56 protein-coding genes, 2 pseudogenes and 1 riboswitch are annotated in these 52,225 nt (G+C 68.5%); of the genes and pseudogenes, 18 read left to right on the top strand and 40 right to left on the bottom strand.

Annotated features, from left to right (window positions below):
• From RJ05_RS02305 to RJ05_RS02245, 13 genes and pseudogenes are all read right to left on the bottom strand, one after another.
• Nucleotides 1–475 (bottom strand): annotated as a pseudogene (locus RJ05_RS02305) (DUF58 domain-containing protein); the annotation flags it as partial.
• Nucleotides 472–1,434: an AAA family ATPase gene (locus tag RJ05_RS02300; protein WP_036532548.1), complete on the bottom strand. Its 963-nt coding sequence runs from the start codon at nucleotides 1,432–1,434 to the stop codon at nucleotides 472–474. The gene RJ05_RS02300 and the pseudogene RJ05_RS02305, both read right to left, overlap by 4 nt.
• Nucleotides 1,435–1,462: 28 nt before the next feature.
• Complete coding sequence (locus tag RJ05_RS02295) at nucleotides 1,463–1,960, bottom strand: hypothetical protein (RefSeq protein WP_036532546.1); 498 nt, start codon at nucleotides 1,958–1,960, stop codon at nucleotides 1,463–1,465.
• Nucleotides 1,957–2,883: a DUF4129 domain-containing protein gene (locus RJ05_RS02290; protein ID WP_051016115.1), complete on the bottom strand. Its 927-nt coding sequence runs from the start codon at nucleotides 2,881–2,883 to the stop codon at nucleotides 1,957–1,959. The genes RJ05_RS02295 and RJ05_RS02290 overlap by 4 nt, the downstream gene beginning before the upstream one ends.
• A 178-nt stretch (nucleotides 2,884–3,061) precedes the next feature.
• The gene (gene zapE / locus RJ05_RS02285; RefSeq protein WP_036532540.1) at nucleotides 3,062–4,075 is read right to left on the bottom strand and encodes a cell division protein ZapE; all 1,014 of its coding nucleotides are present in this window, start codon (nucleotides 4,073–4,075) and stop codon (nucleotides 3,062–3,064) included.
• Nucleotides 4,076–4,168: 93 nt separating this feature from the next.
• On the bottom strand, nucleotides 4,169–4,597 hold the full coding sequence (locus RJ05_RS02280) for a type II toxin-antitoxin system VapC family toxin (RefSeq protein ID WP_174343885.1): 429 nt from the start codon (nucleotides 4,595–4,597) through the stop codon (nucleotides 4,169–4,171).
• Nucleotides 4,566–4,844, bottom strand: a complete 279-nt coding sequence (locus RJ05_RS02275) for a type II toxin-antitoxin system Phd/YefM family antitoxin (RefSeq protein WP_036532538.1) — start codon at nucleotides 4,842–4,844, stop codon at nucleotides 4,566–4,568. Before RJ05_RS02275 ends, RJ05_RS02280 begins: the two co-directional genes overlap by 32 nt.
• 212 nt (nucleotides 4,845–5,056) lie before the next feature.
• A complete protein-coding gene (locus RJ05_RS02270; protein ID WP_036532535.1) occupies nucleotides 5,057–6,238 on the bottom strand; it encodes a lipid-transfer protein in 1,182 nt (393 codons plus the stop codon).
• A 1-nt stretch (nucleotide 6,239) separates the two neighbouring features.
• Nucleotides 6,240–6,665, bottom strand: coding sequence for a MaoC family dehydratase (locus tag RJ05_RS02265; protein ID WP_036532533.1), 426 nt, complete (start codon nucleotides 6,663–6,665; stop codon nucleotides 6,240–6,242).
• Nucleotides 6,662–7,609, bottom strand: coding sequence for a bifunctional MaoC family dehydratase N-terminal/OB-fold nucleic acid binding domain-containing protein (locus RJ05_RS02260; protein ID WP_036532530.1), 948 nt, complete (start codon nucleotides 7,607–7,609; stop codon nucleotides 6,662–6,664). Before RJ05_RS02260 ends, RJ05_RS02265 begins: the two co-directional genes overlap by 4 nt.
• 27 nt (nucleotides 7,610–7,636) lie before the next feature.
• Complete coding sequence (locus tag RJ05_RS02255) at nucleotides 7,637–8,800, bottom strand: acyl-CoA dehydrogenase family protein (RefSeq protein WP_036532528.1); 1,164 nt, start codon at nucleotides 8,798–8,800, stop codon at nucleotides 7,637–7,639.
• The gene (locus RJ05_RS02250; protein WP_036532526.1) at nucleotides 8,785–9,846 is read right to left on the bottom strand and encodes an acyl-CoA dehydrogenase family protein; all 1,062 of its coding nucleotides are present in this window, start codon (nucleotides 9,844–9,846) and stop codon (nucleotides 8,785–8,787) included. The genes RJ05_RS02255 and RJ05_RS02250 overlap by 16 nt, the downstream gene beginning before the upstream one ends.
• Before the next feature lie 61 nt (nucleotides 9,847–9,907).
• Nucleotides 9,908–12,121 (bottom strand): acyl-CoA dehydrogenase family protein, encoded by a 2,214-nt coding sequence (locus tag RJ05_RS02245; RefSeq protein ID WP_249040500.1) that lies wholly within the window; start codon nucleotides 12,119–12,121, stop codon nucleotides 9,908–9,910.
• A 247-nt stretch (nucleotides 12,122–12,368) separates the two neighbouring features.
• Here RJ05_RS02245 and kstR point away from each other — a divergent pair, with 247 nt between their 5' ends.
• From kstR to RJ05_RS02220, 5 genes and pseudogenes are all read left to right on the top strand, one after another.
• Nucleotides 12,369–13,025 (top strand): cholesterol catabolism transcriptional regulator KstR, encoded by a 657-nt coding sequence (kstR, locus tag RJ05_RS02240; RefSeq protein WP_036532521.1) that lies wholly within the window; start codon nucleotides 12,369–12,371, stop codon nucleotides 13,023–13,025.
• A gap of 107 nt (nucleotides 13,026–13,132) precedes the next feature.
• A complete protein-coding gene (otsB, locus tag RJ05_RS02235) occupies nucleotides 13,133–15,706 on the top strand; it encodes a trehalose-phosphatase (protein WP_036532519.1) in 2,574 nt (857 codons plus the stop codon).
• A gap of 163 nt (nucleotides 15,707–15,869) precedes the next feature.
• Entirely contained in the window at nucleotides 15,870–16,763 is an 894-nt protein-coding gene (locus RJ05_RS02230) for a metal ABC transporter solute-binding protein, Zn/Mn family (RefSeq protein ID WP_036532517.1), read from the top strand.
• A gap of 5 nt (nucleotides 16,764–16,768) precedes the next feature.
• A pseudogene (locus RJ05_RS02225) lies at nucleotides 16,769–17,734 on the top strand (metal ABC transporter ATP-binding protein); the annotation flags it as partial.
• 206 nt (nucleotides 17,735–17,940) lie between these two features.
• Complete coding sequence (locus RJ05_RS02220; protein WP_036532514.1) at nucleotides 17,941–18,819, top strand: metal ABC transporter permease; 879 nt, start codon at nucleotides 17,941–17,943, stop codon at nucleotides 18,817–18,819.
• An 80-nt stretch (nucleotides 18,820–18,899) separates the two neighbouring features.
• Here RJ05_RS02220 and RJ05_RS02215 read toward each other — a convergent pair whose 3' ends face one another.
• Nucleotides 18,900–19,565, bottom strand: coding sequence for a nitroreductase family protein (locus RJ05_RS02215; protein WP_036532511.1), 666 nt, complete (start codon nucleotides 19,563–19,565; stop codon nucleotides 18,900–18,902).
• A 68-nt stretch (nucleotides 19,566–19,633) separates the two neighbouring features.
• Between RJ05_RS02215 and RJ05_RS02210 the strand changes: the two genes are divergently transcribed.
• The 3 genes from RJ05_RS02210 (at nucleotide 19,634) to RJ05_RS02200 (ending at nucleotide 22,207) form a co-directional block, all read left to right on the top strand.
• Complete coding sequence (locus tag RJ05_RS02210) at nucleotides 19,634–20,041, top strand: winged helix-turn-helix transcriptional regulator (protein ID WP_051016112.1); 408 nt, start codon at nucleotides 19,634–19,636, stop codon at nucleotides 20,039–20,041.
• Nucleotides 20,042–20,172: 131 nt separating this feature from the next.
• Complete coding sequence (locus RJ05_RS02205; RefSeq protein WP_036532507.1) at nucleotides 20,173–21,345, top strand: acyl-CoA dehydrogenase family protein; 1,173 nt, start codon at nucleotides 20,173–20,175, stop codon at nucleotides 21,343–21,345.
• A 52-nt stretch (nucleotides 21,346–21,397) separates the two neighbouring features.
• Complete coding sequence (locus tag RJ05_RS02200) at nucleotides 21,398–22,207, top strand: enoyl-CoA hydratase/isomerase family protein (protein ID WP_036532505.1); 810 nt, start codon at nucleotides 21,398–21,400, stop codon at nucleotides 22,205–22,207.
• A 13-nt stretch (nucleotides 22,208–22,220) separates the two neighbouring features.
• Here RJ05_RS02200 and RJ05_RS02195 read toward each other — a convergent pair whose 3' ends face one another.
• The 6 genes from RJ05_RS02195 to carD all read right to left on the bottom strand — a co-directional run bounded on the left by RJ05_RS02195 (nucleotide 22,221) and on the right by carD (nucleotide 26,715).
• On the bottom strand, nucleotides 22,221–22,499 hold the full coding sequence (locus RJ05_RS02195) for a DUF4190 domain-containing protein (protein ID WP_036532503.1): 279 nt from the start codon (nucleotides 22,497–22,499) through the stop codon (nucleotides 22,221–22,223).
• A gap of 80 nt (nucleotides 22,500–22,579) precedes the next feature.
• On the bottom strand, nucleotides 22,580–23,551 hold the full coding sequence (gene rlmB / locus RJ05_RS02190; RefSeq protein ID WP_036532501.1) for a 23S rRNA (guanosine(2251)-2'-O)-methyltransferase RlmB: 972 nt from the start codon (nucleotides 23,549–23,551) through the stop codon (nucleotides 22,580–22,582).
• Nucleotides 23,551–24,957, bottom strand: coding sequence for a cysteine--tRNA ligase (cysS, locus tag RJ05_RS02185; RefSeq protein WP_036532499.1), 1,407 nt, complete (start codon nucleotides 24,955–24,957; stop codon nucleotides 23,551–23,553). The genes rlmB and cysS overlap by 1 nt, the downstream gene beginning before the upstream one ends.
• Nucleotides 24,958–25,055: 98 nt before the next feature.
• The gene (gene ispF, locus RJ05_RS02180) at nucleotides 25,056–25,520 is read right to left on the bottom strand and encodes a 2-C-methyl-D-erythritol 2,4-cyclodiphosphate synthase (RefSeq protein ID WP_036532498.1); all 465 of its coding nucleotides are present in this window, start codon (nucleotides 25,518–25,520) and stop codon (nucleotides 25,056–25,058) included.
• A 2-nt stretch (nucleotides 25,521–25,522) separates the two neighbouring features.
• Nucleotides 25,523–26,224 carry a 2-C-methyl-D-erythritol 4-phosphate cytidylyltransferase gene (gene ispD / locus RJ05_RS02175; RefSeq protein ID WP_036532497.1) on the bottom strand — a complete coding sequence of 234 codons (702 nt, stop codon included), beginning with the start codon at nucleotides 26,222–26,224 and terminating at the stop codon, nucleotides 25,523–25,525.
• Nucleotides 26,225–26,226: 2 nt separating this feature from the next.
• Entirely contained in the window at nucleotides 26,227–26,715 is a 489-nt protein-coding gene (gene carD, locus RJ05_RS02170) for an RNA polymerase-binding transcription factor CarD (RefSeq protein WP_011206964.1), read from the bottom strand.
• Between the two features lie 410 nt (nucleotides 26,716–27,125).
• Between carD and RJ05_RS02165 the strand changes: the two genes are divergently transcribed.
• Together RJ05_RS02165 and radA are read left to right on the top strand one after the other, a co-directional pair.
• Complete coding sequence (locus RJ05_RS02165; RefSeq protein ID WP_425295939.1) at nucleotides 27,126–27,866, top strand: copper chaperone PCu(A)C domain-containing protein; 741 nt, start codon at nucleotides 27,126–27,128, stop codon at nucleotides 27,864–27,866.
• Between the two features lie 100 nt (nucleotides 27,867–27,966).
• A complete protein-coding gene (radA, locus tag RJ05_RS02160) occupies nucleotides 27,967–29,337 on the top strand; it encodes a DNA repair protein RadA (protein WP_036532495.1) in 1,371 nt (456 codons plus the stop codon).
• A gap of 5 nt (nucleotides 29,338–29,342) precedes the next feature.
• Here the strand turns inward: radA and RJ05_RS02155 are convergent, their stop codons facing one another.
• The gene (locus tag RJ05_RS02155; protein WP_036532494.1) at nucleotides 29,343–30,011 is read right to left on the bottom strand and encodes a DUF4232 domain-containing protein; all 669 of its coding nucleotides are present in this window, start codon (nucleotides 30,009–30,011) and stop codon (nucleotides 29,343–29,345) included.
• Nucleotides 30,012–30,133: 122 nt separating this feature from the next.
• The gene (locus tag RJ05_RS02150) at nucleotides 30,134–30,757 is read right to left on the bottom strand and encodes a carbonic anhydrase (RefSeq protein WP_036532492.1); all 624 of its coding nucleotides are present in this window, start codon (nucleotides 30,755–30,757) and stop codon (nucleotides 30,134–30,136) included.
• A gap of 116 nt (nucleotides 30,758–30,873) precedes the next feature.
• Between RJ05_RS02150 and RJ05_RS02145 the strand changes: the two genes are divergently transcribed.
• Nucleotides 30,874–31,770 carry an iron-sulfur binding domain-containing protein gene (locus RJ05_RS02145; protein ID WP_036532490.1) on the top strand — a complete coding sequence of 299 codons (897 nt, stop codon included), beginning with the start codon at nucleotides 30,874–30,876 and terminating at the stop codon, nucleotides 31,768–31,770.
• 13 nt (nucleotides 31,771–31,783) lie between these two features.
• Here RJ05_RS02145 and RJ05_RS02140 read toward each other — a convergent pair whose 3' ends face one another.
• Nucleotides 31,784–32,566 (bottom strand): alpha/beta fold hydrolase, encoded by a 783-nt coding sequence (locus RJ05_RS02140; RefSeq protein ID WP_051016121.1) that lies wholly within the window; start codon nucleotides 32,564–32,566, stop codon nucleotides 31,784–31,786.
• A 79-nt stretch (nucleotides 32,567–32,645) separates the two neighbouring features.
• Here RJ05_RS02140 and RJ05_RS02135 point away from each other — a divergent pair, with 79 nt between their 5' ends.
• From RJ05_RS02135 to RJ05_RS02125, 3 genes are all read left to right on the top strand, one after another.
• Nucleotides 32,646–32,966 carry an antibiotic biosynthesis monooxygenase family protein gene (locus RJ05_RS02135; RefSeq protein WP_036532488.1) on the top strand — a complete coding sequence of 107 codons (321 nt, stop codon included), beginning with the start codon at nucleotides 32,646–32,648 and terminating at the stop codon, nucleotides 32,964–32,966.
• A 37-nt stretch (nucleotides 32,967–33,003) separates the two neighbouring features.
• Nucleotides 33,004–33,156: riboswitch (cobalamin riboswitch) on the top strand.
• A 31-nt stretch (nucleotides 33,157–33,187) separates the two neighbouring features.
• Entirely contained in the window at nucleotides 33,188–33,391 is a 204-nt protein-coding gene (locus tag RJ05_RS02130; RefSeq protein ID WP_014348729.1) for a CbtB domain-containing protein, read from the top strand.
• Nucleotides 33,382–34,176: a CbtA family protein gene (locus RJ05_RS02125; RefSeq protein WP_036532486.1), complete on the top strand. Its 795-nt coding sequence runs from the start codon at nucleotides 33,382–33,384 to the stop codon at nucleotides 34,174–34,176. The genes RJ05_RS02130 and RJ05_RS02125 overlap by 10 nt, the downstream gene beginning before the upstream one ends.
• Nucleotides 34,177–34,251: 75 nt before the next feature.
• Here RJ05_RS02125 and RJ05_RS02120 read toward each other — a convergent pair whose 3' ends face one another.
• From RJ05_RS02120 to RJ05_RS02105, 4 genes are read right to left on the bottom strand one after another with little or no spacing between them, the layout of a single operon-like run.
• Entirely contained in the window at nucleotides 34,252–34,695 is a 444-nt protein-coding gene (locus RJ05_RS02120; RefSeq protein ID WP_036532483.1) for an OsmC family peroxiredoxin, read from the bottom strand.
• A gap of 59 nt (nucleotides 34,696–34,754) precedes the next feature.
• Nucleotides 34,755–35,210, bottom strand: coding sequence for an SRPBCC family protein (locus RJ05_RS02115; RefSeq protein WP_036532481.1), 456 nt, complete (start codon nucleotides 35,208–35,210; stop codon nucleotides 34,755–34,757).
• A gap of 60 nt (nucleotides 35,211–35,270) precedes the next feature.
• Nucleotides 35,271–35,591 (bottom strand): DMT family transporter, encoded by a 321-nt coding sequence (locus RJ05_RS02110; protein WP_036532479.1) that lies wholly within the window; start codon nucleotides 35,589–35,591, stop codon nucleotides 35,271–35,273.
• The gene (locus RJ05_RS02105; protein WP_036532476.1) at nucleotides 35,588–36,238 is read right to left on the bottom strand and encodes an FMN-dependent NADH-azoreductase; all 651 of its coding nucleotides are present in this window, start codon (nucleotides 36,236–36,238) and stop codon (nucleotides 35,588–35,590) included. The genes RJ05_RS02110 and RJ05_RS02105 overlap by 4 nt, the downstream gene beginning before the upstream one ends.
• A gap of 109 nt (nucleotides 36,239–36,347) precedes the next feature.
• Here RJ05_RS02105 and RJ05_RS02100 point away from each other — a divergent pair, with 109 nt between their 5' ends.
• Nucleotides 36,348–36,947, top strand: a complete 600-nt coding sequence (locus tag RJ05_RS02100) for a TetR/AcrR family transcriptional regulator (RefSeq protein WP_051016110.1) — start codon at nucleotides 36,348–36,350, stop codon at nucleotides 36,945–36,947.
• 3 nt (nucleotides 36,948–36,950) lie between these two features.
• Here the strand turns inward: RJ05_RS02100 and RJ05_RS02095 are convergent, their stop codons facing one another.
• Together RJ05_RS02095 and RJ05_RS02090 are read right to left on the bottom strand one after the other, a co-directional pair.
• The gene (locus tag RJ05_RS02095; protein WP_036532471.1) at nucleotides 36,951–37,820 is read right to left on the bottom strand and encodes an ABC transporter permease; all 870 of its coding nucleotides are present in this window, start codon (nucleotides 37,818–37,820) and stop codon (nucleotides 36,951–36,953) included.
• On the bottom strand, nucleotides 37,817–38,716 hold the full coding sequence (locus RJ05_RS02090; protein ID WP_036532469.1) for an ABC transporter ATP-binding protein: 900 nt from the start codon (nucleotides 38,714–38,716) through the stop codon (nucleotides 37,817–37,819). Before RJ05_RS02090 ends, RJ05_RS02095 begins: the two co-directional genes overlap by 4 nt.
• A 187-nt stretch (nucleotides 38,717–38,903) precedes the next feature.
• Between RJ05_RS02090 and RJ05_RS02085 the strand changes: the two genes are divergently transcribed.
• The 3 genes from RJ05_RS02085 (at nucleotide 38,904) to RJ05_RS02075 (ending at nucleotide 41,875) form a co-directional block, all read left to right on the top strand.
• Nucleotides 38,904–40,814, top strand: coding sequence for a histidine kinase (locus RJ05_RS02085; protein ID WP_051016119.1), 1,911 nt, complete (start codon nucleotides 38,904–38,906; stop codon nucleotides 40,812–40,814).
• On the top strand, nucleotides 40,811–41,473 hold the full coding sequence (locus RJ05_RS02080; protein ID WP_036532464.1) for a response regulator transcription factor: 663 nt from the start codon (nucleotides 40,811–40,813) through the stop codon (nucleotides 41,471–41,473). Before RJ05_RS02085 ends, RJ05_RS02080 begins: the two co-directional genes overlap by 4 nt.
• A 144-nt stretch (nucleotides 41,474–41,617) precedes the next feature.
• Complete coding sequence (locus tag RJ05_RS02075; protein WP_036532461.1) at nucleotides 41,618–41,875, top strand: SHOCT domain-containing protein; 258 nt, start codon at nucleotides 41,618–41,620, stop codon at nucleotides 41,873–41,875.
• 105 nt (nucleotides 41,876–41,980) lie between these two features.
• Here RJ05_RS02075 and RJ05_RS02070 read toward each other — a convergent pair whose 3' ends face one another.
• The 11 genes from RJ05_RS02070 to RJ05_RS02020 all read right to left on the bottom strand — a co-directional run.
• Nucleotides 41,981–44,536 carry an ATP-dependent Clp protease ATP-binding subunit gene (locus RJ05_RS02070; RefSeq protein WP_036532558.1) on the bottom strand — a complete coding sequence of 852 codons (2,556 nt, stop codon included), beginning with the start codon at nucleotides 44,534–44,536 and terminating at the stop codon, nucleotides 41,981–41,983.
• A gap of 288 nt (nucleotides 44,537–44,824) precedes the next feature.
• Nucleotides 44,825–45,757 (bottom strand): lipase family alpha/beta hydrolase, encoded by a 933-nt coding sequence (locus tag RJ05_RS02065; protein WP_036532459.1) that lies wholly within the window; start codon nucleotides 45,755–45,757, stop codon nucleotides 44,825–44,827.
• A 97-nt stretch (nucleotides 45,758–45,854) separates the two neighbouring features.
• The gene (locus RJ05_RS02060; protein WP_036532457.1) at nucleotides 45,855–46,412 is read right to left on the bottom strand and encodes an anthrone oxygenase family protein; all 558 of its coding nucleotides are present in this window, start codon (nucleotides 46,410–46,412) and stop codon (nucleotides 45,855–45,857) included.
• 124 nt (nucleotides 46,413–46,536) lie between these two features.
• The gene (locus RJ05_RS02055) at nucleotides 46,537–47,160 is read right to left on the bottom strand and encodes an FHA domain-containing protein (RefSeq protein WP_036532454.1); all 624 of its coding nucleotides are present in this window, start codon (nucleotides 47,158–47,160) and stop codon (nucleotides 46,537–46,539) included.
• A 147-nt stretch (nucleotides 47,161–47,307) separates the two neighbouring features.
• On the bottom strand, nucleotides 47,308–47,667 hold the full coding sequence (locus RJ05_RS02050) for a histone-like nucleoid-structuring protein Lsr2 (protein WP_036532452.1): 360 nt from the start codon (nucleotides 47,665–47,667) through the stop codon (nucleotides 47,308–47,310).
• 115 nt (nucleotides 47,668–47,782) lie between these two features.
• Entirely contained in the window at nucleotides 47,783–49,249 is a 1,467-nt protein-coding gene (gene lysS, locus RJ05_RS02045) for a lysine--tRNA ligase (protein WP_051016117.1), read from the bottom strand.
• Between the two features lie 190 nt (nucleotides 49,250–49,439).
• Entirely contained in the window at nucleotides 49,440–49,871 is a 432-nt protein-coding gene (locus RJ05_RS02040; RefSeq protein WP_036532449.1) for a rhodanese-like domain-containing protein, read from the bottom strand.
• Entirely contained in the window at nucleotides 49,871–50,515 is a 645-nt protein-coding gene (locus tag RJ05_RS02035; protein ID WP_228789980.1) for a cupin domain-containing protein, read from the bottom strand. Before RJ05_RS02035 ends, RJ05_RS02040 begins: the two co-directional genes overlap by 1 nt.
• A 167-nt stretch (nucleotides 50,516–50,682) precedes the next feature.
• Nucleotides 50,683–51,477, bottom strand: a complete 795-nt coding sequence (locus tag RJ05_RS02030; RefSeq protein ID WP_036532447.1) for a type III pantothenate kinase — start codon at nucleotides 51,475–51,477, stop codon at nucleotides 50,683–50,685.
• A 26-nt stretch (nucleotides 51,478–51,503) separates the two neighbouring features.
• The gene (gene panD, locus RJ05_RS02025; RefSeq protein WP_014348711.1) at nucleotides 51,504–51,923 is read right to left on the bottom strand and encodes an aspartate 1-decarboxylase; all 420 of its coding nucleotides are present in this window, start codon (nucleotides 51,921–51,923) and stop codon (nucleotides 51,504–51,506) included.
• Nucleotides 51,924–51,936: 13 nt separating this feature from the next.
• On the bottom strand, nucleotides 51,937–52,225 hold a 289-nt coding region (locus tag RJ05_RS02020), incomplete at its 5' end, for a pantoate--beta-alanine ligase (RefSeq protein ID WP_036532445.1).

Raw genomic sequence — 52,225 nt, 5'->3', positions numbered from 1 at the left:
GCAGCCGCACCGTCGCCACCGACAGCCCGGCCGGGCTCAATGCCGATACCCGGACATTCACCGGATAACGGCCCCAGCGTGTGGCCGACAACGCCAACCGCAGCCCGGCCGGCGCGGCACCGGAATCGCTGGCCTCCTCGATCACGGTCTCCAGGCCCTTGGTGGGCTCGGGGGTGCAGCGCAGCAGCGCGTGTCCCTCCTCGACGAACGCCGCGACGGTCAGCACCACCTCTTCGGTCTCGAAGCAGCGCTGGGTCGGACCACCGTCGACCTGGATACGGGTCCGCGACTGCTGCCACGGCGCCGTCGCGAGCACCCCGAGCAGCGGCGCCGCGAACACCACGAGCTGCCAGCTGTTCACCGCGATCGCGAGCACCAGCGCGACGGCCGCGCACCCGGCCAGCATGTACACCAATGGCGCTGGACGCCACTGCAATTCGGCCTCGAGCGCAGTGCTCGAGTCGCGATGCCTCATGGCGTGGCGGCGCGCGGGACGGGCAGTCGACGCAGCAGTTCGGAGATCACGTCCTCACCCCGGATCCGGCGCACCCACATCTCGGGCCGCAGCGTGATCCGGTGCGCCATGGCCGGAATCGCCAGCGCCTTCACGTCCTCGGGGATGACGTAATCGCGGCCGAGCAGCAGCGCCCGCGCCCGCGACATCTGCACCAGATCCAGTTCCGCGCGCGGGCTCGCACCCACTTCGACCTGCGGATGTCCGCGGGTCGCCGCGGCGAGTGCGACGACGTAGCCGACGACGTCCGGGTGCACGGTGACGAACTCGACCGAATGCCGCATCTCCATCAGGCCGTTCGCGTCCACCACCTGCCCCACCTGCGGGACGGTGGCGCCGCGTTCGAGCCTGCGCCGGATCATCTGGGTTTCGTCGCGCTCGGACAGATAACCGAGCCGCAACTGGATGGCGAACCGGTCCAGCTGCGCCTCCGGCAGCGGATAGGTGCCCTCGTATTCGATGGGGTTGTCGGTGGCGAGCACGATGAAAGGCTGTGGCAGCGGGAAGGTTTCACCGTCGATACTGACCTGCCCCTCGGCCATCGCCTCCAGCAGCGCGGCCTGCGTCTTCGGCGGGGTCCGGTTGATCTCGTCGGCCAGCAGCATATTGGTGAACACCGGGCCGCGACGGAAGGTGAACCGGCCGGTGGACATGTCGTAGATGGTCGACCCGAGCAGATCCGCAGGCAGCAGATCGGGGGTGAACTGCACCCTGGCGAAATCCAGGCCGAGCGCGGCGGCGAACGATCTGGCGATGAGCGTCTTGCCGAGGCCGGGCAGATCCTCGATCAGCACGTGCCCGCCGGACAGCACCGCGATCAAGATGAGCTGCAGCTCGTCTCGTTTGCCGACCACGACCCGGGACAACTCCCGTAGCACGGCCTCACTGCGTTGGACGGTCACGTCCAAAGGCATCGTCATTTGTCTACCCGCACTTGCTCAACCCGTTTCACATTCTCTGCAGTCGGCGCAGGATCTCGTCCAACGCCTCCCGTCCCGGTGCGCGACCGACCTGGTCGCGCAGTTCCGAGTTCGCCGGATCCACCCAACGCCACAGTTCGGGACCGAACTGGTGGATACCGGCGGCCTCGATCGCCTTGCGGTTCTTGGCGACCCGCACTCCGGCCGACAACTCGAACTCTTTGGCCAACAGGGGACGTAGGTAGCGGTCCCAATCCGCGCGGGTGCCGTCGGCGCGTTCGGCGAGCATCTGCGCCCTGGCATGCCAGCGGTGCAGCATCTCGGCGGGACCGTTCTCGATCTCGTCGGGCAGATCGGGCTCGCGCGGACCGGATCGGCCCAGCAGCGACCACACCAGCCAAGCCAGGGCGACCGCCACCGGGACACCGGCGGCGGCGAGCGTCGCCTCGCGGGCGCGGCCGAGGGTGACCAACTCGATCACCACGACCACCAGCACCGCGGTGACGACCATGCTCAGTCGCGTCATGTGGGCACCACCTCCCCTTGCAGGTCGGCGAGCACGATGCGCAGCAATTGTTCGGCGCGCATACGCTGCCATTCCATCATGGAATGGGGACTGAACCTGGCCTCCTCGAACAGCGCCACCAGCTCGCGCGCGGACGCATCGTGCAGGGCGCCGTGCTCGAACGCGCGAGCCAGCACCTCCATCGGTGTGTCGGAGGCCAGCGGTGCCGCCGAACGGGCGGCGGACAAGCCGCGCTCCATGGCGACGTAGCAGGCGATGATCGCGGTCCGCGGGTCCTGGCCGGGCGCGGCCATCGCGGCCAGGCCCATTTCGGCGGCGCGGGCCAGCGAATCGGCAGCGGTCTCCGCGACGGGGGCGACCGGTTCGGGTTCGGGAGCCGGCTTGCGGCGGGTGCTGATCGCGACGACGACCAGGCCCGCGATGGCCACGCCGACCAGGGTGACCGCGGCGACGACGGCCAGCACCAGCGCGGTGCCCGCGAGTTCGGCGGGTTCGGTGGCGGTGGACGGGTCGGTGGGCTCGGTTTCGCCGGTGGTCGGGCTCGGGGTCGCGGTGCCGGCCGGCGGCGCGACCGAGGTGTCGGCGTCGGGTTGCAGGCCGACGAAGTAGACGGCCGAGACGAGAGCGAACAACAGGGCAAGCGCGGTGAGGAGGCCGAGCACGATCAACCCGGCACGGCCCAGCTTCCACGGTTCGCGATCGGTGTCCGGATCGGGTTCGGGCATGGCCAACGGCAGGCGGTGCTGACTGGCGATGACGCCGGCCAGCAGGATGACCACCGACACCGTCAGCAGCACGGGCATGAGCGCCACGGCGATGGCGGACATGGCCGACGGGCCGTCGTCCTCGGATTCGGTGACGCCCGGCAGATAGCCGCGCAACGCGATAACGGCGCAGACGAGCAGCGTGATCACCACGATCACGCGCGATATCGGCGCTCGCGACCGGACCACTGCGTTACCCCATACTTGTGTACTGCCCAAAACAGCCACATAGTTACATGCCGAACGGTCCGCTCGGGAGGGAATCGATTACTTCGGAGAACGTCCGTTTTAACTGCCTCGTCCCAGGTCGCGGCGGGGGCGCCCGGAGTTGGCTCAGCTAACTGACAGCCACCGCCTCGGTTTGTGACAACTCACCAAGACGGCTGGCCGCTCTTGCGATATCGGGGACGTCGCGTACACCGGCGACGAGCTCTTGGACCGGGGCCTGCGCGTAGACGGTGAGGGTTCGGTCGGCGTCGTAGAGGACGTCGACGAGGTTCACCAGGCGCATCGCCCAGTCCGGTGGCACTTCGCGCAGGAGCGGTACGCCGCAGAGGGTCCAGGTTGGGAACCGCTCGGCGAGGTCGATGTAGTCGGCAGCGGAGGTGGGCGTGGCGCACAGGTCGGTGAAATCGAGGGTGATGGTCGCGTCGTCGACGGCCAGTGCCCGTACGGTCCGGCTGCCCACTGCGACCCCGACTCGCGGGCCGGGACTGCCCGGCGAATCGTCATCGGACACGGCCGACTCCTGGCGGCCGGTACGGCCGAAGGCCGGCGCAGGGCCGACGATGTAGCGGCCCGCCCGGAAACCCGCCGCGCGGCCGTGGGCGATGGTGCGGTAGTCGAGCGGGCCGTCCAGTGAGACCACGTCGAGTTCGGCGACGATGCGTTCGATGGTCGGCACGAACAGGTCGTGGAACAGCGGGTTCGGAAGCAGTTCGGCCGGTGCGTAATTCGAGGTGACCACCAGGGTGAGGCGACGGGCGAACAGGGCGTCGAGCATGCGGGTGATGAGCATGGCGTCGCCGATGTCGTGCACATGGAATTCGTCGAAACACACCAGCCGGGCCTTGCCGAGCAGGGTGTCGATGGCCTTATCGATGGAGCCGTGCACGTGGGTCTGCGCGTGCAGGCCGGTGAAGAAGGTGTGGAAGTGGAAGCGGCGCTTGTGTTTCGGGTCCACGGAGGCGAAGAAGCGATCCATCACCATGGTCTTGCCGCGGCCCGGACGGCCGTGCAGGTAGATGCCGCGGTGGTTTTTCAGGGGGCGGTGGTGGCGGTCGAGTAGGTCGGCCAGGCAAGAGGCCGCCCGCTGCTGGTCGGCGTCGAGTTGGATCGCTGCGGCTTCCATCGCATCTCCCCGGTAGTTGCATGCACCCCAAGTCGGGCAGCGACTTCCACTCAACCCGAACCAGCGTGCTACGCACACCTTTCAGGGGACAGATCACAGTTCGACTATGTCGACCATGCTTTCGAGCCCCCTGAAATCGGCACCATTGCGAGTGTAGAGCGCCAGACCACGGGCAGAGGCGGTCGCCGCGATGAGCAGGTCCATCCGGCGAGGCCGAGGGTTGCGACCCGCGGCGATTGTCAAAGCGACCAGGGTCCCGTATCGGGTCGCCGCAGCCTCGTCGAATGGCAGTGGATCGAATTCGACGATCGCCGCCGCCAGCTGCTCGGTTCGGACTGCCCGCTCGGCTGCGTCGCGCGCCATCGCAACACCTTGTTGCAGCTCCGCCAAGGTGATAGCCGTGATCTGCGGCAGGTTTGGTAGTGCCTCCGGGTCGAGTAGGCCGAGGTCGAGGTACGTACAGGTATCGAGAATCCCTGTTTCGCGGCGATCAGCCACGCGCGCGCTGCCACGGGTCGTCATCGCCGACGCGGTCTTCGGTGCCGAAGAACTCGTCCGCCTCGCGCCGCATCGCCTCGTAGTCGACGCGCGGCAGGTGGCGATGCCGTGCAACCAACTCATGTGCTGTCATCCGCCGACGGCGAACAATCGGCCGCACCTCGGCCACCTCGACGCCGTTGCGCGTCACGACGTACGTTTCGCCGGCCTCGACTGCATCCATCACGGCAGCCGAGTTGTTCCGTAGCTCGCGCTGGGTGATCGTCTTCATGCCACCAGTGTAGCCACACGTAGCACCCTGGGCTACACGGCTGGTTGGACTGCCGCGCACCATGCGCGAAGCCCGGCTCACCAACCGTCCGGATGGCTGCCGGGCTCACTTCGAGGACGCTATTGCATCCCGCGCACGCAACAGCACCTACCGAGAGCCACATGGCCGAGGCAAACGCCGAGAGGACCTCTCGGCCATGTGACTCTGCGCGCTCAGGCAGCGCTGAGGACCAGCCCCGACGTCGGAACCCCCGTACCCGCGGTGACCAGGATGTTGGTCAGGTCCTCGACCTGGTTGACCGAGGTGCCGCGGATTTGGCGGACCGCTTCGGCGATGCCGTTCATGCCGTGGATGTAGGCCTCGCCGAGTTGGCCGCCGTGGGTGTTGAGCGGGAGGCGGCCGCCGAGTTCGATGGCGCCGTCGGCGATGAAGTTCTTGGCTTCGCCGCGGGGGCAGAAGCCGAGTTCTTCGAGCTGCATCAGGACGAACGGGGTGAAGTGGTCGTAGAGGATGGCCGCTTGCATGTCGTCGGGGCGCAGGCCGCTCTGGGACCACAGCTGGTCGCCGACCAGGCCCATTTCGGGCAGGCCGGTCATGGCGTCGCGGTAGTAGCTGGTCATCACGTATTGGTCGGCGCCGCTGCCCTGGGCGGCGGCGGTGATGACGGCCGGACGGTTGGGCAGATCCTTGGCCCGCTCGACGCTGGTGACCACGATGGCCACGCCGCCGTCGGATTCCTGGCAGCAGTCCAGCAAATGCAGCGGTTCGGCGATCCAGCGCGAATTCTGATGATCTTCCAGGGTGATCGGCTTGCCGTAGAAGAAGGCGTTCGGATTCACCGCGGCATGTTTGCGATCGGCGACGGCGACGCGGCCGAAATCGGCACTGGTGGCGCCGTATACGTGCATATAGCGGCGCGCGACCATCGCCACCTGCGCGGCGGGCGTACCGAGCCCTTGCGGATACGACCAGCCCGCGTCCACACCAGAGGACGTGGGTGCGGTCGCCAAGGCGGTGGAGAACTGCCCGAACCGCGATTCCGAACGCTCGTTGAACGCCCGGTACGCCACCACCACATCGGCCACACCGGTGGCCACCGCCATGGCCGCCTGCTGCACCGTCGCGCAGGCCGCGCCGCCACCGTAGCGGATGTCGCTGAAGAACTTCAGCTGCGGAATACCCACCGCACGCGCGACCGCGGCCTGGGTGTTGGTGTCCATGGTGAAGGTGGTCAGGCCGTCGACGTCGGCGGGCGTCAGGCCCGCGTCGGCCAATGCCGCGGTGACGGCCTCGGCGGCCAGCCGCAATTCGCTGCGTCCGGAATCCTTGGAGAAATCGGTGGCGCCGATCCCCGCGATCGCCGCCCGCCCGGACAGCGCCGACTGTGCACTCATCTCAGGCACCTGCTTCCGAAGAACGAATGGCGATCACGGCGGTGGCGACGATGTGGTCGCCCAAGCTGTCGCGACCGGTGACGGAGATATGGATGTCGTCGCCCTCGATGGCGGTGACCTTCCCGGTGAGGGTGAGGGTGTCGCCGGCATACAGCGGCACTCCGAGACGCAGCGCGATCTTCTTGACGATCGTGCGCGGTCCCGACCAATCGGTGACGAAGCGCTGCACCAGACCGGTATCGGTGAGGATGTTGACGAAGATGTCCTTGGAGCCGCGCTCGACCGCCTTGTCGCGATCGTGGTGCACATCCTGGAAATCCCTGGTGGCCAGTGCGGAACTGATGACGAAGGTGGGATCGGCGTGGATCACCAGCTCCGGCAGTTCGGTTCCGACCGCGATGGTGGCCGGTTCGATGGTGGCGGTCACGCGATCACCTTCCAGAACGGCAGTGCCGTCTCGTCGTCGAGCTTCTCGAAGTCCACCTGCACCGGCAGGCCGACCTCGACCTTGTCGGGTTCGATGCCCCGCAGTTCGCCGAGCATGCGCACCCCTTCCTCCAGTTCGACCAGCGCCACCACGAACGGCAGCTGACGTCCCGGCACCTTCGGGGCGTGATGCACGACGTAGCTGAACACCGTGCCGCGCCCGGACGCGACCTGATAGTCGACCGGCTCGGATTTGTCCTGCCAGATCGCGGGCACCGGCGGATGGCGCAGCGTGCCGTCGGGCATGCGCTGGATGCGCAGCTCACCGGCACGCGTGCCGGCCCAGAAGAATTCGGTGTCGCGCGAGACCAGCGGACGCACCCGCGCCGACAGATCCGGCTCGGGTTCGGCGGCCGGCTTCTCGCTGCCCGGCGCGAATTTCAGCATCCGGAACAGCATTTCGGTGACCAGCTCGTCGCCGACGTACCAGCGGGTGGCGAAGGTGATGAACCAGCCCTCCCCCAGCCCGGTGCGCTTGGGTCCGGTGATGTCGGTGAGCGCGCTGGTGACGGTGACCTGCTCGCCCGGCACCAGGTACCGGTGATAGGTCTGCTCACAGTTGGTGCCGACGACGGAGGTGTAGCCGGCCTCGTCGAGCAGCGCCATGGTGGCGTTCATCGGGTCGTCCGGGGACCGCTGGCCGTGCAGGCCCGGCATGGTCCACACCTGCGCCATGGCCGGCGGGGCGACGATGCCGGCGAATCCGGCGGCGCGGGCGGCGTCCTCGTCGACGTAGACGGGGTTCTGGTCGCCGATCGCCTCCAGCCAGTTGTTGATCATCGGCTGGTTGACCGGGTCGCGGCCCGCGCGATGCGAGGATTCGCCCGCGGCGATGATCTGCTCACCGGCCGCGATGATCGCTTCCGGAGTGAGTGTTTCCGGCACGCGCTGCTCCTTCGTTGGTTGATGCTGCTATCTGGGCACGCGCGGCAAGCGCAGGCCGGCGGTGGCGACGAGTTCACGCATGACCTCGTTGACGCCGCCGCCGAAGGTGACGACCAGGTTCTGTTTGGTGCGCCGATCCAGCCAGGTCAGCAGTTCGGCGGTGGCCGGATCGGCCGGATCGCCGTAGCGGCCGACGATCTCCTCCACCAGCCGGCCCGCCTCTTGCAGCGATTCGGTGGAGTAGACCTTGGTCGCCGAGGCGTCGGCGATCACCTGCGATTCGTCGCCGCTGCCGTGGGTGGCGGCGACCTGCCAGTTCAGCAGTTCGTTCAACCGCACCATGGCGTGGATGCGGCCGAGCGAGCGGCAGACGTCGGGTTCGTCGAGCAGCCCGCGCGGGCGGGCCCAGGTGACGACCTTGTCGTAGAGCTGCTCGATCTTGCCGGACGGCCCGAGGCTGACCCGCTCGTGGTTGAGCTGGGTGGTGATCAGCTTCCAGCCCCGGTTCTCCTCGCCGACCAGCATGTTCGCCGGGACGCGCACGTTGTCGAAATAGGTGGCGTTGGTGTGGTGGGCACCGTCGCAGGTGATGATCGGTGTCCAGGAGTACCCGGGGTCCTTGGTGTCGGCGATCAGGATGGTGATGCCGCGGTGCCGCGATTCCACCGAACCGGTGCGGCAGGCCAGCCAGACGTAATCGGCCTCGTGCGCGCCGGTGGTGAAGATCTTCTGCCCGTTGACAATCCAGTCACCGGATTCGTCGCGCACCGCGCTGGTGCGCAGAGCGGCCAGGTCGGTGCCCGCCTCCGGTTCGGAGTAGCCGATGGCGAAATGGATATCGCCGGACAGGATGCCGGGCAGGAACTTCTGCTTCTGCTCCTCGGTGCCGAACTGTTGCAGCGTCGGGCCCACGGTGAGCAGGGTGACCAGCGGCAACGGCACGTCGGCGCGGACGGCCTCGTTGAAGAAGATCTGCTGCTCGACCGGGCCGAAACCCTGCCCGCCGTACTCCTTGGGCCAGCCGACACCCAGCCAGCCGTCGCGCCCCATCCGGCGCACCACCTCGCGGTAGGCGTCGCCGTGCCGGTTCACCGCCATGGCGGCTTCTTCTTCGGGCGTGACGAGATCGGCGAAGTAGGAACGTAATTCGTCACGCAGCTTGCGCTGCTCGTTGGTCAGATCGATGAACATCTGGCCCCCAATCGGTCGAGGCGCAGCGACTCGCCGCCCAGCCAGCGGGCGAGATCTTTGGCCTGGGAGTAGTAGCGGTGCATCGAATGCGTCACGTCGACGCCGATGCCACCGTGCAGGTGATGACACTTCTGCATGGCGCGCGGCAGTTCCGCGGCCACGGTGTAGGCGAGCACGTCCAGGTCGTCGTCGATCCTGGTCTGGTGATCGGGGCTCGAATCGTCCTGGGCCAGCGCCCAGTTCGCGGACAGGGCGGCAGCGTGCAGGGTGCGCGAGATCACGTACAGGTCCGCGATCTGCTGGGCCACCGCCTGGAATTCGGCCAGCGGCCTGCCGAACTGATGACGGGTGCGCACATGCTCGGCGGTGAGCTTCAACGCGCCCTCGAGCAGGCCGTCGGCGACGGCGCCGATCGAGGCCAGTGCGCAGCGGTGCAGCGCGGCGACCGCATCGGGCAGTAGCCAGTCGGCCGGGATCTCGACCGAATCGAAATGCAGCGTGTACTCCGGCATCGCTCCCGAAACCGGCGAGGCGGTGCGGGTGATGCCGGTTGCGGCAGCGTCGACCACGGCGACGCCGGCTTCGGTGGGCACCAGGATCCAGCGGGCCTGCTCGGCGTAGGGCACCGCCACCTTGTGGCCGGTGATGCGCACCTTGTCGCCCTCGGCGACGGCCTTGGTGGCCGGTTTGGTGGTGAACGGCGCACCGGGCTCGTGCAGGGCGGCGGTCAGCACGGCGCCCGCGGCAATCGCGGGAAAGACTTTCTCGGCCACCGTATCCGGCGCGCCGAGCAGGGGCAGCACGCCGAAGCCGAACGTCGGCAGCGCCGGGATGGCGACCGCGTCGATGGCCAGTTCGGTGAGCAGCACCGAGACCGCGGCCACGCCCATCTCGTCACCGCCGAAGCGTTCCGGCAGCGCCACCGCGGGCAACCCGGTATCCACGAACGGCTGCCACAGTTCGGCCTCGCGGGCCGATTCCCGCTCCAGCAATCTCACGACGACCTCGGCCACGGCGTCCTGGGCCTCGTCTCTGGTGAAGTCCACGCTTATCTCCAGTCGTTCATACTCGAAGCCCAAGGCCACGTGTGCTGTTCGCGCATCCGCACTACCCCGCGTCCCGTGGCAACCCGAGGATCCGCTCACCGGCAAGGGTCAGCAGGATCTGCTCGGTGCCACCCGCGATCGAGAGGCAGCGGGTGAGCAGGAACTCCTTGGTCGCCTCGGTCTCCAGCGCACCCGCCGTGCCCGTCACCTCGACAGCGAATTCGGCGACCTCCTGCCGATGCCGCACGCCGACGAGCTTGCGCACGCTGCTCTGCGGGCCCGCGTCGGCGCCGGCCAGGATCCGGGCAGCGCCGCGCTGCTCCAGCAGCAGACCGGCGGTCGCGTCGGCGACGAACCGGCCGAGACGGTCGCTGATCAGCTCGGCGCCCGGTCCGGTCGCTGGCAGTTTGTCGACCAATTCCTCCAGCACCTGGCCGATGCCCTTGCCGCCCATGGCGATCCGCTCGGCGGACAGGGTGGAGCGGGAGATCTTCCAGCCGTTGCCGAGCGCGCCGACCACGCAGTCGTCGGGCACGAAGACGTCATCGAGGAAGACTTCGCTGAACCGCGCCTCGCCGGTGATCTGCACCAGCGGACGGATTTCGATGCCCGCGCTGCGCATGTCGACCAGGAAGTAGCTGATGCCCTTGTGCTTGGGCGCCTCCGGATCGGTGCGGGCCAGGCAGATTCCCCAGTTGGCGGCGTCGGCCAGCGAGGTCCACACCTTCTGCCCGCGCAGCATCCAGCCGCCGTCGACCTTCGTGGCAGTGGTGCGCAGCGCGGCCAGATCGGAACCGGCGCCCGGCTCGCTGAACAGCTGGCACCAGATGACCTCTTCGTGCAGCGTCGGCCAGACGAACCGTTCGATCTGCTCCGGGGTGCCGTGTTGCAGCAGGGTCGGCACCGCCCAGCCGCCGATGGCCAGGTCGGGCACCTCGAGCCCGGCGCGGGCGAGTTCCTCGGAGATCAGCAGACCCGACATCGGGTCGGCGCCGCGGCCGTAGGGCTTGGGCCAGTGCGGCATGACCAGACCGGCCTCGACCAGCGCCTTACGTTGTTGATCGACGGGCAGTGCGGCGATCTTCGCGACCTCGGCGGCCAATCCGGTCGCGGCCTCGCCGACCTCGAGCGACACCGCGGCGGCATTGCCGACCGCGGCCGCCACACCCACGGCGGCGCCGACACCTTCACCGGACGATCCGGCGTCGCCGGCGGCCTCGGCCAGGATCCGGTCAGCGCCGGTGGTGCGCCGCGCACCCGCCCTGGTCAGTTCGGTCACGCGGGCGCGCCAGTAGCCGCCACCGCCGAGCAGCTGCCGCAGCGCGACCGCGCGGCGCAGATAGAAGTGCGCGTCGTGCTCCCAGGTGAAGCCGATGCCGCCGAGGACCTGGATGCAGTCCTTGGCGGTGTCGACCGCGGCGTCGAGCGAGACGGCGGCGGCAATCGCGGTCGCGATCGGGAGTTCGGCGGCCGATCCGGCACGGGCGTCGTCTGCTGCCGCGGCCGCGTCGGCGGCGACCGCGCGGATCAGCTCGGTTCGGCACAGCATCCAGGCGCAGATGTGCTTGACGGCCTGGAAACTGCCGATCGGCTTGCCGAATTGCTCACGCACCTTGGCGTATTCGACCGCGGTCCGCAGGCACCACCCGGCCACACCGGCCAGCTCGGCGGTGGCCAGCAGCACGATCAGGTCTTCGACGGAGAAAGCGGGGGCGAACACGTCCGCGGCGGGCACCGGCACGTCGGCGCAGCGCACCCGGGCCAGCGGGGTGCTCGGGTCCAGCGGTTCCAGCGGCTCGATGGTCAGGCCCGCAGCGTCAGCGGGAATCAGACACCAGCGCGAACCGTCGGCGACCCGCACCGGCAGCAGCACCGACGTACCGGACGCGGCGCCGAGCACCGTCTCCCACACGCCGTTGAGCACCAGCTCACCGGCTTCGCCCTGCCGCGGGCGATCCACAGCCGATAAGCTGCTCGCCGACTCGACAACGGTGTCGAGCGCGACTCCGCACGGCTGCTGTTCGTCCAGTCGCCCGCCGGTCACCACACCGGCCAACGCGGTGGTGAGCACCGGCCCGCCCACCAGATCGTGCGCGGCCTGCTCCACCAGCACGGCGAGATCGGTGATCGACCCACCGGCACCGCCCGCCTGCTCGTCGACCGCGACCCGGAAGATCCCGAGGTCGGTCAGCTGATCCCAGTAGGTGCGCCAGAAGCCGGTCGTTTCGTCCCGCATTGTTGCAATCGGACGTACCGCTGCAGCCCATCCGCTCATCGACTCCTGAACGGCTTTATGCTCGTCAGTGGTGGCGATGGTCACAGTACATACCGCCTTTCCGGCGTGACTCCCACACCTAGAACATGTTCTAATATCCTGGCCGGGCGGAAGTCAAGCGATGCTTTCGTCCACAGGATCGAACGCGTACGACCCACCGAGCGAGCGGGTCCGGCGCGAGTGACGCCCCGCGAATCCACGCGGGCCTCGCACTCCGCGGCGACCCGACACGAAAGGACCAGCACCGATGGCCAGCCCCTCCCGTTCGCAGCCGGCCGACTCGAACGGGGCGCCCGCAGCGGGCACCCGAGCCGCCGTGACCACGCTCAGCGAGGACGAGCTGAGTTCCACCGCGCAGCGCGAACGCCGCAAGCGCATCCTCGACGCGACGCTGGCACTGGCCTCCAAAGGCGGATACGACGCGGTGCAGATGCGCGCGGTCGCCGAACGCGCCGACGTCGCCGTCGGCACTCTCTACCGCTACTTCCCCTCCAAGGTGCACCTGCTGGTGTCGGCGCTCTCGCGCGAATTCGAGCAGATCGAGGGCAAACGCAAGCCGCTGGCCGGGCAGACCCCGCGCGAACGGATGCACCTGCTGCTCACCCAGATCACCCGGATGATGCAGCGCGACCCGCTGCTCACCGAGGCCATGACCCGCGCCTTCATGTTCGCCGACGCCTCCGCCGCCGCCGAAGTGGACCGGGTGGGCAAGGTGATGGACCGGGTCTTCGCCCGCGCCATGAACGACGGCGAGCCGACCGAACGTCAGCTCGCCATCGCCCGCGTCATCAGCGACGTGTGGCTGTCGAACCTGGTGGCCTGGCTCACCCGAAGGGCATCAGCGACCGACGTCACCGAACGGCTGGAATTGACCGTCGACCTGCTGCTGGGCAACAACTCCTGAGCACGGGGGCGGTGCACGGGCATCGCCGCATGTCGGTGATGAGAATTCAACCCAGTATTGTCATGGCCGCCCCCTGAAAAACTCCTCCGATCCATAAGGTTGGATGCGTGAGCGCACAGGATCTCCCACTGGAACTTCGTCGTGCCCTGTCGACGGTCGCGCGGGTCCCACGCCTGTTGGTCGCATCGGATTACGACGGGACGATCGCACCCATCGTGTCCGATCCGGCCAAGGCGTACCCGCACGGCGAGTCGGTGCGCGCCTTACGCGCGCTGGCCGGGCTGTCGGGCACCACGGCCGCCGTCATCTCCGGCCGGGCGCTGCGTGATCTCGCGGCGCTGTCGCGGCTGCCCGTCGAGGTGCAGCTGATCGGCAGCCACGGCTCGGAGTTCGATGTCGGCTTCGTGCACGCCATCGACAACGACGCCAAGCAGCTGCTGCAAGAACTGACCACCGCGCTGAACCAGATCGCCGCGGAGAATCCGGGCGTGACGGTCGAGACCAAGCCGGCCAGCATCGCGCTGCATGTGCGCAATGCCGGGCCGGAGATCGGGCGGCGCGCGCTGAACCAGGTCCGCCAAGGCCCGGCCTGCTGGGTCGGGGTGCAGGTCACCGAGGGCAAGGCAGTCATCGAACTGGCCGTCATCCCCACCGACAAGGGCAGTGCCCTCGACACCATCCGGCATCAGGAAGGTGCGTCGGCGGCGGTGTTCTTCGGCGACGACGTCACCGATGAGAAGGCGTTCCGGATGCTGTCCGGCCCCGACGTCGGCATCAAGGTCGGCGAGGGCGAGAGCCTGGCCAAGTACCGGGTGCCCAATACCGAGGCCGTGTCGTGCGCGCTGGCCTACCTGCTCGAGGAGCGCCGCACCTGGCTGGCCGGTGCCAGCGCGCCGCGCATCGAGCGGCTGAGCATGCTGGCCAGCCCGCGTTCGGTGGCGCTGCTGACCCCGGACGCGACCGTCACCTGGTTCTGCCATCCCGAACCCGATTCGGCGGCGGTGTTCGCCCATCTGCTCGGCGGTCCGCAGGCCGGGCATTTCAGCATCGCGCCGGAACGTCCGGGCCTGCCGCTGTCGCAGCGCTACATCGACGGCACCATGACCGTCGAAACCCGTTGGGCCAAGCTGCAAGTGGTCGACTACCTGCCGCACGACGTGGCGCCCGACCGCACCGACCTGACCCGGGTGATCACCGGCGATACTCGCGCCGTGGTGACCTTCGCGCCGCGTCCGGAGTTCGGCCAGGTGCCGGTCACCATCGAGGCCGAGCCGAACGGGCTGCGGGTGCGCGGCACCAACGACCCGACGGTGCTGCGCTCCCCCGGTGTCGAATGGACCATTCAGAGCGACGGCGTGCACAGCTCCGCGACCGCCGTCGTCGATCCGTCGCAGGGCCCGGTGATCCTGGAACTGCGCTGCGGCACACCGGATCTCGCGCCCGCCATGACGCCGGAACCCGAGCGCAGGCGGATCGCGGAGACCTACTGGTCCTCGTGGGCCGCCGGGCTCGATCTGCCGCCGCTCAAGCCGGACCTGATGAAGCGCTCCGCGCTCACGCTGCGCGGGCTGGTGCACGCGCCGTCCGGCTCCATCCTGGCCGCGGCGACCACCTCGCTGCCCGAGGACATCGGCGGCGTGCGCAACTGGGACTACCGCTACTGCTGGCTGCGCGATGCCGCGCTCACCGCGTCGGCGCTGGTGTCGCTGGGTTCGCTGGGCGAGGCCGAGGACTTCCTCGGCTGGGTGCACCGGGTGCTGGAGACGCTGCCCGGGCCCGAGCGGCTGCACCCGCTGTACACGCTCTACGGCGAGACGCTGCCGCCCGAGGCCGTCATCGATCAGCTGCCCGGCTACGCCGGATCGCGGCCGGTGCGCGTGGGCAACGCGGCGAACATGCAGGTCCAGCTGGACGTCTTCGGTCCGATCGTCGACCTGATCGCCACCCTGGCGCACGCCAGGGAAACCCAGGGCGTCGGCGATCCGCGGATGGCGCTGCCGAATCAGGACTGGGAGCTGGTGCACGCCATGGTCTCGGCGGTGCAGCGGCGCTGGCACGAGCCCGACCACGGCATCTGGGAGATCCGCGGCAACCCGCGCCACCACGTGTACTCCAAGGTCATGGGCTGGTTGACCATCGATCGCGCGCTCACCCTCGCCCAGAAGTTCGACCGCCCGATCCACCCGGAGTGGGCCGCGCTGCGCGATCAGATCGCCGACGAGGTCAAGACCAAGGGCTGGAACGAGGAAGTGCAGTCGTTCACCGCCGCCTACGACGGCACCGATCTGGACGCCGCGACCCTGCACATCGGGTTGAGCGGGCTGATCGATCCGTCCGACCCGCGGTTCGCGGCCACCGTCGTCGCCACCGAGGCGGAGCTGCGCAGCGGATCGACCGTGTACCGCTATCACCACGACGACGGCCTGCCCGGCGGCGAGGGCGGGTTCCACCTGTGCGCGGCGTGGCTGGTGGAGGCGTACCTGCTGATCGGCAAGCGCTCCGACGCCGAGGCACTGTTCGCCCAGCTGGTGGACGTGGCCGGGCCGACGGGTCTGCTCAGCGAGGAGTACGACCCGGTGGCCGAGCGTTCGCTCGGCAACCATCCGCAGGCCTACAGCCACCTCGGCCTGCTGCGGTGCGCGCAGCTGCTGAGCCAGCCGGTGAACGCACTGGTGAGCTGATCGCGGACCATGGCCCACGTCGCGGCGGCCGCCCGCCGGTCGCCGCGACGTGGGCCGTTCCACGTCCGGGGAACACAGATCACACGGATTCGGTTCGTATCCGCAGAAACGCCCTGATAAAGTAAAACGGAAACGATTTCCATTAAGCTTTCCGGGAGCCCGCGTGAAAACCAGATCTGCCACCACCTTCGCAACCGTCGCGGTGGGTCTGGCGACCGCACTGAGCCTCACCGCCTGCGGCACCGGCTCCGACGACGCCTCGGATAAGCCGTCGGTCGTCGCCTCCACCAACGTCTGGGGCAATATCGCGGCTACCGTCGCCGGGCCCGACGCCGAGGTCGAATCGATCATCACCGACCCCGCGGGCGACCCGCATTCGCACGAAACCTCGGCCATCGAGTCGGCCGCGATCACCGACGCCGATCTGGTCGTCTACAACGGCGGCGGGTACGACGAATTCATCGACAAGGCCATCGACGGCACCGGCAAACGTGCCGTCAACGCCTTCGAGTCGCGTGCCGACGATATCCGCGACGACGAGAACGAGCACGTCTGGTACGACATCGACACCGTCGCGGTAGTCGCCGACCGCATCGCCCAGGCCCTCGGCGAGATCGACCCCGACAATGCCACCGGATACACCGACCGCGCGGCCGCGTTCAAAGACAGCCTCAACGGCGTGCGCTCCTACACCACTCCCACGCGCACCGCGCACCCGGGCGCCCCGATCATGCAGACCGAGCCGCTCGCGCACTATCTGTTGCTCGACGCCGGTGCACAGGACGTGACCCCGCACGAGTACCAGGAAGCGATCGAGCAGGAAACCGATCCCGCGCCCGCCGCCGTCGCCGCCACCCGCGACCTGATCACCGGCAAGCAGGTTCGCGCCATGGTCTACAACGTGCAGACCGAGGACAACACCAGCAAGGAACTGCGCGCCCAGGCCGAGGCGGCCGGGATCCCGGTGGTCGAGGTGACCGAAACGCTGCCCGCCGGGGTCGACTACGTCACCTGGCAGACCGACAACGCACGCGCCATCGCTTCGGCACTGGACTGATTCACATGCGCGCCGAACGTCGGGTCGATGAGGCCGATCGGGTGGAGCTGGGCGAGCCGGAGCTGACCGGGTCGTCGGCTGACACCGCGGCACCGGCCGGCGGAGGCGCGCCGGCCGCCGCCGCGTCGACGACACAGCCGGCCCACACGCCCGCGATCAAGCTCGATTCGGCACGCCTGTCGTTCGGGGAGCGGACGCTGTGGCAGGGCCTCGATCTCGAAGTGGCGCCCGGTGAGTTCATCGCGATTCTTGGGCCCAACGGGTCCGGGAAGACCTCGCTGCTGAAGGTTTTGCTCGGCCAGCTCGGGTTGAGCTCGGGTAGCGCCGAGATCGCCGGCGTGCCGGCGCGCGCGGGGCATCCGGATATCGGTTACATCCCGCAGCAGAAGACCATCGACGCCGGTGTGCAGCTGCGTGGCACCGATCTGGTTGGGCTCGGAGTGGACGGGCACAGGTGGGGGCTGGGGTGGCGCACCCGTCGCGAGCGTAAGCGCAAGGTCGCCGCGGCGGTGGCCGATGTGGGCGCGCAGGCGTTCGCAGACGCGCCGTTGGAGAGCATGTCCGGTGGTGAGCAGCAGCGGCTGCGGGTGGCGCAGGCGCTGGTCGGCGATCCGCGGGTGCTGCTGTGCGACGAACCGCTGCTGAGCCTGGACCTGGCGAACCAGCGCCTGGTGTCGGAACTGATCGACCGGCGCCGCCGCACCCACGACACCGCCGTGCTGTTCGTGACCCACGAGATCAACCCGATCCTGCCGCTGGTGGACCGGGTGCTGTACCTGGTGGACGGCAAGTTCCGGATCGGCACACCGGACGAGGTGATGACCTCCGAGGTGCTGTCCGAGCTGTACCAGACCGAGGTTGATGTGCTGCGGGTGCGCGGGCGGCTGGTCGTCGTCGGGACGGGCGACACCATGGACGCTCTCGGTGCCGCCGGCGCACATTGCCACGGCGAACCGGGGACTCCGCACTCGGCGCCGCGCCCACGCAGCAAGGAGACCACGGCGGCCGGCAGTGGGCTCGCCGCCACCGGCTCCACGACCGCCGCCGGTTCCGGGGCCGATACCCCGCGCCCACTCGGCGAATCGGGTCATCCGCACTCGGCCGATGGCGACAGCGCATCCAACGCCGGACCCGGCAGCCCGGTCCGCGCGCTCGACGGTGACAGCGAGGCGCGCCGGTGAACGACAAGCTCGCCGACGTGGTGTCGAAGATGTTCGACTTCTCCACCACCGCGAACCTGCTGTCCTACGACTTCGTGCAGCAGGCGGTGATCGCCGCCGCGCTGCTGGGATTGCTGGCCGGGGTGATCGGGCCGCTGATCATCAGCAGGCAGATGTCGTTCGCGGTGCACGGCACCAGCGAGCTGTCGCTGACCGGTGCGGCGGCGGCGCTACTGGCCGGCATCGGCGTCGGGCTCGGCGCCATCGCCGGTTCGGTGGTGGCGGCGGTGCTGTTCGGTGTGCTGGGAACCAAAGCGCGCGAACGCGATTCGGTGATCGCGGTAGTGCTCTCGTTCGGCCTCGGGCTCTCGGTGCTGTTCCTGTGGCTCGGGCCCGACCGCGCCGGGTCGAAATTCTCGCTGCTCACCGGGCAGGTGGTCAGCGTCGGCAACAGCGGGCTCGGGCTGCTCGCGGTCTGCACCGCCGGGGTGCTCGCGGTGCTGGCCTTCGTCTACCGCCCGCTGCTGTTCGCCAGCTCCGACCCCGACGTCGCGGTGGCCCGCGGGGTACCGGTGCGGGCGCTGTCGATCGTGTTCGCGGTGCTGCTCGGCATCACCGCGGCCTTCGGCGTCCAGATCGTCGGCGCCCTGCTCGTGCTCGCCCTGCTGATCACCCCCGCGGCCGCCGCCGCCCAACTCACCGCGAGCCCGGCCCGCGCCACCGTCCTGACGGTGGTGTTCGCCGAAATCGCGGCCGTCGGCGGCATCCTGCTCTCCCTCGCACCCGGCGTACCGGTCTCGACCTTCGTCACCGGACTGTCGTTCCTGATCTACATCGTCTGCCGTGTGGTCGGCACCCGCCGCAGGCAAGCGGCGCGGGTCCGGTCGGCGGTCTGACCGGCGCTCGACGGCCGGGGCGCCGCGGCTGCCGTTGAAAACGCGCCGACAGAACGCCGACCTCCGCTGACAGCGTCGCGTCACCGCCGGTGGGTCACGGACGATCCATAAGATTCGTGGAACACATTGCGTTCCCGGGCCCGGCGGCCGGGATGGCGACGCTGCTCGGCCGGGTAGCCGATGGACATCAGCAGGGCGATGGCGAGGTCGTCGCGGTCTTCGATGCCGATCACCTTCTTCACCGCTGCTTCGTCCCAGCCGTTCATCGGTGACGAGGCGAGCCCCATATCCGTGGCGGCGAGCATCACGTAACTGGCCGCGATCATCGCGTCCTTGATCGCGTACTCCCGCAGCAGGCCACGCTCCTCCAGGTCGGTTTGGAAGGTTTGCGATGCCGCGGAGAACATCCTGACGAACTCGTCGTTCCACGCTCCGTTGCGGCGGGCCTGTTCGTAGACGTCACTGCGGTCCTCGCGCCAGGACTGCGGCTCGGCGACGAAGACGAGCATGAGCGGTGCTTCCTGTGGTTGTGGCTGCCCACCGGTGGCCCAGGTCAGACCCGCGCGACCCTCGTCACTGGCGATGGCGACGATGGACCGGTCCTGGAGATTCCAGCTGGTCGGGGCCTCGATGGCGAGCGCGAGGAGTGCCTCGATCGCGGTCGCGGGGATGGCGTCGGGTCGGTAGTGGCGGACGGTGCGGCGAGTGCGGATGGCTTCGGCGACAGACATGGTGTGGGTTGTCATGCCACTAACTATCGGAGAGTGACTCGCTTCTGGGAAGAAGGCACTAATTAGTGCGTTACTCTCCTCCTATGCAGACGATTGTGGAGTCCTCCGGGCTGCCGGCCGACGTCTACTCGGCGAAGTGCCCGACCCGCCAGGTGCTCGATCACATCGCCGGCAAGTGGACGGTCCTCGTCGTGGATGCCCTGCTCGAGGGCACCATGCGCTATACCGATTTGAGCCGGCGCATCGAGGGCGTCTCGCAGAAGATGCTGACGCAGACCCTGCGCAGCCTCGAGGGCGACGGGTTCATCACCCGCACCGTTTACCCCACCATCCCGCCGCGGGTCGAATACGACCTCACCGCGCTCGGACGCAGTCTGGCCGAGCCCATCACGGCGCTGCGGCAGTGGACCGAGGACCACATCAACGAGATCGAGCAGGCCCGGCGCCGAGCCACTGATCGACCCGGCGAGCCTTCTCCGTCACAGCACTAGCCATGCGCCGCCTCACCTGCGCAAATACTGCTGAACAGTCGATCGGCGAAGTTTGATGGCATGTGCCTTCAGTATGCGCGCGACGGTTTCGTATGCTCATCGAACGCACCCCCTAGCAAAGGTGACCACTGATGATCGACTTCAGCATCCCCGCCGACCTCGCCGCCGAGCGCGATCGGATCCGCCGGTTCGTCACCGAGAAGATCGTGCCGTTCGAGCGCGACCCACGGCTCACCGCACACGGACCGACCGATGAGCTGCGGCAGGAGCTGGTCGAGCTGGCGCGGGCGGAGAAGCTGCTGACCATCCAGGCGCCCGAGGCACTCGGCGGGCGCGGGCTCACCCATGTCGAGCAGGCGGTGCTGTATGAGGCGGCGGGCTGGTCCACGCTCGGCCCCATCGCGATGAACTGCGCCGCGCCCGACGAGGGCAACATGTTCCTGCTGTCCAAGATCGCGAACCCGGAGCAGACCGAGCGCTACCTGATGCCGGTGATCAACGGCCACCAGCGTTCGGTGTTCGCCATGACCGAACCCGGCGGCGCGGGTTCGGACCCCAACCAGCTGGCCACCACCGCCACCTTCGACGGCGAGAACTTCACCATCAATGGCCGCAAATGGCTGATCACCGGCGCGAACGGCGCCAAGACCTGGATCATCATGGCCCGCCTCGCCGAGAACCCGCACCTGCCCGCGGGGCCGACGCTGTTCCTCACCGACGGCGATCAGCCGGGCATCGTCATCGAACGCACCATGAACACCATGGACCGCAACTACGTCGCCGGGCACGGCGTAGTGCGGTTCGATCAGCTGACCCTGCCCAAGGACGCGCTGCTCGGTGAGTCCGGTCAGGCGCTGCGTTACGCCCAGCTGCGGCTCGCCCCGGCCCGGCTCACCCACTGCATGCGCTGGCTGGGTGCGGCCGAGCGCGCGCACAGCATCGCGGTCGAGCACGCCAAGACCAGGACCGCGTTCGGCAAGACCATCGGCGAACACCAGGGCGTGTCGTTCATGCTGGCCGACAACGAGATCGCCCTGCACCAGTGCCGGTTGACGATCTGGCACGCCTGCTGGCTGATGGATCAGGGTGAGAAGGCGCGGCACGAGAGTTCGGTGGCCAAGGCCTTCGTCTCCGAGGAACTGTTCAAGGTCACCGACCGCTGCGTGCAGGTGCTCGGCGGCATCGGCATCAGCGACGAGACCGTGGTGGAGATGATCTTCCGCGATATGCGCGCGTTCCGGCTCTACGACGGGCCGACCGAGGTGCACAAGTACGCCATCGGCCGCAAGATCCTGCGCCCGTGAGCACCTCGCCGAGCGCCCACCGGGCCGGGCGGGGTCGTCTACGATCCAAGGCATGAGTTCGGAACTGCTCGTCGATGTCTCCGCGGGCATCGCCGTCCTCACCCTGAATCGCCCCGCTCAGCAGAACGCCTTCACCCCGGCGATGATCGCCGAGCTCAGCGCGGCCCTGCAGCGCTGCGATATCGAGGACGCCATCCGCGTCGTCGTCATCACCGGCACCCCGCCCGCGTTCTGCGCGGGCGCGGATCTGTCCGACCGGGTCGGCGGGGTCACCGGCACCATCGACCCGCCGCCGTTCCGGGTACGTAAGCCGGTGATCGCCGCGGTGAACGGGCACGCCGTCGGGATCGGCCTGGCGCTGGCATTGCAATGCGATCTGCGCTACCTCGCCGACGACGCGGTATACGGGCTGAGCCAGGTGCGCCGCGGTGTGCTCGCCGACGGTTACGCGCACTGGACCCTGCCGCGGCTGGCCGGCCTCGCCAATGCCGCCGACATCCTGCTCACCGGCCGCACCTTCGACGGCGAGGAGGCCAAGGCGATGGGCCTGGCCAATGCCTGCCTGCCCGGCGGTGAGGTGCTGCCGACGGCGCTGGCGGTCGCGCACGATATCGCCAATGGCTCGGCCCCGCTGACGGCCGCGCTGTCCAAGCGGCTGCTGTGGGAGAGCATGGATATGGCGCCGTCGGTGGTCGGGCGGTTGGAGACCGAGCTGAATCAGCACGTCGCCAAGAGCATCGATGGCGGCGAGGCGATGACGGCGTTCCGGGAGCGGCGTCAGCCGGAGTGGTCCGGGTCCATCTCCGAGGAATGGCCGGCCTGGGACCACCCGGACGAACCGGAGCGTCCGAGCCTGCACTGAGCGACGATCCCCGCTAGGCGTTGCCGCCCAGCAGGATCAGCAGGAACAGCAGCGCCCAGATGATCATCATGATGGTGCCGATGACGCCGAGGATGTAGCCGACCATCACCTGCGCGCGGCCACTCAACGCACCGCCGGAATCGTTGATCTGGTCGAGCGCCTGTTTGCCCAGCGCCCAGGCCACCGGCCCGAGGACCCCACAGCACATCAGACTCGCGGCGCCGAGCACCAGCACCATGGTCGCCCGCGGGTGCTCGATCGTCTGACCGATGGGCTGATTGGGTATCACCACGAGCCGAATTGTACGGGGGTAAGGCGCCTTTGCGCGTTCTTTACCGGGTGTCGCGGCCGCGCGGCGTTTCGTGCACGGATTCAGGCTCGGCGCTGACGGGCCACTTCCGCGAGCACCACACCCGCGGCCACGGAGGCATTGAGCGACTCCACCGGCCCCGCCATCGGGATGCTCAGAATCGCGTCACAGCTCTCGCGGACCAGTCGCGACAGGCCCTTGCCCTCGGAGCCGACCACGATCACCGTCGGTGCGGTGCCGTCGAATTCGTCGAGGGTGGTGTCGCCGCCGGCGTCCAGGCCGACGATCTGATAGCCCCTGGCCGCGAAATCCTTCAGCGTGCGCGTCAGGTTCGTGGCGCGCGCGACGGGCAGCCGGGCCGCGGCACCCGCACTGGTGCGCCACGCCACCGCCGTGACGCTGGCACTACGCCGCTGCGGGATCACCACGCCCTGACCACCGAAGGCGGCGACAGAGCGGATCACCGCGCCGAGATTGCGCGGATCGGAGATGTTGTCCAGCGCGACGATCAACGCGGCCTGCCCCGAATCGCGGACCCGTTCGGCCAGGTCGTCGGGGTGCGCGTAACGGTAGGGCGGCACCTGGAGGGCAAGGCCCTGATGCAATCCGTTGGCGCTGAGCCGATCCAGGTCGGTGCGTGGAACTTCCAGAATGGAAATGCCGGTGTCGGCGGCGATCCGGACGCTCTCGGTCAGCCGCTCATCGTTCTCGGTGCCGACCGCCACGTACAGCGCGGTCGCCGGCACACCGGCGCGCAGGCATTCGACGACGGGGTTGCGCCCGAGCACCATCTCCGGGCCGTCATCGCTCTTGCGACCGGCCGTGCGAGTCTGGCGACCGCCCGAACCCGCTTGCGCCGCTTTGGCTTTCGCGGCGGCCCGCTTGGCCGCCGGGTGGTACTTGCGCGCCTCGGCCGGCGGCGTGGCGCCACGGCCCTCCAGCCCGCGCCTGCGCTTGCCGCCGGATCCGACAACCTGGCCCTTCTTGGTTCCGCCCTTGCGGACAGCGCCTCGGCGCTGCGAATTGCCTGCCATCAGTCGGCCTTTCCTGGCTGTGGGGTGACCAGCGACCATTCCGGGCCGTTGGGGGTATCGGTGACTTCGACACCCGCGGCGTGCAACCGGTCGCGCACCGCGTCGGCGGTCGCCCAGTCCTTGTCGGCACGCGCCTGCTGACGCCGTTCGAGTTCGGCGGTCACCAGCACATCGAGCGCGGCGGTCGCCGCGGAGGAATCACCGGGGGTGTACCACTGCGGATCCAGCGGATCGACCCCGAGAATGGCCAGCATGCCGCGTACCTGGCTCGCATGCTCGCGCGCGGTCTCGAGCACGCCAGCGTCGAGCGCCTTGTTGCCTTCGTGCACCATGTGGTGGATTTCGGCCAGCGCCTTCGGCACCGCGAGGTCTTCGTCGAGCGCCGCGGCGAACGCATCGGTCCACTTGCCGACCGGCACGTCACCGCCGCGTTCGACCACGCGCTGCACGAAAGCCTCGATGCGCTGATAGGTCTGCGCGGCGTCGTGCAGGGCCTTCTCGGAGTACTCGAGCATCGACCGGTAGTGCGCGCCACCGAGGTAGAACCGCAGCTCAACGGCCCGGACCTGCTTGAGCACATTCGGCACCGAGAGCGTATTGCCGAGCGATTTCGCCATCTTCTCGCCGCCGAGGGTGACCCAGCCGTTGTGCAGCCAGTACTGCGCGAAACCGTCACCGGCCGCCTTGGACTGGGCGATCTCGTTCTCGTGATGCGGGAAGACCAGATCCATTCCGCCGCAATGGATGTCGAACGACGAACCGAGGTAGAACTCGGCCATCGCCGAGCACTCCAGATGCCAGCCCGGCCGCCCGGGACCCCACGGCGAGGGCCAGGTGGGCTCGCCCGGTTTCGCGGCCTTCCACAGGGTGAAATCGCGCGGATCGCGTTTGCCCTCGCCGGCGCTCTCGCCCTGGTGCACGTCGTCGAGACGGTGCCCGGACAGCGCGCCGTACTCGGGGAAGCTGACCACATCGAAGTAGACGTTGCCCGCCGAGGCGTAGGCGTGCCCGCGGTCGATCAGCCGCTGCATGAGCTCGACCATCTGGGTGATGTGGCCGGTGGCGCGCGGTTCGGCCGAGGGCGGCAGCACACCGAGCTGCCGATACGCCTCGTCGAAGGCGCGTTCGTGGGTCGCCGCCCACTCCCACCAGGGCCTGCCCGCGGCGGCGGCCTTGTTCAAGATCTTGTCGTCGATATCGGTGACATTGCGGATGAACGCGACATCGTGGCCGTTGGCGGTGAGCCAGCGGCGCAAGACATCGAAGGCGACGCCGCTGCGCACATGTCCGATGTGCGGTTCACCTTGCACGGTGGCGCCACACAGGTACACCGAGGCATGGCCGGGGACCAGTGGCGTGAAATCACGCATGGTCCGCGTCTCGGTGTCGAATAGGCGCAGAGTCACGGCAGTCGATCCTAGCTGGTATATGGGGTTGCGCTGCGGGCGGAGTCTCGAAGTTCCGACCGGTCCCGGCCGGTCCGGCGGGCGGTCGGAGGGCTGGTCTAACGACAGTGCAGCAGAGCGGTCGCCATGGCGGCGACGCCTTCACCGCGTCCGGTGAGCCCGAGACCATCGGTGGTGGTGCCCGATACCGACACCGGGGCGCCCAGCAGATCGCCGAGGACCTGCTGCGCCTCGGCCCGGCGCGGGCCGATCTTGGGGCGGTTGCCGATCACCTGGACCGCCGCGTTGACCACGTCGTATCCGGCCTCGTCGAGGAGCCGGCGCACTTCTTTCAGCATGGCGGCGCCGGAAACGCCCGCCCATTCCGGGCGCCCGGTGCCGAAGACGGCGCCGACGTCACCGAGGCCTGCGGCCGAGAGCAGGGCGTCGCAGAGGGCGTGCGCGGCGACGTCGCCGTCGGAGTGGCCCGCGCAGCCGTCGTCGCCGTCGAAGAGCAGCCCGGCCATCCAGCACGGCCGGCCGGGTTCGATGGGATGGACATCGCTGCCGATGCCGACGCGCATGGTCATCGGACCCCCGCCGCGGGTAGCTCGGCGCCGGCCAGTACGGCCTCGGCCAGGCGCAGGTCGAGCGGGGTGGTGATCTTGAAAGCCAGTGGATCGCCCGGCACCGTGCGGACCGGATGGCCGAGGCGTTCGACCAGCCCGGCGTCGTCGGTGGCGGCGACGTCGGCGGCATACGCCGCGCGCAGCAAATCGGCCGCGAATCCCTGCGGGGTCTGGATGGCGCGCAGGCCGGATCGGTCGGGCGTTCCGGTGACGATCCCGTGCTCGTCCACCGATTTGACCGTGTCGACGACCGCTAGCGCCGGCACCACGGCCGAGTGCCCGGCGCGCAGCTCAGCGGCCACCCTGGCGATCAGATCGGGTGGGGTGAGCGCGCGGGCGGCGTCGTGGACGAGGTAGTAGGCCGCATGCGGGGCGGCCGCGATCCCGGCACGGACCGAATCGGTGCGTTCGGCCCCGCCGGCGACGACGCGAACCGGCGCGGAGGACGGCAGGAGGGCAACTGCGGTCTCTACCAGTTCGGCCGGAACCATGACAATTATCTCGTCGACGACGTTCGAGGCGAGCAGCCCATCGACGGCGGATCTGAGCATAGGTGTACCGCCGACCGCGACGAACGCCTTGGGTGTCGATTCACCCAGGCGCACGCCACGGCCGGCGGCAGGCACCAACGCGACCACGCGGCCGTCAGAGCTGTTCACGGTCAGGAAGCCGCTGCGAGAACCTCGTCGAGCAGCGTCTCGGCCTTGCCGTCATCGGTTCCCTCGGCGAGCGCCAGCTCACCGACGAGGATCTGCCGGGCCTTCGCCAGCATCCGCTTCTCGCCCGCGGACAAACCGCGGTCCTGCTCCCGACGCCACAGATCGCGGACGACCTCGGCCACCTTGTTCACATCGCCGGAGGCGAGTTTCTCCAGGTTGGCCTTGTAGCGGCGGGACCAGTTGGTCGGCTCTTCCGTATGTGGCGCACGTAGCACCTGGAAAACCCGATCGAGACCTTCCTGCCCGACGACGTCGCGGACGCCGACGTATTCCGCATTCTCTGCGGGAACCCGAACAGTCAGGTCACCCTGGGCGACCTTCAGGACCAGATACTCTTTCTGCTCACCCTTGATGGTGCGAGTCTCGATAGCTTCGATCAGCGCCGCTCCGTGGTGGGGGTAAACGACGGTGTCTCCGACCTTAAAAATCATGTGTCCCGTGCCCCTTTCGATGTTCACAGTTTAACATGCGGCTCGGTAACGGCGCGATCAACTGTGCAGGTCAGGGCCACAACGGGCCGACCTCGGGGCTTGACAGAATCAGCGGGATGTGCATTGCGTTGTGCCAGAACGAGTTACCTCCTGGCACTTCCAGCGCCGGGAAACCCAGCGGGACAGTAGCACTGCGCACAGCCGCGCGCACAACCGCGAATCGTGATCACCCCGAGACAACGCTTCCGCGCGTCGCCCGCACGAACCTACGCGCGGCCGGGCGCCCGCGTCCGCGCCTGCACGCGTGCCGGTGATCCGGACCCGACACATACTCCCCGCGCGCCCGGTACTCCCGGCCAACTACTACAGTCCCTAGTTGGAGTGAGCCCGCTCGACATGGAGGACAACCCGTGACTGCCCTGAAAGCTGTGACCGCCCCGGCGGCAGGTACGACCCCGCGGCGTCGCATGGCGATGGTTGCCGCCCTCGCGGCCGGCGCGGCGCTCGCCCTGACCGGCTGCAGCGCCGGCCAGATCTCGCAGACCGCCGACCAGGTGGCCGCGATCAACGGCAACCATGCCGACGTCGGCAAGATCTCGCTGCGCAACGTGCACATCGTCTACCCGCCCAGCGGCGAGCACACCAACGCCACGGGCGGCAAGGCGGTGCTTGCGCTGTCGTTCGTCAACACCAGCGAGACCACCGCCGACGAGCTCACCAAGATCAGCACCGACCTGGGCGAAGTGAAGATCACCGCCCCCGACGGTGGTTCGACGCTGAAGCTGAAGCCACAGCAGACCGTCGTGGCCGCGGGCGCCGACGCCACCGCCGCCGCGGGCGAGCACGGTTCCTCCGACGAGCACGGCAGCTCCGATGAGCAGCACGGCACCCAGACCACCACCGCCGCGCCGACCACCACCGCGGCCCCGGCCGCCGCCGAGGGCGAAGATCCCGAGGCCGATCCGGCGCGCATCGAGATCACCGGTCTGACCAAGGACATCACCCCCGGCCTGACCTACACGGTGACCTTCGACTTCAAGGAGAACGGCACCGTGCAGATGCAGGTGCCGGTCGACGCGGGCACCGTGGCCGAGCGCCACGAATCCGACCTGTCGCGCGCGAGCGAGGGCGGCGCCAAGGGCGGGCACTGAGCTCCCTGATCTACCGCGCAACGGCCGTCGCGTCCTCGGATGCGGCGGCCGTTCGCAGTTGCGGGCCTGCGGTGTCGGTGCGGATGCGTAGGGTGCGCGTGTGGCAAAGAGCAAGCCGGTGTTCCAGTGCTCCGCGTGCGGGCACGAGGTCGCCAAATGGGTGGGCAAATGTCCCGACTGCGGAGCCTGGGGCACCGTGGAGGAGATCGCGCCCTCGGTAGCGGCGCCCGCCGGACGGCGGGCCATGCTGCCGAGTACGGCCGCCTCGCCGATCTCGCAGGTCGATTCCCAGCTCACCGCGGCCCGGTCCACGGGTGTCGCGGAACTGGACCGGGTGCTCGGCGGAGGTGTGGTCGCCGGGTCGGTGGTGTTGCTGTCGGGCGAGCCGGGGGTCGGCAAGTCGACGCTGTTGCTCGAGGTCGCCCATCGGTGGGCGGCCGCTCGTGACGAGCGCGCCCTGTATGTGACCGCCGAGGAGTCGGCCGGGCAGGTACGGTTGCGGGCCGACCGCACCGGGGCGGTGCACGAGCGGGTGTATCTGGCGGCGGAATCGGATCTGTCGATCGTGCTCGGACACGTCGAGCAGGTGCGGCCGACGCTGCTGGTGGTCGACTCGGTGCAGACCATGCTCGCACCGGACACCGACGGCGTGATCGGCGGCGTCACCCAGGTGCGCGCGGTGACGGCGGCGCTCACCTCGCTGGCGAAATCCAGTGGGATCGCCGTGCTGCTGGTCGGGCATGTCACCAAGGACGGCGCGGTCGCCGGTCCACGCACTCTCGAACACCTGGTGGATGTGGTGTTGCAGTTCGAGGGCGACAAGAACTCCACGCTGCGGATGGTGCGCGGCATCAAGAACCGCTTCGGCAGCGCCGACGAGGTGGGCTGTTTCGAACTGCACGACGACGGCATCACCGGCGTCGCCGACCCGTCGGGGCTGTTTCTGCACCACCGCACCGATTCGGTACCCGGTACCGCGGTCACGGTGGCGCTGGACGGCAAACGCCCGCTGGTGGGCGAGGTGCAGGGCCTGACCGTCGACACCCAGGTGCCCGCGCCGCGGCGCGCGGTGAGCGGGCTGGACTACAACCGGGTCGCGATGATTCTGGCGGTCTTGCAGAGCCGCTGCGGGTTCTATGTCGGAAAGCAGGACATCTACGCGGCGACCGTGGGCGGTATGCGTTTGGTCGAACCCGCCGCCGACCTCGCGGTGGCGCTGGCCATCGCCAGTTCCGCACGCGATACCGCCATCGAGCCCGGCTGGGTGATCCTCGGCGAGGTGGGCCTGGCCGGTGAAGTCCGCAGAGTCACCGCGACCGCCCGGCGTCTCGCCGAAGCCGAGCGGCTCGGGTTCACCACCGCGATCGTGCCGCCGGGAACCGATGCGAAATCGACGCCGATGAAATTGATCGAGGCGACGTCGTTGCGCGGCGCGATCCGGATGGCCGGGCTCGGCAAGGGCAGAGGCTGACCGGCCTAGGCGATGTTGAACGGCTCCGGCGCGCTGCGGATCGCACCCAACTGCGCGACCACGGTGTACGCGCCCGCGGGCACCTGCACCCGCTCCCCCGCGCATTCCGGCTGCGAGGTCGCGCCGGTCCAGGTGACGGTGAAGGCGGCCTGCTCGCCCGGCTGCAAGGTGCGCACATCGGGCTCGCCGTCGGGGTAGCAATCGGTGCTTGCCCACAGCCGTCGCTGGCCGTCGAGGGTGTGCACGGAGACCTGCTGGAGCCCCGACCCCGTATCGCGGGTGCACGGGTCGGCGGAGATATTGGTGATGACGATGCCGAAGACCGGCTGCTCACCCACCCGGTAGGTGGGCTGGGCGACGGTCACCTTCACCGCGAGCGACTGGTCCGAGCACTGGCCGGCGGCTACCGGCGCGCCGCTGCTCGGGGTGCCGGAGCCGGACGGTGTGGACGACTCGGCCGCGGATTCCTTCTTCGTCGAGGCCTGGCCCGCCGGCTTGTTCGTCTCGGTCGACGACGTCGCCGCCGCCTGGGTATCGCCGGGCGAATCCCCGCCCCGCGATACCGCGACCACCAGCCAGATCACCAGCACGAGCGCGACGACCAGCACGCCGATGGCAAAAACACGTCGCCGCCAATAGATCTCCGGAGGCAGCGGTCCATTCGGTTCCAGCACGAGTCAACGGTAAGCGCACCGCTCGGCACAGCAACTCAGGGGCACGGCGTGTCGGGGCGTCAACCGTGTCGGCGACGCCCCGCGCACCCACCGAGAGCTGCGCGTATGTGAGCGTTCGTGGCTCAGGCGACCTCGCCGATGTCACCGATCGAGCTGTGCAGCTTGGCCTTGCCGTCGGCCAGTGTGTAGGTGACACACGCGATGGCGAGCTGCCCCTTGGCGACCCGGTCGGCGATGATCGAGGAGCGCTGACGCAGCAGCTCGGCGGTCTCCTGGACGTGGCGCGCTTCGAGCTCGTCGACGGTGGACAGTCCTTCGCGACGGCCCTGCAGCACCGACGGGGTGACGCGCTCGACCAGGCTGCGGATGAATCCGCCGGGGACCTCGCCGCCGTCGAGGGCGTCGAGGGTGGCCTTCACCGCGCCACAGCTGTCATGGCCGAACACGACGATCAGCGGCACGTTGAGGACCTGCACGCCGTATTCGATGGAGCCGAGCACCGACGAGTCGACGACGTGACCGGCGGTACGCACCACGAACATGTCGCCGAGACCCTGGTCGAAGATGATTTCCGCGGCCACGCGGGAATCACCGCAGCCGAAGAGGATGGCGGTCGGGTGCTGACCGCCGACGAGCTTGGCTCGATCCGCCGCTCCCTGATTAGGATGCTGCAACGTGCCGTTGACGAAACGGTCGTTACCGTCGCGGAGGGACTTCCAGGCGCTGATCGGGTTCGACTGAGGCATGTGTCCATTTTGCACAGTTCGAGTGTTACCGACGAGTCGGTTCCCGTTACGAGGTCGTTGACACCGTCTGGCCAGGCCCGAACGAGCGCGGTGAGCAGCAGGTGAGTACGACGCCAGTGACAGGCACAGTGGACCCGGACGCCCTGCTGGACTGGTACCGGGTGACCGCGCGAGATCTGCCCTGGCGGCACCCCGGCGTGAGCGCCTGGCAGATCCTGATGAGCGAGATCATGCTCCAGCAGACACCGGTGGCGCGGGTCGAGCCGATCTGGCGGGAATGGGTGGCGCGCTGGCCGGTGCCCTCGGCCATGGCGGCGTCATCGCAGGCGGAGGTGCTGCGGGCGTGGGGCAAGCTCGGCTATCCGCGCCGGGCGCTGCGACTGCACGAATGCGCGCGGGTGCTGGCGAGTGAGCACGATGATCGGGTGCCCGAGGACGTCGAGGTGCTGCTCGGGCTTCCGGGCATCGGCGATTACACCGCCCGCGCCGTCGCGTGTTTCGCCTACGGTCAGCGAGTTCCGGTGGTGGACACCAACGTTCGCCGGGTGGTCGCGCGGGCGGTGCACGGCCGCGCCGATGCCGGTAACCCGTCGGCCAGGGACCTGCGCGAGACCGAGGCGCTGCTGCCCGCGTCGGCGCCCCGCGCGGCGACGTTCTCCGCGGCGCTGATGGAACTGGGCGCCCTGATCTGCACGGCCCGCTCCCCGGTCTGCGGTGAGTGCCCGCTACCCCGTTGCGCGTGGAACGAGGCAGGCAAGCCCGCGTCGCAGGTGGTGCGGCGCACGCAGAAGTACGAGGGCACCGATCGGCAGGCGCGAGGCCGGCTGATGGATGTGCTCAGAGATGCGTCCGGGCCGGTCGAGCGGGTGCGGCTGGATATGGCCTGGACCCGCGATCCGGACCAGCGCGATCGGGCGCTGGATTCGCTGCTGGTGGACGGGCTGATCGAGCAGACCGCCGATGGGCTGTTCGCGCTGGCGGGCGAGGCCGGGCACATCGAACCCGGCAGCTGACCTCACTGACCCATCAGCGGTCCGGACCTCGGCTGCGGCCGGCCCCGAATCCCCCGCCGAGCACGCGGCTCAGGAATTCGCTCACCTCGGCCCGATAGCGCTCGGGCTGATCGTCGTGCACCAGATGACCGGCATCCGGGACCAGCACATACTCCGCCCCGGGGTGCGCCTGCGCCATCGCCCGCATCTGGCCCGGCGGGGTGATGGTGTGCTCGCCCTCGATCAGCAGGGCGGGCACGCCGATCGTGCGCCACTGGGTCCAGAAATCCCTGGTGCCCCACTCCTCGGAGATATCGCGGAAGGTGGCGACCGAGCCGTGCAGGCGGTAGCCGTCGGGACCGTGGTCGAAGGAGGCGAGGAAGTAGCGTCCGGCGACCGGGCCGAAGAAGTCGAGCACCGCCTGCTCGTCCGGGAACGGCTGCGGCCAGGCCTCGATCATGGCCGCCCAATGTGCGGCGGTGCGGCCGGTGAAATCGGGCGCCATATCCTCGACCACCAGCGCTTTCACCCGTTCGGGGAACTGCGCGGCGAACATCCAGGCGTGCAGTCCGCCCATCGAATGCCCGATCACCACCATCGGCTCGGCGATGGACGCGGTCGCTGCCGCGAGATCGGCGACGAAAGCCTCGGTGTTCAGCTCGGCCGGGGCCGGTCGGCCGTGGCCGGCGGCGTCGAAGGTGTACACGTGGCCGAAACCGCGCAACCAGTCCAGGTGATCGCGCCAGGTGCGGGCGCTGCCCATCAGGCCGTGCAACAGCAGCAGCGGCGTGCCCGTCCCGCCTTCGTCGTACAACACGTCCGCGATTGTGCCGCACCCGACGGTGACACCGGTCGCACCTGCCTGCGGCCGCGGGGAGAAGGGGCACAATCGTGGCATGTCTGTTGTGAAGATCAATGCGATCGAAGTTCCCGAGGGCGCGGGCCCCGAGCTGGAGAAGCGCTTCGCCCACCGGGCGCACGCGGTGGAGAACTCGCCGGGCTTCCTCGGCTTCCAGCTGCTGCGTCCGACCGCGGGCGAGAACCGGTACTTCGTGGTGACGCAATGGGATTCGGAAGAATCCTTCGCCGCCTGGCGCGACGGCCCGGCTCGCGAAGCGCATGCGGGCCAGCAGCAGAAGCCGGTCGCCACCGGTGCCTCGCTGCTCGAATTCGAGGTCGTGCTCGACGTCGCGGGCAAGGCCGCCGCCGCGGGCTGACGTCCCCTTCCACCCGGCAGCCGTCGCCACCCGATATTGACGACGGCCGCTGTGGGGTGTCACAGTTCGAGGGACAAACGCGTAGGTGACGCGGTAATCCGGTGCAAATCCGGAGCGGTCGCGCCACTGTGTTCCAGCCACCGGGTTCGGTGCCGGAAAGCCAGACACCGGCACCTTCGCGACCACTTCGACGGGACGCGTTTATCCCAAGGAGGACTCTGATGGCCTTCGTGCACACCCCTGGCGTATCCGCCCGGGTCACCGATTCCCTGGCCACCGTGCTCATCACGGTCGGTGTCGTTCTGCTCGCCCTGCTCACGCTCTACCTGGTCGGATTCGATCAGGGCGCCATCTCGCGCAGCGGGATGTTCATGCATGAGCTGATGCACGACGGACGTCACCTGCTGGGTCTTCCGTGCCACTGATCGGATCGCTGCGCACTCTGTTGCTTCGTGGTCTGCTGGCCGGCCTGATCGCCGGCCTGCTGGCGGGCACCGTCGGCCATTTCGTCGGCGAGCCCAAGGTGGAGGCGGCGATCGCCATCGAGGAAGCCGGCGCGGCCGCCGAATCGGGCGGTCATTCACACGGCGAGCAGCCCGCCGGCGGGCACACCCATGGCGGCGAGGAAGAACCGCTGGTCAGCCGCTCCGGTCAGCAAGCGGGCCAGTTCCTCGCGCTCGGGCTGGCCGGGATGGCCTTCGGCGCGATCTTCGGGGCCGCCGCCCACATCGCCCGGCGCTACACCGCGCTGTCCGGGCCGAAACTCGCGCTCGCGCTCGGTGTCGGCGGCTGGGCCGCGATCGTCGCGGTTCCGTTCTTCAAATACCCGGCCAACCCGCCCGCGGTGGGCGATCCGGAGACGATCAACGACCGGACGCTGCTGTGGCTGGCGGCGGTGCTGCTCGGCCTGGCCGCCGTGGGTACGGGTGTGTATGTGTGGAAGCTGCTCACCGGCCGCCCGGATACCCTGCGACTGACCGCGGGTGTCGCGGCGTTCGTACTGCTCGGCACCATCGGCTACGTCGTCCTGCCCGGCGTGAACGAGGTGGGTGCCGACTTCCCGGCGAGCCTGCTGTGGGAGTTCCGGATTTCCTCGCTCGCGGTCTCGACCACCCTGTGGGCCTGTCTCGGTCTCGGCTACGCGATGCTCACCGAGTTCGCCGGCCGCACAAGTACCCGGGTACCGGCCGCGACCGCTACCGCGGGCTGATCCGCATCGAGACATCGGCAGCACAGGCAAGCGCCCCGGGTCCCCATACCGTCGGTGGGAACCCGGGCGCTCGGCTCAGGACTCCAGTGCGGCGTCCAGGCTGATGTTGTCGACGCCGGCCAGGGCCTTGCTGACCGGGCAGCCTGCCTTGGCGGCTTCGGCGGCGGTGCGGAAACCGGCCTCGTCCAGGCCGTCGACGCGACCGCGGACGGTGATCTTGATTCCGCTGATGCGGAAGCCGCCTGCCGGGTCCGGCCCGAGGGTGACGTCGGCGGTGACGTCGAGGCTGCGCGGGGTGGCGCCGGCATTGCCGATCTCGGCCGACAACGCCATCGCGTAGCAGGACGAATGCGCGGCCGCGATCAGTTCCTCCGGGCTGGTGGTGCCGTCGGCATTGTCGGCGGCCCTCTTCGGGAACGACACGTCGTACTTGCCTGCACCCGAGCTGGCCAGCTCGACCTGTCCGGTGCCGTCCTGCAGGCCGCCGGTCCATGCGGTGCGCGCGGTACGTGTGGGCATCACAGTCCTTTCCACGATCGGTTGTCGATAGGTTCTCCGCTCGAACCTACCCGCACGGCTCAGACTGCGGCAGCGGTTCGTTTGTCCAGCTGCTCCAGTACGGCCGGCCAGGCGGCGCGATGCCGATCGCAGGATTCCTGGTTCGGGAACCCGCTGTGCCGCAACTTGATTCGGATGCCGCGCGGCTGTTTCACGAATTCCACCCGCACCACCGTTTCCGCGCCCTCGGTGCCGCCCTCGCCGGTGACCCAGGCGAGCTCGATGCGGCGGTCCGGCTCGAGCCGCAGGAAGCGCCCGTAATGCGGGACGGGCGTGCCCTGATTGTCGGCTTCGAAGTAGAAGGGCTCACCCACCTGCGGGCGCATGCGGACCGATTCGGGGATCGCGAACCAGATATCGAAGCCCTGGGTCCAGGCCAGGTACAACAATGCCGGTGAGGCGGTCATGACCCGTTCGACGGTGAGCTCGTGAGGCCGTGCCGACAGGTCCGGATAACGCACATGCTGATCGACCATCAGACCGACCTTACCCGCGCTCCCGGACCCGACGGACCGTTTGTCGCGGCGCTGATCCGATCATCCGGGATTGGTCGCTTTCGCCAGCACGATTCCGCCGACGATCACCGACAATGCCACAAATCTTCCCGCGCTCAACGGATCACGATGCACCACCATGCCGAGCACAATCGCGCCGACCGCGCCGATTCCGGTGAAGACCGCGTACGCGGTGCCGACCGGCAGCGTTTGCATGGCCCGCGACAACAGGTAGACCGCGCACGCCCCGAGCGCGAAGCACAGTAGCGTCGGCAGCGGCCGGGTGAAATTCTCGGTCGGCTTGATGGATTGGGACCACGCGATTTCCACCAATCCGGCAAGGCCGAGTATCAACCAGTTCATCTGTACTCCCCTGCCAGCTCGCGCACCGATTTCAGGGCCAGGTCAAGAGACAGCTCATGCTCGGCGCGCAGGTGGGCAAGGCCGGGATCGAGCCGAGAATTGGCCAGTTCCGCATTCACGAACACCGCATCGCGCACGTCGAAATGTCCGGCGAAGAAATCCCGCAGATAACGTTCCTGGTGGTCGTAGTCGGCCTTGGGTGAACCAGGCGAGTAGGCGCCGCCGCGCGCCGCGGTGACTACGAATCGCCTGTGGCCGAGAGACATTCGCGGGAAGGCGACCTGGTCGATCCAGGCCTTCAGCGCGGCCGGGACCGAGTAGTTGTACATGGGCGTGCCGATGAGTACGACGTCGGCGGCGAGTAGCTCAGCGAGCAGCGGCCAGGTGAGCGCCCAGGCCGCGCGCTGGGCCTGGGTGTGCGCCAGATCGCCGATGCGCTCCAACTCGGTACTGCCGTTGGCAAGCACGAGGTCGCACAGTTCGGTCCAGCCCTGGTCGATGAACGGCACCGGGTCGCGCGCGAGATCGCGGTAGCAGTAGTCGCCGTCCGGGTTGCCGGCACGCCACTCCTCGGCGAAGGCGGCGCTCAGGGTGCGGCTGATCGAGTGAGTGCGGGCGCTCGCGTCGAGGTGCAGCAGGGTGGTCATGTGATTCCTTCCATCAAGCGGACAGCCTGTCCGCTTATCCACGAAGAGAACCGTAAGCGATAAGTGGACACCTTGTCCACATAAATCCGGATGGGCTACAGTCGCGCTCATGAGATCCCCTGCCGACCTGCTGACCAGCGGCGCGGGCAGTGCCGCCGTCGAGCGCGCCGACGCCGCCCGCAACCGGGCCAAGGTGCTCGCGGCAGCGGCCGAACTCTTCGCCGCGCGCGATCCGCGCACGGTGACCATGGACGACATCGCCAAAGCCGCGGGCGTCGGCCGCGGCACCCTGTACCGCCGCTACCCGGATACGAATTCGATCGCCGTCGCACTGCTCGACGAGCACGAACGCACCCTGCAAGAACAGCTCCTGCGTGGTGAACCACCACTCGGGCCAGGGGCACCGCCGGCCGAACGGCTCGCCGCCTTCTACGCGGCCATGGTGGAACTGCTCGACGCCCATTCGGAGTTGGTGCTCGGCGCCGAAACCGGTGGCGCGCGATTCGCGACCGGCGCCTACGGGTTCTGGTTCGCCCATGTCCGCTCGCTGCTGCGGGCCGCGGGCGTCGACGAACCCGACGCCATGGTCGACGCGCTGCTCGCACCGCTGGCCGCCGAGGTCTACCAGCAGCAACGCGCACGCGGCTTGGCCCCGGCGCAGATCGCCGGGGCCTTGCGCCAGCTCGCGCACGCCCTGCTCGGGCGCTGAGGGTCAGACCAGATCGCGGCGGCGGATAAGCCAGATCGTGGCCAGCACGAAGAGTGCCGTGTAGGTCGTCAGCACCAGTACGGATTCGGCACGGGTCAGGATGTCGAGCACACCGGGCGTCGGCGGAGCATCGGAGCTACGCATCGCGCCCGCCAGCGAGCCGGCGGCGGTACCGGGCAGCCGATCGGTGACCACCTCGATCGGAGCGAAGATTCCGGCCACCCCGCGCAGCAGGTTCTCCACCACCAGCACCCAGACCAGCCCGAGACCGACGGCCAGCGCCGGGCCACGCGCCATCGCCCCGATCAGTGCGCCCGCCAGCGTCCACATGCCGAGAATCAGGCTGCCGCTGAGGATCCCGTCCAGCGAATGCCGCACCGACGGCAGCACCAGCTGCTGCGATTCGCTACTCGCGATCACCGACGCGACCCCGAGATCCACCGCGAAGGCGACCACCACCAGCCCCACCACCACGACCGCGAGGCAGACCAGCGTCGCCGCGATCGCGACGATCCGCGAGGGGCCCTGGGTGAGCACGGTTTTCCAGGTTCCCCAGCCGTAGCCGCTGCCGATGGCCAGCGCACCCAGAATCAGCATCAGCGCACCGCCGAACATGGCCATGCCCTGCGTGAACACCCCCGGCACGGCGGCGGGCAGCAACTGCTGCAGCAGTTGGTCTTTCGGTAGTCCGTCCGACATCGCGGTCTGCTCACCGGAGCGGTAGGCCAGATAGTTGAACAGGTAGGCGAAGGTCAGGTTCAGCAGGATCCACGTGCCGAGAACGATCCAGAACGCGGGCCACTTCGTCAGCCGCAGCCGCTCGGCTCGCATACTGGCGACCAGATCCGATACCGCCGTGGTGCGCACACTCATTTCACTGCCTCCAGACCGGTCATCTCGAAGAACACTTCCTCGAGGGATTTCTCATCGACACGAAGTTCGAGCAGCTCGGCGCCCGATTCGACCACGGCGCGGGCGATTTTCGGCGCCGCATCCGCAGCCGCCTCGATCCGGATGCCTGCCGCGGTGAGCATCACCGGCTCGCCGAGCACCGCACGGATCGCGGGCAAGGCGACGCCTGCGGGTTCGGCGCGAACCAGCAACGATGCGGCGCCACGCAATTCGGCCACCGTCGACTCGGCCAGCAATGTGCCGCCGGAGATGACGCCGACCCGATCGCAGATCTCCTGCACCTCGCTGAGCAAGTGGCTCGACAACAGCACGGTGTGCCCGTCGGCTGCCAGATCCGTGATCAGCGACCGCATTTCCGCCATGCCCGCCGGATCGAGGCCATTGGTCGGCTCGTCCAGGATCAGCAGATCCGGCCGGCCGAGCAGCGCGGCGCCGACGCCGAGGCGCTGCTTCATACCCAGCGAATAGGTGCGGTAACGGTCGCCGGCCCGCCCGGCCAGGCCCACCCGCTGTAGGGCTTCTGTCACCTCTGCCGGTCCCAGCCCCCGGTATCGGGCCATGACCAGCAGGTTGTCCCGGCCCGACAGGTACGGATAGAAGCCAGGTCCCTCGATCAGCACGCCGATGCGGCGTACCACCGCGGGATCGCCCGGTGCGTGGCCGAGCACTGTTGCCGAGCCGGAGCTCGGTGCGATCAACCCGGCGAGCATCCGCAACGTCGTCGTCTTGCCCGCGCCGTTGGGCCCGAGAAAACCGTAGATCTCACCCGGCTGCACCCGCATATCCACCCGATCCACCGCCGGATGGGTGCCATACCGCTTGGTCAGCTCTTTGGTCACCACAATCGAATCCGTCATGACCGAAACCCTCCTCGCCGTGCGTCGCGGTCACATCCGTCGGCGGACGCGGCTTCGGGTACGTCCGTTGGCGTACTGATCCGGGCGGATGCGAGGGTGTGCACGGCGCGTATCCGGGAAATACGTGTCGGTACGGATGGATTCCGGCTACTGGGCGAATAGGGTGCATAAGGTGCGGGAGTTCGGGATGGCGGGTCGGGGCCTGGTCGGATGGGACTGGGGGGTGGCGCTTGTCGTCGCCGCGGTACAGGTGTTCGGCGGGCGCGGAGCCAACTTCGGACAGACCGGAGTACGTTCCCTCGACGCCCTCGGCTACGCGCTGCTGCTGGCCGGGCCGGTCGCGCTGGTCTTCCGCAGATATCAGCCGTTGGCGGTGCTGGCGATCACGCTCGCGGCGTGCGTGAGCTACCTGTCGCTGGACTACGGCTTCGGACCGATCTTCGTCTCGCTGGTCGTCGCCTTCCTCACCGCGGCCACCCGCGGCTCACGTTGGTGGACCTATCCCCTTGTACCCATCGGCTACCTGGTGATGGTCTGGCCGCTGCCCGCGCTACTGGGCCGCCCGACCGAGGGGTGGCAGATCTTCGGGCTGATGGCGTGGCTGACGGTCCTGGTCGGGATCGCCGAGGGGATTCGGCAGCGCCAGGCGGTGCTCGAGGCGCGCAGGCAGCGGGCCGAAGCCGCCCGCCGCGACGAGGAAGCCCAGCGCAGGCGCCAGGCCAGCGAGGAACGGCTGGCCATCGCCCGGGAGCTGCACGATGTGCTTGCGCACAGTCTGTCGCTGATCAATGTGCAGGCCTCGGTGGCGCTGGAACTGTTCGACAAGAAGCCGGAACAGGCCGCTTCGGCACTGGCCGCGATCAAAGGCGCGAGCAAGGACGCGCTCGCCGAGGTGCATACGCTGCTGCACACCATCCGCACCGGAAGCCCGGTCGGCGGTGAGGACACCGAGGCCGAGCCCGAAGCCACACCGGATCCGGATCAACGTGCCAGTCGAGGCCGCAGACGCCGCGCGCGGGCCAGGCGGCGCCGCACCACACTGCCGGGCCCCGCACCGGGCGCCGAGGACCTCGGGACAGAGGTCACCGCCCAGAGCGCCGACCACCCCGCGACCGAACCCGAGCCCGCCGAGCAGCCCGCACAACCGGCCGCACCGCGCAGCCCGGCACCCAGCATCGCCGACCTGGACGAGCTGCTGCATCGCATCCGCGAAGCCGGGCTGACCGTGCACACCCGGGTCCTCGGCACCGTCACGCCGCTGCCGAGCGTCATCGACGTGGCCGCTGCCAGGATCATCCAGGAATCGCTGACCAACGTCGTCCGGCACGCGCCCGGCGCCGACGCCACCGTCACCGTGCGCTACACCCCCGACTCGGTCGACTTCACCATCGACAACACCCGCCCCACCAGCGCGCCCGTCCGCACCGGGACCGGCGGCAACGGGATCATCGGCATGCGCGAGCGGGCCCACGCGCTCGGTGGAGCGCTGACAGCGGGACCGCGTCCCAGTGGCGGGTTCCGGGTGGCCGCACGGCTACCGATGCGGCCGGTGACGTCGAGCGAGCGGACACAACGTGCGGATTCGGCCTCGGACGGCGCGACGGCTGGGCAGCAGACGGCGGATGACGCAGCGGGATCGGCGGGCGGCGCGACCGGCTCGACAGCGGGCAGAGCACGTTCGCAGTCCGACGCGGCACGTCCGGCGGATGACGCGGCGGATTCGCCGGCCGACGCATGGGCGGTGGCCCCGGCCGCGACCGGAACAGCCGGCGCGGGATCACACCCGGCCGCCGACCGGCCGGGCCCCAACGGCCGTGCGCGGCCGAACACCTCTGCTGCCGCCCAGACCACCGCTTCCGCATCGGATACCGAGTCCGGACCCACGCGATCCGGTCGGCCCGACCGTCCCGGTGCCGGACCACTGATGGCCGGCGAAGGCAGTCCCTCGGCGATGGGATCCGCGCGGTCCCCCGAATCCGCTTCGGGTGCGAGGCCGACCCTTCACCGGGAGGCCGCGCGCACGACAGCACCGTCGGGACCCAACGGCCGGGCACACCCCGACGCTTCCGACGGTCACGGCGGAACGGAGCCGCGATGACGATCCGAGTGCTCGTCGCCGACGATCAGGCCCTGGTCCGCGGCGGATTCGTCGCGCTGCTCGACGCGCAGGACGGCATCGAGGTGGTCGGCGAGGCCGATAACGGCGAGCAGGCCGTCCGGATGACGCGCGCGCTCACCCCCGACGTGGTGCTGATGGATATCCGGATGCCCATCCTGGACGGCCTCGCCGCCACTCGCATGATCGCCGACGATCCCAAGCTCTCCGAGGTGAGGGTGGTCGTGCTGACCACTTTCGAACTGGACGAATACGTCTTCGAGGCCATGCGGTCGGGCGCCACCGGGTTCCTGGTCAAACACACCGAGCCCGCCGACCTGGTGCGGGCGGTCCGCGTGGTCGCCGCCGGCGAGGCCCTGCTGTCCCCCGGCGTCACCCGCCGCCTGATCGCCGAATTCTCCGAACACGCCAAACAACCCCCGCCCGCGACGTTCTCCGAACTCACCGACCGCGAACGCGAGGTGCTCACCCTGGTCGCCGAGGGCCTCACCAACGCCGAGATCGGCGAACGTCTCTACATGAGCCCCGCCACCGCCCGCACCCATGTCAGCCGCATCCTCACCAAACTGAACGCCCGCGACCGCACCCAATTGGTGGTCCTGGCATACGAATCCGGTTTGGTGCGCCCGGGCTGGCAGTAGTCGCGCGCCCCGAACCCGCGGCGGCCACCGCCCGCACGGCGAGGAGCTGCCCCGGCCGGCGAGCACGACTACGCGCCCAGGCGTAGCGAAACCAGGAACGCTCGGCCGATGTGGCGGCACCACTCCCCGGCGCACTCTCGTGGCATGACTACTTACCTGACCCCCGAAACAGCCACTCTGCTCGCCGACCATTACGACGGCGACTGGCATCCTTGGCCGTTCTTCTGGATCTTCCCGCTCCTGTTCTGGATCACGATTATCGTGCTCGCCGTGCTGCTGACGCGGACCAGGTTCCGCCGCGACAGCGGAGTGGGTGCATTACGCGACGCGTTCGCCCGCGGCGAGATCACCGAGGCGCAGTACCGCGAACGGCTGGCGGTGCTACGCGAAACTCGGCGGTGACCGGCGCTCGCCCGCGATCTGCCGGGCGAGCACCGATATCGCCGCCACCCGCAGACGAGCACGGGCCCGCTCCCATCAGGAGGCGGGCCCGTGTCGATGCGGGTGTTACTCGCCGGAGGCGGCCTCGGTGGTGCCTTCTGCGGCGCCGGTCAGCACGACCTCGGGCTTTTCCTCGGCGGCGGCCTTGGTCAGCTTCGCCTTGGGGGTGAAGGTGAACTTGGCGTCCTCGCCGGAGCCTTCGCCGTCCCAGCCCTCGACGTCGACGGTGACGACCTGGCCGGGGCCGATCTCGCCGAACAGGATCTTCTCCGAGAGCTGATCCTCGATCTCGCGCTGGATGGTGCGGCGCAGCGGCCGGGCACCGAGCACGGGATCGAATCCGCGCTTGGCGAGCAGGCTCTTGGCCCGGTCGGTGAGCTCCATCGCCATGTCCTTGTTCTTCAACTGGACACCGACGCGGTTGATCATCAGATCCACCATCTCCACGATCTGCTCGGTGGTGAGCTGGTGGAAGACGATGACGTCGTCGATGCGGTTGAGGAACTCCGGCCGGAAGTGCTTCTTCAGCTCGTCGTTGACCTTGAGCTTCATCCGCTCGTAGTTCGAGCCCTCGGCGTTGGACTGCGAGAAGCCCAGGCCGACGGCCTTCGAGATGTCGGAGGTACCCAGGTTCGAGGTGAAGATCAGCACCGTGTTCTTGAAGTCGACGGTACGACCCTGGCCGTCGGTGAGACGACCGTCCTCGAGCACCTGCAACAGGGTGTTGTAGATCTCCTGGTGCGCCTTCTCGATCTCGTCGAACAGCACCACCGAGAACGGCTTGCGGCGCACCTTCTCGGTGAGCTGGCCGCCCTCCTCGTAGCCCACGTAGCCCGGAGGGGCACCGAACAGCCGCGAGGCGGTGAAGCGGTCGTGGAACTCGCCCATGTCGATCTGGATGAGCGCGTCGTCGTCGCCGAACAGGAAGTTCGCCAGCGCCTTGGACAGCTCGGTCTTACCGACACCGGACGGACCGGCGAAGATGAACGAACCGGACGGACGCTTCGGATCCTTCAGGCCGGCGCGAGTGCGGCGGATGGCCTTGGAGACGGCCTTGACCGCGTCCTCCTGGCCGATGATCCGCTTGTGCAGCTCCTCCTCCATGCGGAGCAGACGGGTGGTCTCCTCCTCGGTGAGCTTGAAGACGGGGATGCCGGTCCAGTTGGCCAGCACCTCCGCGATCTGCTCGTCGTCGACCTCGGCCACGACGTCCAGATCACCGGAGCGCCACTGCTTCTCACGCTCGGCCCGCTTGGCGACGAGCTGCTTCTCCTTGTCGCGCAGGCGCGCGGCCTTCTCGAAGTCCTGCGCGTCGATCGCGCTTTCCTTCTCGCGACGGGCGTCGGCGATCTTGTCGTCGAACTCGCGCAGGTCCGGCGGTGCGGTCATGCGGCGGATGCGCATGCGGGCGCCGGCCTCGTCGATCAGGTCGATGGCCTTGTCCGGCAGGAACCGGTCGTTGATGTAGCGGTCGGCCAGCGTGGCGGCCGCGACCAGGGCGCCGTCGGTGATGGAGACCCGGTGGTGCGCCTCGTAGCGGTCACGCAGACCCTTGAGGATGTTGATGGTGTGCTCGACGGTCGGCTCGCCCACCTGGACCGGCTGGAACCGGCGCTCCAGGGCGGCGTCCTTCTCGATGTACTTGCGGTACTCGTCGAGGGTGGTGGCGCCGATGGTCTGCAGCTCACCGCGAGCCAGCTTGGGCTTGAGGATCGAGGCCGCGTCGATCGCGCCCTCGGCCGCGCCCGCACCCACCAGGGTGTGCAGCTCGTCGATGAACAGGATGATGTCGCCGCGGGTGTTGATCTCCTTGAGCACCTTCTTCAGGCGCTCTTCGAAGTCACCGCGGTAGCGGCTGCCCGCGACCAGGGAACCCAGGTCGAGGGTGTAGAGCTGCTTGTCCTTGAGCGTCTCCGGGACCTCGCCGTTGACGATGGCCTGGGCCAGGCCCTCGACCACGGCGGTCTTACCGACACCGGGCTCGCCGATCAGCACCGGGTTGTTCTTGGTGCGCCGGCTCAGCACCTGCATGACCCGCTCGATTTCCTTCGAGCGGCCGATGACCGGGTCGAGCTTGCCCTCGAGCGCGGCCTGGGTCAGGTTGCGGCCGAACTGGTCGAGCACCAGCGAGGTGGACGGGGTGCCGGTCTCACCGCGGGCGCCGGACTCGACCGGCTCCTTGCCCTGGTAACCGGACAGTAGCTGGATGACCTGCTGGCGCACCCGGTTGAGATCGGCGCCCAGCTTGACCAGCACCTGCGCCGCCACGCCCTCACCCTCGCGGATGAGGCCGAGCAGGATGTGCTCGGTGCCGATGTAGTTGTGGCCGAGTTGCAGGGCCTCGCGCAGGCTCAGCTCCAGCACCTTCTTGGCGCGCGGGGTGAACGGGATGTGCCCGGACGGGGCCTGCTGGCCCTGGCCGATGATCTCCTCCACCTGGCTGCGCACGCCTTCCAGCGAAATGCCGAGCGACTCCAGCGACTTGGCCGCGACGCCCTCACCCTCGTGGATCAGCCCCAGCAGGATGTGCTCGGTGCCGATGTAGTTGTGGTTGAGCATCCGGGCCTCTTCTTGGGCCAGGACAACGACGCGCCTCGCGCGGTCGGTGAACCTCTCGAACATCGCTCCCTCACTCTCCTGCTCCGACATTCTGGCAACAGACGCCGCAGTGTGCTGTCGAACAAACCTGGGCGCCAAACCCGACGAACCTAGCCGTCAGCCTGCCATGAAGCCCGGGGGTTGCGGCCCCCGCCTCCACTCTAGTTGGCGGAGGATTCCGCCGCCGCCGGTCCACCCTATTGCCGACCGGTGGCAGCACGGTCATTCACTCATAACGTGGCTGTTCGCGGTTTCGTTTCCGATGCGGTTTTGCCCTGAGCGAACACCGCCGATCTGGGCGGGCGGCGGCGCTCAGCCGGTGAACGGCGCCACGAAATGGCACGGAACTTCCCGCGGATGGGCAGGGTCGAGGGCGTTGAGCACATGGGCCGCGGCCCGCGGGCTGCCCGCGATACCGAGATGTTCGGAGTAATCCTGGGCGCAACCGTGCTGGACGACGATATTGGTGACGTTCGGTCCCGGCGGCACCGCCGAGGTGTATGGCACCACGATCTCCTCCATATTGCCCACGATGTTGGTGTAGGTCACGCTCGGGTGGTAGATGCCGTCGGCATTGAGTTCGGCCAGGAACGGCCCGCCTGCGGGCATCTGCGCGCAGGCCAGGCACGGGATCGAGTTCCAGGCCTCGCCCAGCCCGACCGCGCGGGCGAAGGCGGCGACATCGGCCATACCGAACGCGGTGGTGCCCAGCCAGGGCACCGCCAGCGAGACGAGTTTGTCCACCTTGCCCGCGCCGCCGAGGCGTTTGACGAAGTAGTTGGCGACCAGTCCGCCCTGCGAGTGCGCGACGATATCGACCCGCTCGGCGCCGGTGGCGGTGCGCACCCGGTCGACGAAGGCGCCGAATTCGGCGGCATTGTCCTGGACGGGCATCATCCCGCCGAGCGCCGAGATCGGCCAGGGCAGGTCGTAGGCGCCGTATGTGAGCGAGTAGACGCAGTAACCCTCGTTGGCCAGCAGCGCGACATAGGTGCCCCAGTTGGTCTGCGCACCGCCGCCGGTGCCGTGCGCCAGCACCACCGGGTTGGGGTGCTCGGCGCCGGGTCGGCAGGACCAATCGTTGGAGCCGGGCAGTGACCCGCCGGGGTTGGTCAGTTCACCGGGAATGCCGGCGAAGAAGTTGTAGACGACCGGATATCGCTCGGCCTGCGCCGCTCCCGCCGAGCTGACCCACAGCGCGGCGAGGACGGCGACGATGACGACGGTGACGGGTGCTCGGCGCATGACCCCTCCCAATTTCTGTAACGCGTTTCAGAAGGCTACGTAGCCACTGGCGCCGATGAGTCCGTTACTGGCGGGTAGGTTCTGAAACGAGTTCCGCTCAGGCGGGCTGGGCGACTGCGACGCCCGACCGAACCGGCGCGGCGGCGGCCTCGTCGCGCCCCTGCTGCAACCCGGCGCTGAACAGCGCGCCCGTGAGCACCACGAACGCCAGCGCGTGCAGCACCGCACGCACGATATTCCAACGCACCCAAGCTGATTCGAACTGTGCGCGAACCGCCGCCGGATCGGCGATCACACCCGGATCACCCGCCGCCATCAGCTGATCGTTGAGCGGGACATTGAGTCCGACGGTGACCGCGAACGCGATCACGTTGAGTACCAACGCGACTGCGATCCAGAGCAGCGTCATCCGGCGGTCCGATCCCAGATGCAGCAGCGCCGCGAGAACGGTGAACCCGACCGTGCCGAGGAACCCGATCATGAAGGCGGGGTTGATGATCACGACATTGACCTTCTGCATCGTCTCGATCAACGCGCGGTCGTCCATCCGGCCCAACGCGGGCATCACCGAGATCGCGTACGCGTAGAACACCCCCGCGATCAACCCGGTCGCCAGCGTGGCCGCCACCAGCGCGAGGATTCGGCCTACCGTCATGATCTGCTCCTCTCGAAACGACCGGAGCAGATGCGCTCCGAATCCGTCTTCGAGTCAACCGGGCGCGGGGCGCGACGACCATCGCCGAGACGCTCACGCTCATCTGCGAGCGTCTACAGCTGGGCTACAGGTCGCGATCGGAGATGAGCCCGCTCTGCATGGCCAGGGCGGCCAGCCGGACCCGCTTCTGGTTCTGCGGCAGATCCTCGACGCCGAATTTGGCGAACAGCGCGCGCAGGTGGGTCTTGATGGCGTCGACGCTGAGGAACAATTCTTCGGCGATCTGCTGATTGGAGGCCGGGGTGGCGAAACCGGCCCCATGCTTGTAGGGGCGGCACAGCGCGACGAGCACCGCGCGCTGGGTGTCGGTCAGCGAGCGGGCGGTGGGGATGGTTCCGGTGGAGGCGCGGGTGGCGTCGTCGGCCACGGCGCCGAATTCGTGGAACGACACCAGCGAGGTGCCCACCCGGATCCGGTCGCCCGCCATCAGCCTGCGCCTGCCGACCAGGCGTTCACCGTTGACGAAGGTGCCGTTGCGGGACAGACCGTCATCGACGATGGTCCACTGGGCGCCCAGGTATTCGACGGCCGCGTGCAGTCGCGAGACCTCGGCGTCCCAGCGCAGGGACAGATCGGCATGAGTGGAACGTCCGATGGTGACGCGCGGGTGGTCGGCATTCAGCATGTACTCGTGCCGATGCCCGTCCGCGTCGGTGTAGCGCAGGATTGATCCGACGAAAGCTGTCACGACGTCATGACCCCAGCTCGACGGGATGACACGACTCTGCTGGATAGGGTGCTGCGCACAGATCCATGGTGCCGTGCCTCGGCCACTACAAACAAGGCTGCCGCCGGGGCGTCGCACGATTCGCCCGGCGGCAGCCGCGAATTACGACTAGCTCTTGGCGGCCTTGTTGTAAGCCTCGGTGATGTCGGCCGAGATACGTCCCCTGGCATGCACCTTGTGACCATTCCGGCGAGCCCACTCACGAATTGCCGCGGTTTGTTCGCGGTCCATCGGAACGCGGCTCTTGGTGGTGCTACCGGTGGTGGACGCGGCCTTCACCCGACGCCGGCCACTCACCCGCCGAGCGTTGGCAACCCACTGCTCCATCTCTTCCCGCAGCTTGGCCGCATTTGCCGCCGACAGGTCGATCTCGTACGACACACCATCGATACCGAACTCGATGGTCTCGTCCGCGATGGACTCACCGTCGACATCGTCGATCAAGCTTACGGTGACCTTCTTTGCCATGAGATGAACGTCCTCTCGAAATCGTGCGACCCGCATACTAGGCCGATTGCCCGAGGCAAGAATACCTCTAATTCGAAAAATGCCAAGACGAGCTTCAGACGTGCAATCCGGTCGCTCAGCGAGCGGCCGGTCGCACAATTGGGAACAGTATCGTTTCCCGGATTCCCAAACCGGTGAGAGCCATCAACAAGCGGTCGATTCCCATACCGGTTCCGGTGGTCGGCGGCATACCGTGTTCCATCGCGGCGAGGAAGTCCTCGTCGAGCACCATGGCTTCGTCGTCACCGGCCGCGGCCAGCCGAGCCTGGTCGACAAACCGTTCGCGCTGAATCACCGGATCGACCAACTCCGAATAGCCGGTGGCCAACTCGAACCCGCGCACATACAGGTCCCACTTCTCGGTGACGCCGTCCTTGTCGCGGTGCTGACGGGTCAGCGGAGAAGTCTCGACCGGGAAGTCACGCACGAATGTGGGCGCGTACAACTTGTCGCCGTACTGGTGCTCCCATAGTTCCTCGACGAGTTTGCCGTGGCCGTAGCCCTTGCCTTCCGGAATTTCCAAACCGACCCGTTCGGCCAGCGCCAGTAATTCCGGAATCGTTGTTTCCGGGGTGACCTCCACGCCGAGCGAGTCCGACAGCGACGGATACATCTCGACGGTCGCCCACTCACCGCGAAGGTCATATTCGGTGCCGTCGGCGAGGGTCACCACCTGGGTACCGAAGGCTTCCTCGGCCACTTCTTGGATCAATTCCCGGATCATGCGCGCCGAGTCGTCATAGGTGCCGTAAGCCTGATACGTCTCCAGCATCGCGAACTCCGGCGAATGCGTGGAGTCGGCGCCCTCGTTGCGGAAGTTGCGATTGATCTCGAACACCCGCTCGAGGCCACCGACCACGCAGCGCTTCAGGAACAGCTCCGGCGCAATACGCAGGAACAGGTCCATATCGAGCGCATTGGAATGAGTGACGAACGGCCTGGCCGCGGCGCCGCCGTGCAGGGTCTGCAACATCGGCGTCTCGACCTCAAGGAACCCGCGCCGCTCCAGCGCGTTGCGCAGCGCGCGCACCACCGCGACCCTCGTGCGGGCCATCTGCCTGGCCTCAGGTCGCACGATCAGGTCGACGTAGCGCTGACGGACCCGCGACTCCTCGTTCATCTCTTTGTGCGCGACCGGCAGCGGGCGCAGCGACTTGGCCGCCATGCTCCACTCGTCGGCCATCACACTCAACTCACCGGTTCGCGAGGAGATGACCTCACCGTGCACGAAGACGAAATCACCGAGGTCCACATCGGACTTCCAGGCCGCCAGCGCCTCGGCCCCGACCCCGTTGAGGCTGATCATGGCCTGCAATTTGGTGCCGTCGCCCTCTTGCAGGGTGGCGAAGCACAACTTGCCGGTATTGCGCATGAAAATGACGCGCCCGGCCACACCGACGATGGTGCCGGTCTGGGTGTCGGGCGCCAGATCCGGATATTCGGCGCGGATCTCGGCCAGCGTGTGAGTGCGCGGCACGACCACCGGATACGCCTGCCCACCCTCGGCGAGCAGGCGCTCCCGCTTCTCCCGGCGAATCCGCATCTGCTCCGGCACGTCATCGACGTCGACGGGGCGATTGGCGCGGCCCGCGGGAGCCGAGGCCGCGGAGCTACCGGAGGAAGGGGAGTTGGGGGTGCTCACGTTGAACTACCCTAGCGTGCACCGGAAACCGTTTTGCGTCCCGCCCGGCCCTGCTGACCCGCTGCTCCCGGCCCGGCTGAGGTGGGGATTTCTAGAGCGAGGCGAGCGCGGCGACTTCACGGGCGAAATGCGGGGCCCGCGACGCCACGGTGAGCAGTCCGGCCGCCTTCAGCGCCTGGTAACCGCCGACCAGGTCGGTGGCCCGGTGCAGGCCCAATTGCTGCAGCGAGGCGGCGGCCAGGCTGGAGGTGTAGCCCTCCGAGCACAGCACGATCCATTCCACGTCGTGGTCGGTCGCCAGGGCCAGCCGGGCCGAACTGGTGGGGTCGAGCCGCCATTCCAGGACGTTACGTTCGATCACCAGGGCGCCGGGCATCGTGCCCTCGCGAATTCGCTGCGCCTGCGGCCGGATGTCGACCAGAATCGCGCCGCGTTCGAGTGCCTCCGGCAATTCGAAGGCATACAGCCTGCGCAATTGCGAGCGCGCGGCGTCGAGCATCTGGTCGATGGTCTGCGGGCTCATCACATATCACCTTCGGGCTGGTCGGTGAGGACGGTGCGGGTACGGCGCAGTCCGCCGTGCCCGGTGAGTTCGTAATAGGACATTGCGGTCAGCGGCGGGGAGTAGGCGTGCACGCTCAGCGTCGGATCCAGCGGACCGACCGATTCGGCGACCGACACCGGCACATCGAGGCCGGTGGCGGGCGGCTCGGGCGCGCGCACGACGTCGTGCACCCAGCCGATCGGGAACGAGGCCTGATCACCGGCCACCAGCGGGCGATGACGCAATTCGGTTCCGTTCCAACGGTATTCCGACAGCGCACCGCTGAGGACGGTGAGCGCGCCGATGGAGCCCGCGTGATCGTGCAGCTCGGTGTGCCGGTCCGGGGTCCAGCTGATCAGCCACACATCGACCTCGTCGTCGGACAGCAGGCGGGTGGCCCAGCGTTCCTCGGTCGGCCAGCGGCCGTCGGCGGGCAGCAGGTGGTCGTAGCGGCCGGCCAGCACATCCTCGGCGCCTTCATCGGTCAACCGGAGCAGGTCGGCCGGGCGCAGCCGGGTGGGCAAGGCGGGGGCGACCGAACGGGTCGGCAGCGGATTCGCGGCGCGAGCGCTCAGTGTGCGGGCATCACGCGCGGACGGAAGGGAAAGAACAGAAGAACGCATGAGCGAATCTCCAGGAGGTATGCAACGGTCGAGGACTTGGCGAATGCCTCGAACGGTCGAGGCAGGTCAGCCTCGACAACACTCCTGGGTGCTCACGCGGAAATACACGTCGATGAGTGTAGCAGGCGCATCGACGCACGGCCGATGACCTGCCCCACAGTCGACGCTCACGCCCGGCGGTTGCGCTGGTTGCGTTCGTAGACCAGCCGCAGGCCGGTCAGCGTGAGCCGGGGTTCGTGATGGTCGATGGTCTCCGACTCCGGCACGATCAACGGCGCGCCTGCCCCGGTGGCCACCACCGCGACGTCATCGCCTGCGAAGGCGTCGACGTCATCGCGGATCCGGTCGACCAGCCCGTCCACCAGGCCGGCGAAACCGAACACGGCACCGGACTGGATGCACTCCACGGTGTTCTTGCCGACCACCGACCGCGGACGGGCCAGCTCGACGCGGCGCAACGCGGCACGTTCGATGAGCGCCTCGGTGGAGATCTCCACCCCGGGCGCGAGCACGCCGCCGAGAAACTCACCCTTGGCCGAGACCAGGTCGACGCAGGTCGAGACGCCGAAATCGATGACGATGGCGGCGGTGCCGAATTTGTCGTACGCGGCGAGACTGTTCACGATCCGGTCTGCGCCGACCTCTTTCGGATTGTCGACCAGCAACGGAATACCGGTCCGCACACCGGGTTCCACCACCACATGCGGCACGTGATTCCAGTACCGCTCCAGCATCAGCCGCAGTTCCCGCAACACCGGTGGCACGGTCGACAGCGCCGCGACCCCGACCACTTCGTCCAGATGGGTGCCGACCAGCCCGCGCACCTGCATCGCGAACTCGTCCGCCGTGAGCAACGGGTTGGTGTGAATACGCCAGTGCCGCACCAGTTTCGCGTGCGCACCGCTGCCGGAGAACAGCCCGAGTTCGATGCTGGTGGTGCGGACGTCGATCGTCAGCAGCATGTGCCGATCCCTCTCCCCCGCGGCCGTCAGACGAACGACAGATCGCGCGGGGTGAGAAGGCCCGAACCCTCGGGGGCGTGCGCCGGATCGGAACCGAGATCGACCGGACGGTTGCGGTCGTCGACGAAGACGACCTTCGGCGAGTACTCCTTCAGCTCCTGCTCGTCCATCATCCCGTAGGCGATCAGGATGACCAGATCACCCGGATGCACGAGATGGGCGGCGGCGCCGTTGATCCCGATGACACCCGAACCGCGTTCACCGGCGATCACATAGGTCTCCAGACGGGCGCCGTTGTCGATGTCGACGATGCAGACCTGCTCGCCTTCGAGCAGATCGGCGGCGTCGAGCAGATCCTGGTCCACCGTCACCGAGCCGACGTAGTGCAGATCGGCGTGGGTCACCGTGGCACGGTGGATCTTCGACTTCATCATGGTGCGCAACATCGTCGTCGCCTTCCTATACCGATACCTGGGCGGGCTGGGTGCTCGAGTTGGGGTGGCCGTCGATCGTCGCGCCGAGGACCACCGGCATGTTGTCGATGAGCCTGGTGGCGCCGACCTTGGCCGCGATCAGCAACCGGGCGTTGCCGGAGGCGGGGGCGACATCGAGGTTCGACGAACGCAGTTCGAGATAGTCGAGGTCGAGGCCGGGCACGGCATCGAGGACGGCGCGGGCGGCGGCGAGCACCGATTCGGGACCCGCCCCGGCGGCGCGCGCGCCCGCGATCAGGGCCGCGGACAGGGCC

This window comes from Nocardia cyriacigeorgica NBRC 100375 (assembly GCF_000308555.1).
GTDB classification, from domain to species: Bacteria; Actinomycetota; Actinomycetes; order Mycobacteriales; family Mycobacteriaceae; genus Nocardia; species Nocardia cyriacigeorgica.
The sequence above is the reverse complement of the archived record's forward strand: the minus strand, read 5'-3'. Positions and strand labels throughout refer to the sequence as shown.

Excerpts from the sequence above, each read along its gene's own strand:
- RJ05_RS02130 (WP_014348729.1), top strand. The coding sequence starts at position 33,188 with ATGGCCTTCGTGCACACCCCTGGCGTATCCGCCCGGGTCACCGATTCC.
- RJ05_RS02040 (WP_036532449.1), bottom strand. The coding sequence starts at position 49,871 with ATGAGCCCGCAGACCATCGACCAGATGCTCGACGCCGCGCGCTCGCAA.
- RJ05_RS02300 (WP_036532548.1), bottom strand. The coding sequence starts at position 1,434 with ATGACGATGCCTTTGGACGTGACCGTCCAACGCAGTGAGGCCGTGCTA.
- RJ05_RS02070 (WP_036532558.1), bottom strand. The coding sequence starts at position 44,536 with ATGTTCGAGAGGTTCACCGACCGCGCGAGGCGCGTCGTTGTCCTGGCC.
- RJ05_RS02120 (WP_036532483.1), bottom strand. The coding sequence starts at position 34,695 with ATGCCCACACGTACCGCGCGCACCGCATGGACCGGCGGCCTGCAGGAC.
- ispF (WP_036532498.1), bottom strand. The coding sequence starts at position 25,520 with ATGCGCGTCGGCATCGGCAGCGATGTCCATCCCATCGAACCCGGCCGG.
- RJ05_RS02245 (WP_249040500.1), bottom strand. The coding sequence starts at position 12,121 with ATGAGCGGATGGGCTGCAGCGGTACGTCCGATTGCAACAATGCGGGAC.
- RJ05_RS02100 (WP_051016110.1), top strand. The coding sequence starts at position 36,348 with ATGAGATCCCCTGCCGACCTGCTGACCAGCGGCGCGGGCAGTGCCGCC.
- RJ05_RS02270 (WP_036532535.1), bottom strand. The coding sequence starts at position 6,238 with ATGAGTGCACAGTCGGCGCTGTCCGGGCGGGCGGCGATCGCGGGGATC.
- RJ05_RS02110 (WP_036532479.1), bottom strand. The coding sequence starts at position 35,591 with ATGAACTGGTTGATACTCGGCCTTGCCGGATTGGTGGAAATCGCGTGG.
- RJ05_RS02085 (WP_051016119.1), top strand. The coding sequence starts at position 38,904 with ATGGCGGGTCGGGGCCTGGTCGGATGGGACTGGGGGGTGGCGCTTGTC.
- lysS (WP_051016117.1), bottom strand. The coding sequence starts at position 49,249 with ATGCGGATTCGCCGGGAGAAGCGGGAGCGCCTGCTCGCCGAGGGTGGG.
- zapE (WP_036532540.1), bottom strand. The coding sequence starts at position 4,075 with ATGGAAGCCGCAGCGATCCAACTCGACGCCGACCAGCAGCGGGCGGCC.
- RJ05_RS02210 (WP_051016112.1), top strand. The coding sequence starts at position 19,634 with ATGCAGACGATTGTGGAGTCCTCCGGGCTGCCGGCCGACGTCTACTCG.
- RJ05_RS02200 (WP_036532505.1), top strand. The coding sequence starts at position 21,398 with ATGAGTTCGGAACTGCTCGTCGATGTCTCCGCGGGCATCGCCGTCCTC.
- RJ05_RS02090 (WP_036532469.1), bottom strand. The coding sequence starts at position 38,716 with ATGACGGATTCGATTGTGGTGACCAAAGAGCTGACCAAGCGGTATGGC.
- RJ05_RS02030 (WP_036532447.1), bottom strand. The coding sequence starts at position 51,477 with ATGCTGCTGACGATCGACGTCCGCACCACCAGCATCGAACTCGGGCTG.
- RJ05_RS02215 (WP_036532511.1), bottom strand. The coding sequence starts at position 19,565 with ATGACAACCCACACCATGTCTGTCGCCGAAGCCATCCGCACTCGCCGC.
- RJ05_RS02115 (WP_036532481.1), bottom strand. The coding sequence starts at position 35,210 with ATGGTCGATCAGCATGTGCGTTATCCGGACCTGTCGGCACGGCCTCAC.
- panD (WP_014348711.1), bottom strand. The coding sequence starts at position 51,923 with ATGTTGCGCACCATGATGAAGTCGAAGATCCACCGTGCCACGGTGACC.
- RJ05_RS02255 (WP_036532528.1), bottom strand. The coding sequence starts at position 8,800 with ATGTTCATCGATCTGACCAACGAGCAGCGCAAGCTGCGTGACGAATTA.
- RJ05_RS02150 (WP_036532492.1), bottom strand. The coding sequence starts at position 30,757 with ATGCCTCAGTCGAACCCGATCAGCGCCTGGAAGTCCCTCCGCGACGGT.
- RJ05_RS02050 (WP_036532452.1), bottom strand. The coding sequence starts at position 47,667 with ATGGCAAAGAAGGTCACCGTAAGCTTGATCGACGATGTCGACGGTGAG.
- RJ05_RS02295 (WP_036532546.1), bottom strand. The coding sequence starts at position 1,960 with ATGACGCGACTGAGCATGGTCGTCACCGCGGTGCTGGTGGTCGTGGTG.
- rlmB (WP_036532501.1), bottom strand. The coding sequence starts at position 23,551 with ATGGCAGGCAATTCGCAGCGCCGAGGCGCTGTCCGCAAGGGCGGAACC.
- RJ05_RS02135 (WP_036532488.1), top strand. The coding sequence starts at position 32,646 with ATGTCTGTTGTGAAGATCAATGCGATCGAAGTTCCCGAGGGCGCGGGC.
- RJ05_RS02075 (WP_036532461.1), top strand. The coding sequence starts at position 41,618 with ATGACTACTTACCTGACCCCCGAAACAGCCACTCTGCTCGCCGACCAT.
- RJ05_RS02080 (WP_036532464.1), top strand. The coding sequence starts at position 40,811 with ATGACGATCCGAGTGCTCGTCGCCGACGATCAGGCCCTGGTCCGCGGC.
- RJ05_RS02105 (WP_036532476.1), bottom strand. The coding sequence starts at position 36,238 with ATGACCACCCTGCTGCACCTCGACGCGAGCGCCCGCACTCACTCGATC.
- RJ05_RS02035 (WP_228789980.1), bottom strand. The coding sequence starts at position 50,515 with ATGCGTTCTTCTGTTCTTTCCCTTCCGTCCGCGCGTGATGCCCGCACA.
- carD (WP_011206964.1), bottom strand. The coding sequence starts at position 26,715 with ATGATTTTTAAGGTCGGAGACACCGTCGTTTACCCCCACCACGGAGCG.
- RJ05_RS02065 (WP_036532459.1), bottom strand. The coding sequence starts at position 45,757 with ATGCGCCGAGCACCCGTCACCGTCGTCATCGTCGCCGTCCTCGCCGCG.
- RJ05_RS02205 (WP_036532507.1), top strand. The coding sequence starts at position 20,173 with ATGATCGACTTCAGCATCCCCGCCGACCTCGCCGCCGAGCGCGATCGG.
- RJ05_RS02060 (WP_036532457.1), bottom strand. The coding sequence starts at position 46,412 with ATGACGGTAGGCCGAATCCTCGCGCTGGTGGCGGCCACGCTGGCGACC.
- RJ05_RS02095 (WP_036532471.1), bottom strand. The coding sequence starts at position 37,820 with ATGAGTGTGCGCACCACGGCGGTATCGGATCTGGTCGCCAGTATGCGA.
- RJ05_RS02275 (WP_036532538.1), bottom strand. The coding sequence starts at position 4,844 with ATGAAGACGATCACCCAGCGCGAGCTACGGAACAACTCGGCTGCCGTG.
- kstR (WP_036532521.1), top strand. The coding sequence starts at position 12,369 with ATGGCCAGCCCCTCCCGTTCGCAGCCGGCCGACTCGAACGGGGCGCCC.
- RJ05_RS02280 (WP_174343885.1), bottom strand. The coding sequence starts at position 4,597 with ATGACGACCCGTGGCAGCGCGCGCGTGGCTGATCGCCGCGAAACAGGG.